This is a genomic window from Halovulum sp. GXIMD14793 (assembly GCF_054457435.1).
Window position 1 is genome coordinate 1 of record NZ_JBTLNE010000002.1, and the last position, 55,017, is coordinate 55,017.

The 55,017-nt window shown below is 59.9% G+C and carries 59 protein-coding genes and 2 tRNA genes (1 of these 61 only partly in view); 31 read left to right on the plus strand and 30 right to left on the minus strand.

Features of this window, described 5'->3' with window-relative positions:
- Positions 1-184: 184 nt before the first annotated feature.
- From uvrC to ACW9UQ_RS00210, 5 genes are all read right to left on the minus strand, one after another.
- Positions 185-2,089 carry an excinuclease ABC subunit UvrC gene (gene uvrC, locus ACW9UQ_RS00190; RefSeq protein WP_458928968.1) on the minus strand — a complete coding sequence of 635 codons (1,905 nt, stop codon included), beginning with the start codon at positions 2,087-2,089 and terminating at the stop codon, positions 185-187.
- 311 nt (positions 2,090-2,400) lie between these two features.
- Positions 2,401-3,183: an SDR family oxidoreductase gene (locus ACW9UQ_RS00195; RefSeq protein ID WP_458928969.1), complete on the minus strand. Its 783-nt coding sequence runs from the start codon at positions 3,181-3,183 to the stop codon at positions 2,401-2,403.
- 16 nt (positions 3,184-3,199) lie between these two features.
- A complete protein-coding gene (locus ACW9UQ_RS00200) occupies positions 3,200-4,141 on the minus strand; it encodes a calcium/sodium antiporter (protein ID WP_458928970.1) in 942 nt (313 codons plus the stop codon).
- Positions 4,142-4,148: 7 nt separating this feature from the next.
- Positions 4,149-4,343 (minus strand): hypothetical protein, encoded by a 195-nt coding sequence (locus ACW9UQ_RS00205; protein ID WP_458928971.1) that lies wholly within the window; start codon positions 4,341-4,343, stop codon positions 4,149-4,151.
- Positions 4,340-5,137 carry a S49 family peptidase gene (locus ACW9UQ_RS00210; RefSeq protein ID WP_458928972.1) on the minus strand — a complete coding sequence of 266 codons (798 nt, stop codon included), beginning with the start codon at positions 5,135-5,137 and terminating at the stop codon, positions 4,340-4,342. The genes ACW9UQ_RS00205 and ACW9UQ_RS00210 overlap by 4 nt, the downstream gene beginning before the upstream one ends.
- Positions 5,138-5,265: 128 nt before the next feature.
- On the opposite strand from ACW9UQ_RS00210, the gene ACW9UQ_RS00215 reads away from it, so the two are divergent.
- Positions 5,266-6,423 (plus strand): CaiB/BaiF CoA transferase family protein, encoded by a 1,158-nt coding sequence (locus ACW9UQ_RS00215; RefSeq protein ID WP_458928973.1) that lies wholly within the window; start codon positions 5,266-5,268, stop codon positions 6,421-6,423.
- On the opposite strand, the gene ACW9UQ_RS00220 is transcribed toward ACW9UQ_RS00215, so the two are convergent.
- The gene (locus tag ACW9UQ_RS00220) at positions 6,326-7,009 is read right to left on the minus strand and encodes an alpha/beta hydrolase (protein ID WP_458928974.1); all 684 of its coding nucleotides are present in this window, start codon (positions 7,007-7,009) and stop codon (positions 6,326-6,328) included. The two genes, ACW9UQ_RS00215 and ACW9UQ_RS00220, sit on opposite strands and share 98 nt — an antisense overlap.
- A 485-nt stretch (positions 7,010-7,494) precedes the next feature.
- On the opposite strand from ACW9UQ_RS00220, the gene ACW9UQ_RS00225 reads away from it, so the two are divergent.
- Positions 7,495-8,169: an REP-associated tyrosine transposase gene (locus tag ACW9UQ_RS00225; RefSeq protein WP_458928975.1), complete on the plus strand. Its 675-nt coding sequence runs from the start codon at positions 7,495-7,497 to the stop codon at positions 8,167-8,169.
- On the opposite strand, the gene ACW9UQ_RS00230 is transcribed toward ACW9UQ_RS00225, so the two are convergent.
- The 10 genes from ACW9UQ_RS00230 to ACW9UQ_RS00275 all read right to left on the minus strand — a co-directional run bounded on the left by ACW9UQ_RS00230 (position 8,063) and on the right by ACW9UQ_RS00275 (position 20,267).
- Positions 8,063-9,226, minus strand: coding sequence for a DNA recombination protein RmuC (locus ACW9UQ_RS00230; protein ID WP_458928976.1), 1,164 nt, complete (start codon positions 9,224-9,226; stop codon positions 8,063-8,065). The genes ACW9UQ_RS00225 and ACW9UQ_RS00230 overlap by 107 nt on opposite strands.
- Positions 9,223-11,055 carry a DNA mismatch repair endonuclease MutL gene (gene mutL, locus ACW9UQ_RS00235; RefSeq protein WP_458928977.1) on the minus strand — a complete coding sequence of 611 codons (1,833 nt, stop codon included), beginning with the start codon at positions 11,053-11,055 and terminating at the stop codon, positions 9,223-9,225. The genes ACW9UQ_RS00230 and mutL overlap by 4 nt, the downstream gene beginning before the upstream one ends.
- 103 nt (positions 11,056-11,158) lie before the next feature.
- Positions 11,159-11,644: a DinB family protein gene (locus ACW9UQ_RS00240; protein WP_458928978.1), complete on the minus strand. Its 486-nt coding sequence runs from the start codon at positions 11,642-11,644 to the stop codon at positions 11,159-11,161.
- Between the two features lie 50 nt (positions 11,645-11,694).
- Positions 11,695-13,002 (minus strand): M16 family metallopeptidase, encoded by a 1,308-nt coding sequence (locus ACW9UQ_RS00245; RefSeq protein WP_458928979.1) that lies wholly within the window; start codon positions 13,000-13,002, stop codon positions 11,695-11,697.
- Entirely contained in the window at positions 12,999-14,330 is a 1,332-nt protein-coding gene (locus tag ACW9UQ_RS00250; protein ID WP_458928980.1) for a M16 family metallopeptidase, read from the minus strand. Before ACW9UQ_RS00250 ends, ACW9UQ_RS00245 begins: the two co-directional genes overlap by 4 nt.
- A 68-nt stretch (positions 14,331-14,398) precedes the next feature.
- A complete protein-coding gene (locus ACW9UQ_RS00255) occupies positions 14,399-14,923 on the minus strand; it encodes a DUF3035 domain-containing protein (RefSeq protein ID WP_458928981.1) in 525 nt (174 codons plus the stop codon).
- A 53-nt stretch (positions 14,924-14,976) separates the two neighbouring features.
- Entirely contained in the window at positions 14,977-15,447 is a 471-nt protein-coding gene (gene lspA, locus ACW9UQ_RS00260) for a signal peptidase II (protein ID WP_458928982.1), read from the minus strand.
- A gap of 1 nt (position 15,448) precedes the next feature.
- Positions 15,449-17,041: a bifunctional phosphoribosylaminoimidazolecarboxamide formyltransferase/IMP cyclohydrolase gene (gene purH / locus ACW9UQ_RS00265; RefSeq protein ID WP_458928983.1), complete on the minus strand. Its 1,593-nt coding sequence runs from the start codon at positions 17,039-17,041 to the stop codon at positions 15,449-15,451.
- A gap of 51 nt (positions 17,042-17,092) precedes the next feature.
- Positions 17,093-18,814 (minus strand): heparinase II/III family protein, encoded by a 1,722-nt coding sequence (locus ACW9UQ_RS00270; RefSeq protein ID WP_458928984.1) that lies wholly within the window; start codon positions 18,812-18,814, stop codon positions 17,093-17,095.
- 175 nt (positions 18,815-18,989) lie between these two features.
- Positions 18,990-20,267, minus strand: coding sequence for an RsmB/NOP family class I SAM-dependent RNA methyltransferase (locus ACW9UQ_RS00275; RefSeq protein WP_458928985.1), 1,278 nt, complete (start codon positions 20,265-20,267; stop codon positions 18,990-18,992).
- Between the two features lie 92 nt (positions 20,268-20,359).
- Between ACW9UQ_RS00275 and ACW9UQ_RS00280 the strand changes: the two genes are divergently transcribed.
- Positions 20,360-20,545, plus strand: coding sequence for a DUF1674 domain-containing protein (locus ACW9UQ_RS00280; protein WP_458928986.1), 186 nt, complete (start codon positions 20,360-20,362; stop codon positions 20,543-20,545).
- Between the two features lie 2 nt (positions 20,546-20,547).
- Here ACW9UQ_RS00280 and ACW9UQ_RS00285 read toward each other — a convergent pair whose 3' ends face one another.
- Positions 20,548-20,679, minus strand: a complete 132-nt coding sequence (locus tag ACW9UQ_RS00285; protein ID WP_458928987.1) for a hypothetical protein — start codon at positions 20,677-20,679, stop codon at positions 20,548-20,550.
- Between the two features lie 94 nt (positions 20,680-20,773).
- Here ACW9UQ_RS00285 and ACW9UQ_RS00290 point away from each other — a divergent pair, with 94 nt between their 5' ends.
- Both ACW9UQ_RS00290 and ACW9UQ_RS00295 read left to right on the plus strand, forming a co-directional pair.
- Positions 20,774-21,445: a TetR/AcrR family transcriptional regulator gene (locus ACW9UQ_RS00290; protein WP_458928988.1), complete on the plus strand. Its 672-nt coding sequence runs from the start codon at positions 20,774-20,776 to the stop codon at positions 21,443-21,445.
- Positions 21,446-21,495: 50 nt separating this feature from the next.
- Positions 21,496-21,924, plus strand: coding sequence for a PAS domain-containing protein (locus tag ACW9UQ_RS00295; RefSeq protein WP_458928989.1), 429 nt, complete (start codon positions 21,496-21,498; stop codon positions 21,922-21,924).
- Between the two features lie 25 nt (positions 21,925-21,949).
- Here the strand turns inward: ACW9UQ_RS00295 and ACW9UQ_RS00300 are convergent, their stop codons facing one another.
- Positions 21,950-22,156, minus strand: a complete 207-nt coding sequence (locus ACW9UQ_RS00300; protein ID WP_458928990.1) for a hypothetical protein — start codon at positions 22,154-22,156, stop codon at positions 21,950-21,952.
- A gap of 409 nt (positions 22,157-22,565) precedes the next feature.
- Here ACW9UQ_RS00300 and ACW9UQ_RS00305 point away from each other — a divergent pair, with 409 nt between their 5' ends.
- Entirely contained in the window at positions 22,566-23,249 is a 684-nt protein-coding gene (locus ACW9UQ_RS00305) for a phosphodiester glycosidase family protein (protein ID WP_458929039.1), read from the plus strand.
- Positions 23,250-23,256: 7 nt separating this feature from the next.
- On the opposite strand, the gene ACW9UQ_RS00310 is transcribed toward ACW9UQ_RS00305, so the two are convergent.
- Positions 23,257-24,267: a hypothetical protein gene (locus tag ACW9UQ_RS00310; RefSeq protein WP_458928991.1), complete on the minus strand. Its 1,011-nt coding sequence runs from the start codon at positions 24,265-24,267 to the stop codon at positions 23,257-23,259.
- Positions 24,268-24,465: 198 nt separating this feature from the next.
- Between ACW9UQ_RS00310 and ACW9UQ_RS00315 the strand changes: the two genes are divergently transcribed.
- Positions 24,466-24,663 carry a zinc-finger domain-containing protein gene (locus tag ACW9UQ_RS00315; RefSeq protein WP_458928992.1) on the plus strand — a complete coding sequence of 66 codons (198 nt, stop codon included), beginning with the start codon at positions 24,466-24,468 and terminating at the stop codon, positions 24,661-24,663.
- 4 nt (positions 24,664-24,667) lie between these two features.
- Here the strand turns inward: ACW9UQ_RS00315 and ACW9UQ_RS00320 are convergent, their stop codons facing one another.
- The 3 genes from ACW9UQ_RS00320 to ACW9UQ_RS00330 all read right to left on the minus strand — a co-directional run bounded on the left by ACW9UQ_RS00320 (position 24,668) and on the right by ACW9UQ_RS00330 (position 26,081).
- Positions 24,668-24,973 (minus strand): CARDB domain-containing protein, encoded by a 306-nt coding sequence (locus ACW9UQ_RS00320; RefSeq protein ID WP_458928993.1) that lies wholly within the window; start codon positions 24,971-24,973, stop codon positions 24,668-24,670.
- Positions 24,974-25,088: 115 nt separating this feature from the next.
- Entirely contained in the window at positions 25,089-25,223 is a 135-nt protein-coding gene (locus tag ACW9UQ_RS00325) for a hypothetical protein (protein WP_458928994.1), read from the minus strand.
- Positions 25,224-25,280: 57 nt separating this feature from the next.
- On the minus strand, positions 25,281-26,081 hold the full coding sequence (locus ACW9UQ_RS00330; RefSeq protein WP_458928995.1) for a nucleotidyltransferase domain-containing protein: 801 nt from the start codon (positions 26,079-26,081) through the stop codon (positions 25,281-25,283).
- 71 nt (positions 26,082-26,152) lie between these two features.
- Between ACW9UQ_RS00330 and polA the strand changes: the two genes are divergently transcribed.
- Positions 26,153-28,966, plus strand: coding sequence for a DNA polymerase I (gene polA, locus ACW9UQ_RS00335; RefSeq protein WP_458928996.1), 2,814 nt, complete (start codon positions 26,153-26,155; stop codon positions 28,964-28,966).
- A 13-nt stretch (positions 28,967-28,979) separates the two neighbouring features.
- Here the strand turns inward: polA and ACW9UQ_RS00340 are convergent, their stop codons facing one another.
- From ACW9UQ_RS00340 to ACW9UQ_RS00350, 3 genes are all read right to left on the minus strand, one after another.
- Positions 28,980-29,522, minus strand: a complete 543-nt coding sequence (locus ACW9UQ_RS00340; RefSeq protein ID WP_458928997.1) for a DUF2087 domain-containing protein — start codon at positions 29,520-29,522, stop codon at positions 28,980-28,982.
- Positions 29,523-29,748: 226 nt separating this feature from the next.
- Positions 29,749-31,395 carry a chaperonin GroEL gene (gene groL / locus ACW9UQ_RS00345; protein ID WP_458928998.1) on the minus strand — a complete coding sequence of 549 codons (1,647 nt, stop codon included), beginning with the start codon at positions 31,393-31,395 and terminating at the stop codon, positions 29,749-29,751.
- A gap of 41 nt (positions 31,396-31,436) precedes the next feature.
- Positions 31,437-31,724: a co-chaperone GroES gene (locus ACW9UQ_RS00350; RefSeq protein ID WP_458928999.1), complete on the minus strand. Its 288-nt coding sequence runs from the start codon at positions 31,722-31,724 to the stop codon at positions 31,437-31,439.
- A 213-nt stretch (positions 31,725-31,937) separates the two neighbouring features.
- Between ACW9UQ_RS00350 and ACW9UQ_RS00355 the strand changes: the two genes are divergently transcribed.
- From ACW9UQ_RS00355 to ACW9UQ_RS00375, 5 genes are all read left to right on the plus strand, one after another.
- On the plus strand, positions 31,938-32,933 hold the full coding sequence (locus ACW9UQ_RS00355) for a TraB/GumN family protein (protein ID WP_458929000.1): 996 nt from the start codon (positions 31,938-31,940) through the stop codon (positions 32,931-32,933).
- 40 nt (positions 32,934-32,973) lie between these two features.
- Positions 32,974-33,846 carry a TIGR01459 family HAD-type hydrolase gene (locus ACW9UQ_RS00360; protein ID WP_458929001.1) on the plus strand — a complete coding sequence of 291 codons (873 nt, stop codon included), beginning with the start codon at positions 32,974-32,976 and terminating at the stop codon, positions 33,844-33,846.
- Entirely contained in the window at positions 33,843-34,874 is a 1,032-nt protein-coding gene (locus ACW9UQ_RS00365) for a TraB/GumN family protein (RefSeq protein WP_458929002.1), read from the plus strand. The genes ACW9UQ_RS00360 and ACW9UQ_RS00365 overlap by 4 nt, the downstream gene beginning before the upstream one ends.
- A 121-nt stretch (positions 34,875-34,995) precedes the next feature.
- Positions 34,996-35,448: a MaoC family dehydratase gene (locus tag ACW9UQ_RS00370; protein ID WP_458929040.1), complete on the plus strand. Its 453-nt coding sequence runs from the start codon at positions 34,996-34,998 to the stop codon at positions 35,446-35,448.
- A 30-nt stretch (positions 35,449-35,478) separates the two neighbouring features.
- Positions 35,479-36,417, plus strand: coding sequence for a bifunctional riboflavin kinase/FAD synthetase (locus ACW9UQ_RS00375; RefSeq protein ID WP_458929003.1), 939 nt, complete (start codon positions 35,479-35,481; stop codon positions 36,415-36,417).
- Here ACW9UQ_RS00375 and ACW9UQ_RS00380 read toward each other — a convergent pair.
- Positions 36,414-37,622 carry an NAD(P)/FAD-dependent oxidoreductase gene (locus ACW9UQ_RS00380; protein ID WP_458929004.1) on the minus strand — a complete coding sequence of 403 codons (1,209 nt, stop codon included), beginning with the start codon at positions 37,620-37,622 and terminating at the stop codon, positions 36,414-36,416. The genes ACW9UQ_RS00375 and ACW9UQ_RS00380 overlap by 4 nt on opposite strands.
- Here ACW9UQ_RS00380 and ACW9UQ_RS00385 point away from each other — a divergent pair.
- The 13 genes from ACW9UQ_RS00385 to ACW9UQ_RS00445 all read left to right on the plus strand — a co-directional run bounded on the left by ACW9UQ_RS00385 (position 37,614) and on the right by ACW9UQ_RS00445 (position 47,184).
- Complete coding sequence (locus ACW9UQ_RS00385) at positions 37,614-38,399, plus strand: FMN-binding negative transcriptional regulator (protein WP_458929005.1); 786 nt, start codon at positions 37,614-37,616, stop codon at positions 38,397-38,399. The two genes, ACW9UQ_RS00380 and ACW9UQ_RS00385, sit on opposite strands and share 9 nt — an antisense overlap.
- 53 nt (positions 38,400-38,452) lie before the next feature.
- The gene (locus ACW9UQ_RS00390; RefSeq protein ID WP_458929006.1) at positions 38,453-38,740 is read left to right on the plus strand and encodes a hypothetical protein; all 288 of its coding nucleotides are present in this window, start codon (positions 38,453-38,455) and stop codon (positions 38,738-38,740) included.
- A 196-nt stretch (positions 38,741-38,936) separates the two neighbouring features.
- Positions 38,937-39,010 (plus strand) — tRNA-OTHER (locus tag ACW9UQ_RS00395).
- 440 nt (positions 39,011-39,450) lie between these two features.
- Entirely contained in the window at positions 39,451-40,587 is a 1,137-nt protein-coding gene (locus tag ACW9UQ_RS00400; protein WP_458929007.1) for a slipin family protein, read from the plus strand.
- A 193-nt stretch (positions 40,588-40,780) separates the two neighbouring features.
- On the plus strand, positions 40,781-41,779 hold the full coding sequence (locus ACW9UQ_RS00405; RefSeq protein WP_458929008.1) for a hypothetical protein: 999 nt from the start codon (positions 40,781-40,783) through the stop codon (positions 41,777-41,779).
- A 400-nt stretch (positions 41,780-42,179) separates the two neighbouring features.
- Positions 42,180-42,425 (plus strand): hypothetical protein, encoded by a 246-nt coding sequence (locus tag ACW9UQ_RS00410; RefSeq protein WP_458929009.1) that lies wholly within the window; start codon positions 42,180-42,182, stop codon positions 42,423-42,425.
- On the plus strand, positions 42,407-42,880 hold the full coding sequence (locus ACW9UQ_RS00415; protein WP_458929010.1) for an imm11 family protein: 474 nt from the start codon (positions 42,407-42,409) through the stop codon (positions 42,878-42,880). Before ACW9UQ_RS00410 ends, ACW9UQ_RS00415 begins: the two co-directional genes overlap by 19 nt.
- Positions 42,881-43,212: 332 nt before the next feature.
- Positions 43,213-44,157: a thioredoxin-disulfide reductase gene (gene trxB / locus ACW9UQ_RS00420; protein WP_458929011.1), complete on the plus strand. Its 945-nt coding sequence runs from the start codon at positions 43,213-43,215 to the stop codon at positions 44,155-44,157.
- A gap of 293 nt (positions 44,158-44,450) precedes the next feature.
- Entirely contained in the window at positions 44,451-45,293 is an 843-nt protein-coding gene (locus ACW9UQ_RS00425) for a phage major capsid protein (RefSeq protein WP_458929012.1), read from the plus strand.
- A gap of 3 nt (positions 45,294-45,296) precedes the next feature.
- A complete protein-coding gene (gene gpW / locus ACW9UQ_RS00430) occupies positions 45,297-45,524 on the plus strand; it encodes a gpW family head-tail joining protein (protein WP_458929013.1) in 228 nt (75 codons plus the stop codon).
- Positions 45,525-45,530: 6 nt separating this feature from the next.
- On the plus strand, positions 45,531-45,860 hold the full coding sequence (locus ACW9UQ_RS00435; protein ID WP_458929014.1) for a DUF2190 family protein: 330 nt from the start codon (positions 45,531-45,533) through the stop codon (positions 45,858-45,860).
- A gap of 4 nt (positions 45,861-45,864) precedes the next feature.
- Positions 45,865-46,119, plus strand: coding sequence for a helix-turn-helix transcriptional regulator (locus ACW9UQ_RS00440; protein WP_458929015.1), 255 nt, complete (start codon positions 45,865-45,867; stop codon positions 46,117-46,119).
- Positions 46,120-46,122: 3 nt separating this feature from the next.
- Complete coding sequence (locus tag ACW9UQ_RS00445) at positions 46,123-47,184, plus strand: tyrosine-type recombinase/integrase (RefSeq protein ID WP_458929016.1); 1,062 nt, start codon at positions 46,123-46,125, stop codon at positions 47,182-47,184.
- A gap of 73 nt (positions 47,185-47,257) precedes the next feature.
- On the opposite strand, the gene ACW9UQ_RS00450 is transcribed toward ACW9UQ_RS00445, so the two are convergent.
- Positions 47,258-47,341 (minus strand) — tRNA-Tyr (locus tag ACW9UQ_RS00450).
- A 47-nt stretch (positions 47,342-47,388) separates the two neighbouring features.
- Positions 47,389-47,832 carry a GNAT family N-acetyltransferase gene (locus ACW9UQ_RS00455; protein WP_458929017.1) on the minus strand — a complete coding sequence of 148 codons (444 nt, stop codon included), beginning with the start codon at positions 47,830-47,832 and terminating at the stop codon, positions 47,389-47,391.
- 67 nt (positions 47,833-47,899) lie between these two features.
- Here ACW9UQ_RS00455 and rlmB point away from each other — a divergent pair, with 67 nt between their 5' ends.
- Together rlmB and ACW9UQ_RS00465 are read left to right on the plus strand one after the other, a co-directional pair.
- Positions 47,900-48,697, plus strand: coding sequence for a 23S rRNA (guanosine(2251)-2'-O)-methyltransferase RlmB (rlmB, locus tag ACW9UQ_RS00460; protein ID WP_458929018.1), 798 nt, complete (start codon positions 47,900-47,902; stop codon positions 48,695-48,697).
- A gap of 116 nt (positions 48,698-48,813) precedes the next feature.
- Positions 48,814-49,257, plus strand: a complete 444-nt coding sequence (locus ACW9UQ_RS00465; protein WP_458929019.1) for a YHS domain-containing (seleno)protein — start codon at positions 48,814-48,816, stop codon at positions 49,255-49,257.
- A gap of 71 nt (positions 49,258-49,328) precedes the next feature.
- On the opposite strand, the gene ACW9UQ_RS00470 is transcribed toward ACW9UQ_RS00465, so the two are convergent.
- Positions 49,329-50,576, minus strand: coding sequence for an MFS transporter (locus ACW9UQ_RS00470; protein ID WP_458929020.1), 1,248 nt, complete (start codon positions 50,574-50,576; stop codon positions 49,329-49,331).
- A 127-nt stretch (positions 50,577-50,703) separates the two neighbouring features.
- Here ACW9UQ_RS00470 and ACW9UQ_RS00475 point away from each other — a divergent pair, with 127 nt between their 5' ends.
- Complete coding sequence (locus ACW9UQ_RS00475) at positions 50,704-51,996, plus strand: O-acetylhomoserine aminocarboxypropyltransferase/cysteine synthase family protein (protein ID WP_458929021.1); 1,293 nt, start codon at positions 50,704-50,706, stop codon at positions 51,994-51,996.
- Positions 51,997-52,166: 170 nt separating this feature from the next.
- Here the strand turns inward: ACW9UQ_RS00475 and ACW9UQ_RS00480 are convergent, their stop codons facing one another.
- Entirely contained in the window at positions 52,167-52,487 is a 321-nt protein-coding gene (locus tag ACW9UQ_RS00480; protein ID WP_458929022.1) for an ArsR/SmtB family transcription factor, read from the minus strand.
- A gap of 155 nt (positions 52,488-52,642) precedes the next feature.
- Between ACW9UQ_RS00480 and arsH the strand changes: the two genes are divergently transcribed.
- Both arsH and ACW9UQ_RS00490 read left to right on the plus strand, forming a co-directional pair.
- On the plus strand, positions 52,643-53,449 hold the full coding sequence (gene arsH, locus ACW9UQ_RS00485; protein WP_458929023.1) for an arsenical resistance protein ArsH: 807 nt from the start codon (positions 52,643-52,645) through the stop codon (positions 53,447-53,449).
- A 249-nt stretch (positions 53,450-53,698) separates the two neighbouring features.
- Positions 53,699-55,017, plus strand: partial view of a hypothetical protein gene (locus tag ACW9UQ_RS00490; protein WP_458929024.1) — the 5' end (the start) only. The gene runs 2,311 nt beyond the window's last position; the window shows 1,319 of its 3,630 coding nt (coding positions 1-1,319); the start codon lies at positions 53,699-53,701; its stop codon lies off the right edge, out of view.

Here is a 55,017-nt window from a genome sequence, read left to right on the forward strand (position 1 = left end):
CCCCAAAGGCCGGCCCGCGCCCGACCTGGAGGGCGCGTGTGCAGCGTTTTCAGATGAAACAGCGTCCGTGCTTTTTCATGCTTCATTCACCAAATGAACCTTTCAGCGCGCCCTCCAGGTCGGGCGCACCCCTCAGCGCACAACCGATAGCGAAAACTGTTGGCGGGTGCTTTCACGGCACCCCTCACCCATGAAAATACCCATAAATCGTCTCGGCCAGTTGATCCGATATTCCATCCACAGCCTTCAAATCCGCCAGTGCAGCCCGGCTGACCGCCTTGGCCGAGCCGAAATGCGTCAGCAGCGCCTTTTTCCGCGCCGCCCCCACACCCGGCACCTCATCCAGCGGGGTTGCACTGATGGCTTTCGACCGCTTTGCCCTGTGCGTTCCTATGGCGAATCGGTGCACCTCGTCGCGCATCCGCTGGATGAAATACAGCACCGAGTCGCGATGCGGCAGGGCAAAGGGCCGTGCGCCGGGTTTGTAGAACTCTTCCTTGCCGGCATTGCGGTCCACGCCCTTGGCCACGCCGACAATTGCGACATCCTCCACGCCCAGTTCACCCAGAACATCAGCGACGGCATTGGTCTGTCCGGCCCCGCCGTCGATCAGCAAGAGGTCTGGCCAAACGCCGGTTTCGCGATCCGGGTCTTCCTTCAACAAGCGGGTAAAGCGCCGTTCCAACACCTCGCGCATCATGCCGAAATCGTCCCCGGGGGTCAGATCCTTCGACTTGATGTTGAACTTACGGTATTGCGATTTCTCATAGCCTTCCGGCCCCGCCACGATCATCGCGCCCACCGCATGTGCGCCCTGAATGTGGGAGTTGTCGTAGACCTCAATCCGGCGCGGTGCGGCGTCCAGATCCAGCGCCTCGGCCAATCCGGCCAGCAGTTTGGCCTGACTGGCGCTTTCCGACATTTTCCGCGCCAGCGCCTCGCGGGCGTTGCGCGCCGCCCCTTCGATCAGCACAGCCTTTTCACCGCGCTGGGGGACCAGAACCTCCACCTTGCGGCCCAGCTTGGCGGTCAGCGCCTCTTGCAACAGATCGGGATTTTCAACGCTATGGGACATCAGAACCTGCCGGGGCGGGGTTTTGTTGTCGTAGAACTGCACCAGAAACGCCTCCAGCACCTCGGCCGGGTCGATATCGGCGCCGGTGCGCGGGAAATAGGCGCGGTTGCCCCAGTTCTGATTGGCTCGGATAAAGAAGACCTGCACGCAGGCCTGTCCCTGATCCTGATAAAGGGCAACGACATCCGCCTCGGCGACGCCCGCCGGGTTGATGCCCTGCACGCCCTGCACATTGGTCAGCGCCTTGATCCGGTCGCGCAATGCGGCGGCGCGTTCGAATTCCATCGCGGCAGAGGCGTCCTCCATCTGCCGCGCCAGATCAGTCTGCACGCGGGTTGTCTTTCCCTCAAGAAACCGCACGGCATCGTGGACATCTCCGGCATAGTCCGCCGCGCTGATCTTGCCGACGCAAGGGCCAGAGCAACGCTTGATCTGAAATTGCAGGCATGGGCGGGTGCGGCTTTCGAACATCGCGTCAGAGCAATTGCGCAGCATGAACGCCTTTTGCAGCTGGTTCAGCGTGCGGTTCACCGCCCCGGCCGAGGCGAAGGGCCCAAAATACCGCCCCTTGGTCTTTTTGGCCCCACGATGCTTTTGCAAGGCGGGGAACTCATGATCAGACGGCACCAGAATATTCGGAAAGCTTTTGTCGTCACGCAGCAGAACATTGTAGCGCGGTTTCAGCTGCTTGATCAGGTTCTGCTCCAGCAGCAGCGCCTCTGTCTCGGTCTCGGTCGTCAGGAACATCATCGAGGCGGTGGCCGAGATCATTCGTGCGATACGGGCGGAATGCCCGGTTGGTTTGGCATAGGATGCCACACGTTTTTTCAGGCTGCGGGCCTTGCCGACATACAGCACCTCACCCTTGTCGCTGAGCATGCGGTAGACGCCGGGCGAATTGTCCAGTTGACGCAGATAGCCCTGGATCACCAGATAGCCGCACGGCACATCCGGTGTATCAGCGGCGATACCCTCCTCGACGAAGGCGGGTGCGGTTTTGTCTTGTTCGACCATGTCTGATCTTGTGCGTGATTCTGGGCCCGGCTGCAATCTCACGCCATGGAGATCAAGGTTTATCCTATCCACCATTTCTGTGGATAACCTTGTTCATAAAGATAGGCCCGTCAGAATTATATTAAGGATTCAAGGGGGGTTATCACATTGCCTATTTTTTAGGCATTCCCGTAAGTCATTAATTATAAATAGAAATAAAAAAGTCGACTTGCTCTGTTAAGAGGTATTGACGGTTTTATTACAGCGCAATTAACGATTCGTGAGGCGTGGACAGATTGTGGCAAGATCGTGTCGCGCACCCAAATGTGAACCTATTCAACTCCCAGTATATCTGGTGTTCGCCATCCAAGGTGCTGCCCCCCGTCAATGCACAAAAGCTGCCCGGTCAGGGCAGGGCTTTCCACAATAAACCGTAAGGTCCGCGCGATATCCTCGGAGTCAGCCCCACGTTGCAGGATCGTCGCAGCGCGCTGGGTCTGGAAATGCGCTTCGCTTTGTCGTGCGCCTTGCAAAGTTGGGCCGGGGCCGGTGGCATTGACCCGGATCGACGGGGCCAGTGCCTGGGCACTGGTACGGGTCAGGGTCCACAGCGCAGACTTGGCCAGCGTATAGGTCATAAACTCCGGCGTCAGCTTGCGGACGCGCTGGTCTATCATATTGATGATATTGGCATTGGCGGTCACGTCGCCTGCTATGCCCTGCGTTGCGTCGGGCACTTGCCGGGCGAAAGCCTGACTCAGCAGAAACGGCGCTTTGAGGTTCGAGCCGATATGCCGGTCCCAGCTTTCCAGCGTCGCGGACTGAAGTGTGTCATATTCAAAGATGGAGGCATTGTTAACCAGCAGGGTCAATGGCCTGCCCAGCGCCTCGGCCGCCTGACCAACCAGTGCCAAGGTGGCACTGTCGTCCAGAAGATCAGCGGATAGAGCCACCGCACAGACACCCATCGCCTGCAACTCCGCCACTGTTGCATCGGCCTCTGCCGCACTTCCGTAATAGTGGATCGCGATGTCGAACCCCAATCGGGCAGCCTCAACCGCCATTGCGCGGCCGAGCCGTTTGGCACCTCCGGTGATCAGGGCTGCGCCGGTCATCTGATTGGCCTCCGCGTCAGAACAGCATCCAGATATAGATCACATATGCCGCCACAAAGGCCAGACCCACGGGGCGGGTCATGCTGGCACGGAAAAGGGTAAACGGGATCAGGATGAGCGTTGCGGCCAGCATCACCCAGATATCCACTCGCAGCATCTCGGGGCTAAGGGGCAGCGGGGCGAAAAAGGCGCCGACCCCCAGAATGCCCGCCAGATTGAACATGTTGGATCCAAGAACATTGCCGATGGCCACATCCGCCTGACGGCGCATGGCCGCCATCACGGTTGTCGCCAACTCAGGCAGCGAGGTGCCCAGCGCAACAAGCGTCAGCCCGATAACCGCATCCGAGACACCCAGTTCCCGCGCAACACCTGTGGCCCCTTCGATCAGCAAATGCGCCCCAACCGGCAGGCCGATCAATCCAAGCACCAGCAGGGTCAGCGTTTTGGGCATCGGCATATCAGCCTCGTCCACGTCGATCTCTTCTGCCAGGGCCGAGGATCGGGCGCGGCTGGCCGACCAGGCCGCATGGCCCAGCATGGCAACCAGCATGGCCAGCAGCACCGTCCCATGGGCATAGTGCAGCGGCCCAAGGAAACACAGCGCGATAAACACCACCGACACAGCAACCACCTGCATATAAGACATGCGGGTATCACAGGCCGCCGTCTGCAGACCAAAGATCAGCGCAGGCACCCCAAGCACCAAAAGCACATTGGCGATGTTTGAGCCGATGACATTTCCAAGTGCCAGCCCAGGCAGCCCCTCAAGCGCGGCTTGTGTCACGATCAGCAGTTCAGGCGCAGAGGTGCCGAATGCGACCACCGTCAGGCTGATGATGATGGCTGGTATCTGCAACCGCAGGCTAAGCGATACGGCACCGCGCACCAGCAAATCCCCGGCAATCAGCAGGATGACAAGGCCTGCGGCGGAATAAGCAAGATCAGTCAACGGCATCGTCATCTCACCTTTTGTCGGCTTTGTAGCCGCAGTTACAGGTCGTGCCGGGCAGCACATAGCTGCGGCATTTGGGGCATTTAATCGCCTTGGGCACACTTTTCTGCGCGGATTTTCCAGGCAGTTTCGGCATTCGCAATCGCCCAAAGATCGCCAGAACGGCGATGCCGATCAGGAAAAAACTGACCGCCTTGAGGATCAAAGGCCAAACCGGGCCCAGGCGGCCCGGTCCTCGATCGCATTCACCATGTCGCCCGCACTTAGCCCAAAGCGCGCCATCAGTCCGCGCTTGGGTTTGCTGACGCTAAAGCGGGTCTTGTCGCCGAATTTCTCTTTCATCACCGGCACCAGATGCCCGATGCCATCGGCCAAGCCGGCATCAATTGCTTCCTGCCCAAGAAACACCTCGCCCGTGAACAGATCCCGATCCGCCAGCTTGTCGCCGCGCCGTGCTTTGACCTGGGCGATAAACGCATCATGAATAGTCTTTTGCAGCTCGGTCAGCCGCGCCACATCTTTTTCACGCTCGGGGCGGAACGGATCCAGCAGGCTCTTATCCTCGCCCGCCGTGTGGACCCGGCGTTCGATGCCATGCCGTCCGATCAGCTCATGCAGGCCAAATCCGGCATAGATCACACCGATGGACCCAAGGATCGAACTGTCATCCGCGTAAATCTCATCTGCCGCCGTCGCCAGCCAATAGCCGCCCGAGGCTGCAACATCCTCGCAAAACGCGTAAACCTTCAGCCCTTTCTCCTCCGCCAGACGACGGATGCGCGCCGCAATCAACGAGGATTGCACAGGTGAGCCGCCCGGCGAATTGATCGCAAGGGCGATCGCCACAGGTTTGCCGCGAAACGCCCGTTCAATCACCGGAGCAATGAGGGCATCGGACAGGGAAGCCGATCCCGCCCGGCCGCCCGCAGCAATAACGCCGTCCAGCCGGATCACCGACACACGCGGACCTTTTCGGAAGATGTCTTTCAGGGAACCCATGGCGGCTGACTTAAGGTGGCAGCCGCCACTTAGCAAGACCACCCGGTCAGGGATTTTTTCACGCTGCGTCCGGGGCACATCTGCGTGAAACCGCTTGACCCGCGCGCGTGGGTACGCTGTCTGGCGACATGGACAAGACACTTCCGCTTGCAAGCCTGCGCGTTCTGGAACTGGCGCGCGTACTGGCCGGCCCCTGGATCGGGCAAACTCTGGCCGATCTGGGCGCAACCGTCATCAAGATCGAGGGCCCCAAGGGCGACGAGACCCGGCATTGGGGACCGCCCTATGCCCCCAATGGGCAGGCCACCTATTTCCAGTCCTGCAATCGGGGCAAGCATTCGGTCATTGCCGATTTCAACAATGCCGAGGATCTGGCGATGATCCGCGGCTTGGCAACTGAGGCAGATGTGCTGGTGGAGAATTTCAAGGTGGGCGGGTTGACCAAATTTGGTCTGGATTATCCGACGCTGTCTGCCAGCAATCCAAGGCTGATCTATTGTTCGGTCACCGGCTTTGGCCAGACCGGCCCCATGGCGCATCTGCCCGGGTATGATTTCATCATTCAGGGCATGGCGGGCGTGATGGACCTGACCGGCACGCCGGATGGTCCGCCGATCAAGACCGGGATTGCACTGGCGGACCTGTTTACCGCCATGTACGGCCTTGTCGGGATCCAGGCGGCCCTGATCCAGCGCCAGACAACCGGGCGCGGGCAGCATATTGACATGGCGCTATATGACAGTCTGGCCGCCATGCTGGGCAATCAGGCCAGTGCCTATCTGATGACCGGCAAAAGCCCGGCACGTCTGGGCAACACCCATCCCTCGATTGTGCCTTATGAGGTCTACGATGCCTCCGACGCCCCGCTGATCATCGCGTGTGGCAATGATGGGCAGTTTCAGCGGCTATGTGCGGCGCTGGGGACGACCTGGCATGAGGACCCGCGTTTTGCCACCAATCCCAAGCGCCTGGAAAACCGCACGCAGCTTTCCGCCATGATGGCCGAGGCTGTCGCAGCCCGCACCCGCAGCGATGTGCTGCAGGCGATGGAAGCAGCAGGCGTTCCGGCTGGCCCGATCAACAGCGTCGCAGATGCGCTGGACAATGATCATGTCACGGCACGCGGCCTTGTGCGCAGCTATGGCGACACCCGCGCGGTTGCATTGCCGATCAGCGCAACAGGGATGGCTAAAGCAGAACTCGATGCGCCGCCCGCGCTTGATCAGCATGGCGATGCTGTCCGTCAGCAGGGTTGGAAGGCCGTTGACCCTGACCAAGATCGTTAAGAAATTCTGCCGTCCAGTCCAGCTCTGTATCGCTGAGTTCCTGGCCGCCATTGTGCATTCTGATGCTCAACCTTGCGCCTGCATCGCGCAGCCCATCGGCAAGTTTTCGTGTCCATTGCGCCGGGGCAACCGGGTCAAGCGCGCCGCCGGTGATCAGCATGCGATAGTCTGACAGATTGGGCCGGTTTTCGACAAAGACGGGCAGCGTCGGATGCCATGCAACAATGCGGGTTATCGGACAGGTCCCGGTCAGCACAAGATGGGTCAAAAGGCTGGCCCCATCATGATACCCGATCGCGGTCGCATTCTGCAGGTCAATCCCCGCATGGTCGATGGCCCAATGCAGGGACGAGGCAACATCCTGACACCGTGAGATAAGGTCACCCTGGTCGCGCGGCCCCAGCGCCTGCTGGCGAAAGGCTGATTGCGGTTCGGGATTGTCCAACACCAGAAGGGAGGCCTGCGAATCCACTCGCTGACCCAGCGCTGTCATATCGTGCCGATCAGTGCCGCCACCGGGCAACAGGATCAACGTGCGAGCGGATGTGCCAGGGATAAATGCGTAGCCGGGGGGTTCTGCTGTCATGACCGTGCCCTTTGGAAGGGTGTAGCTGCGGCCTGCGGAGCCCGTACGACAGATTTGCTAAACATGACAGTTTCTTTCTTTCCTTTGTGCCCCACCAGAGTGATTGCTGATCATCTGGGCAAAAGCGTGATCGAAACCGCACGAATTTAGGTCATTTCTGGGAAGCCAAGCCGGGGGCGTTATCCTTCTGCCTCAAAACGTCGGAGATGGCAGCGCCCCGGTCAATCACACGACACGAAGACAGGCTTTCGGCAACGAACCAGTCCAGACGGTCTCGGTCACTTTTATTGTGATCGCGGCCTCATCGGGCGCGGTTTCAGCTTTACGCAGGTAACCGGTACCGATTGAAAAACCACGAGTGCTTGGCGGAAACTCGTATGCAACCGCATTCAGAAAGATACCTCACCAAGTGCTGAGTGAGGGAAGTAGGGTGGGTTTAAACCCACCCTACCAAATCTTAACCATCCTATTGCCATGATACCCGCATGCCTTCGTATCGCAGATGGCGCCAGCCAGGCGCATCCTATTTCTTCACCGTCGCACTCGAACAGCCCGGGTCCGATTTGCTGATCCGCGAAGTAAGCCTTCTTCGCCACTGCATTCACGCACTGCTGATCGATAGCCCGATGCGGATTGATGCCGCGGTCATTCTTCCAGATCATCTGCATATGGTCTGGACACTTCCAGCAGGCGATTCTGACTATCCGAAGCGCTGGAAACGCATCAAATCTGAGTTCACCCGTAGATCCGGACTGTCAGGCAAGCCCAATGCCAGTAAACGCCGCAAAGGGGAAAAAGGGCTCTGGCAGCGCCGGTACTGGGAGCACCTGATCCGGGACGAGAACGACTTCGCCCGGCATGTCGAATATTGCTGGTACAATCCGGTGCTGCATGGATATGTAAAACGCGCGGTGGACTGGCGCTTTTCATCCTTTCACCGTGAACTGGCAAACGGGGTTGTCAAAGAAGACTGGGGCACGGATGTAGGGTGGGTGAAACCCACCGATACCGGGTATTTTGGAGAGCCGAAGTCAAAGGTGGGTTGCACCCACCCTACGGGATCACCGTCACAACCGGTGCTTCTTCGGCCGTCTGATCCTCGAACTCGAATGTCTCCAGGCGCCCGGACCGCCGGCCGATCTTGTCAGCGGATGTCTTGATTTCCCGCAGATCTTTCGCTGCGAGGCCAAAGTGGCGGTCAAGATTGCCAACGCGGGTCTCCAGGCGTTCAACATCTTTGGTCAGCAGTGAAAGTTCACGCCGGATCGCCCCGGCCTGCTCACGCATCTGCGCATCTTTGAGAATGGCGCGCATCGTGTTCAGCGTGGCCATGCAGGTTGTTGGCGAAACGATCCAGACGCGCGCCTCGAAACCTTTGCGAACCAGATCAGGGAAATTCGCGTGCAGTTCGGCATAGACCGCCTCAGACGGCAGAAACATCAGCGCGCCGTCTGCGGTTTCGCCGTCAAGAATATACTTCTCTGCAATCGCGCGGATATGCGCGCGCACCGCACCGCGCATCAGCCGTGCGGCCTCTTTCAGCTCGGCTTCTGTTACAGATCGCACCAGCGCCTCATAGGGTTCCAGCGGAAACTTTGAATCCACGACGATCGGACCGGGCGGGTTCGGCAGGTGGATCAGGCAATCCGCCCGCTTGCCATTCGACAGCGTAGCCTGAAAGGAATAAGCGTTCGGTGGCAGTGCCTTGGACACAATATCCTTCAACTGAATCTCGCCAAAGGCCCCGCGGGTTTGTTTGTTGGACAGAATATCCTGCAGCGACAGCACATCCCCCGACAGCTTCTCTATATTGCTCTGCGCCTTGTCGATGGTTGCCAGCCGTTCCTGCAGTTCGGTCAAGGACCGCGTGGTGCGCACATTGGTGCCATGCAATGTGTCGGCCATGCCGCGCTGCATCTCTTCCAGTCGCTGTTCCATGGTCTGAACCATCTGCAACTGCGCTTTGGCCTGCGCTTCGGATACATGCGCCAGCCCGCCGCTCAGCTGCTGCTGCCCGTCACCCAGCCGCTGTACGATCTGGCCCAGCGCGTTTATCTGCTGGCTCAGCGGCTCCGAGGCCGCTGTGGCCCTGCGCCCTGCTGATCGGATCGCCAGGACAATGGCCAGAACCAGCATGAAAAACAAAGCCAGCGCGACCCCGCCAGCGATGATAAGTGGGCGATCAAAATAATAGATGGTTCCGCCAATCTCGATCATGTGCGGCCAAACAGCTTTTCAATGTCCGCCAAGGCCAGCGAGACATAGGTGGGGCGACCGTGGTTGCACTGCCCGGAATGAGGTGTGGCCTCCATCTCGCGCAGGAGTGCGTTCATCTCAGGTGCTGTCATTCGGCGTCCGGTCCGCACAGACCCGTGGCAGGCGATCCGCGACAGAATGGCGTCGATGCGCGACTGAACCGTGTCGGTTGTTCCCAGATCCGACAACTCGTCCGCGATATCCCGTATCAGGCCGTGGGCGTCAATCTGCCCAAGGATCGCAGGGGTTTCCCGCACGCAGATCGCACCCGGCCCAAACGCCTCAAGGATCAGACCCATCTGCGCCAAGGGTTCAGCCGCCTCAAGCAGACGCACAACTTCATCCTCGGCCATCTCAACGATTTCGGGGATCAGCAAGGCCTGAGACGGCACGCCCGATGCGGCCATACGGGCCTTTAACGTCTCGTAAGTCAGACGTTCATGGGCTGCATGGGCGTCTACAATCACAATGCCGTCTGCCGTCTGCGCCAGGATGTAGTTCTCATGCATCTGCGCGCGCGCTGCACCCAATGGCAGGGCAAGCGCGTCGTCAGGCTCTGCGGAGCCCTCCTCCGCGCTTGGCACGGGTTCCATCCGTGCCGAGGTCCAACCTGATCCGGTAGCTTCGGCAAAACCGGAAGGGCGCGCGGGGCGCTCCATCTGATAAACGGGCGCAACGGGGCGTTCGGGCTGAAACACACCTAAAGCGGCATCCGCAACGGTCGAGGACGCCCGGTGTCCGGCACCGGCCAGCGCGTGGCGCAGGGCCGATACGATCAATCCTCGGACAACACCAGGCTCGCGGAAGCGCACCTCTGCCTTTGCGGGATGGACATTCACGTCGACATGCTCGGGTTCCAAGTCAATGAAAAGGGCTGCCGCCGGATGCCTATCACGGGACAGAAAATCGCTATAGGCGGCGCGAAGGGCCCCGATCAGCTGCTTGTCGCGCACCGGGCGTCCATTGACGAAAAAGAACTGTGACACCGCCGCCCCGCGCGAATAGGTCGGTAAGGCTGCCAACCCCCAAAGGCGGATATCCTCTCGTGTGGCATCAATGGTAATCGCGTTGTCGGTGAAGTCCCGGCCCAGAATGGTGGTCAGCCGTCCGCGGAGTTGATCTGCCTCGCTGCCCGGCTCGGGATCGGCCCGAAATCTAACCCGCCCCTCACCGCCATCGGTAACGTCGCGCAGGGTAAAGCCGGTCTGCGGTGCCGCAATAGCCAGCCTGCGCACGATATCGCCAATTGCCTGCGCCTCGGCTTTGTCGGAGCGAAGGAATTTGAGACGCGCCGGTGTCGCGTGAAACAAACCGCGCAGTTCAACCACGGTGCCCGGACCAAGGGCGGCAGGCTGCACTGCCTCCACCCGCCCGCCATCGACGGTCAGGCGCGCGGCCTCTGCCCCCTTCGCGCGGGAGGTCACCGTTAACCGGCCCGCAGCCCCCAGCGAAGGCAATGCCTCGCCCCGAAAACCGAAGGTATGGATATTCAACAGGTCCGACCCATCAATTTTGGAGGTCGCATGCCATGAGACCGCAAGCGGCAGTTCATCAGCAGGTATGCCCCAGCCATCATCGGTCACCCGGATCAGCGTCTTGCCGCCATCGGCATAGGCAATGTCGATACGCCGCGCGCCCGCATCCAAGGCGTTCTCAACCAGTTCCTTGATGGCCGAGGCGGGACGCTCCACCACCTCGCCCGCCGCGATGCGGTTGGCGGCGGCATCATCCAGTTGCCGGATCGGACGGCGGTCGTCCAAATTCATGATATGGGGGGCTTCGGCGCTCATTCCACCAGGGATAGCAGGTCAGTCTCGATTCTGCCACATATATCGCCTTAGCGTGACTGGCTTAGCTCATGCTGAAAGCAACACCATTTTGGCACGGGACGCATCAGATCAGCAATTCAATGTCGGTTTCGTCAGGGTGCCGCCCAGCCCCTGTAAGCATCGCATGAACCTGCCCCCGGTGATGAGTCTGGTGGTTGAACATATGCGTGATCAACAGCCAATGAGGCTCAGCGATAGCCTCTCCACCGGCATTCGGCTTACGATCAAGATCGCTTTGCTTAAGAGCGTCTGCCCAAGTGATAATCTTCAGGTCAGTATCAACTCGCAATGCACACATGGCCTGCCAGTCAACGATCCAATCCGGTGTTTTATCGCCGCGCGCGGGTGGCATCCGCCAGCCGTCGAACCGAGACATCCAAATGTGGTCCGCGGTCAGCACATGGCACAAAGTTCGATGGATCGACTTGAAATAGGCCCCTCTGGCCTGCCGCCGTTCCTGATCGGTCAGACATCCGGCCTCCCGGTATAGGCTTTGGTTTTGGCGGGTATTGTACCGCGCGAAGTTACGGATGTAGTCGACCGAGATCATTCTGCTTCACCTTTGGTGCCTCGCAGCGGTATCGCGCGCAAAACGCCGACTCACTCCGAGCTTAGCCCCTCGGGCTGACCAACCACCACAAAGCGAAGCTTTTCAGGTTTGAACAAGCTGCGGGCCACCTCATTCACCTCTTCAAGGGTCAGGGCGTTCATCTCGTCATTTCGGGTGTCGATATAGTCGATTGGCAGATCGGCGATCTGCATACCGACAAGACCCGCAGCAATCTGTCCATTGCCGCTGAAACGGAGCGGATAGGCACCGGTCAGATAGCGTTTGGTGGCGGCCAGTTCGTCCTCGGTAATACCCTCGCTGGCGATCTTGCGCCATTCTTCGCGCACCAGATCGACCACTTCGGCCATGCTCTCATTCGCACTGGCGACGGAGCCTGCATAAGTATCGCCATATTCCCCCGAGCCTAAATAGGTATAGATACCATAGGTCAGGCCGCGCTTTTCCCGCACCTCGGTCTTGAGGCGGGAATCAAGGCCGGAGCCGCCCAAAATCTCGCTCAGGACATAGGCTGCCATAAAATCGGGGCTGTCGCGTTCGATACCGGAATGCCCGAACAGCGCCACCGATTGCGGCGTTTCAAGCGGAACGACGTCGATATCGGCGGCCTCCACGACCTGCGCTTTCACGGGCAAGTCCGGGCCATCCTCGGGCAGATCGCCAAGCAGCCTGTCCAGCATAGGGCCGACTTCCTCAGGGGTGATGTCACCGACGACACCGACAACCACACGGGACCGCACCATTGCATTGCGATGGGCGGTAACGATATCCTCGCGTGTCAGGGCGGTGACGGTCTCAATTTTACCATCTGAGGCGCGCGAATAGGGGTGGTCGGCAGGGTAGGACAGTTCCGAAAAGCGGCGGCCCGCAATCGCATTCGGGTCAGTGCTGTCCGAGCGCAGGTTGCTGAGGACCTGCCCTTTAACCCGGTCAAACGCCACCTGGCCAAATGTCGGCTCTGTCAGGGCCCCGGCCAGCAGATCAATGCTGGCATCGCGATTTTCCGACAGCATGGTTGCCGAGACAGACACGCCATCCCGGCGCGCATCATAGGCAAATCGCGCGGCCAGATCCTCGGCCGCAGCGGCGAATTCGGTGGTCGTCAGGTCGCGGGAGCCCTCCTCAATCAGGCCCATCATCAGGTTGGTTGCGCCGATCTTGTCGGCAGGGTCAAGCGCCGTCCCGCCCCGAAACTCGATCTCAAGTGCGATCATCGGGATAGAGGGTTCGGAAACAACCCACGCGGTTATTCCGCCCTCGGACGTGACCTCAACAATTTCCATTGCGCGGACAGGCAGCGCGGCAAGAAGACAGCACGCTATCAAAAAGGTGCGGATCATTGGGTCGTCTCCTTCTGCGGCGCGGTCAGATAGCCGGTAACTGACTGCCGAATATCGAAAACATCGCGGGCGGCTTGCATCATGTCGTCGATGGTGACCGACTGGATGACATCCGGCCAATCCTGCACATCCTGCACCGTCAAACCGGTGGTCAGCGCCTCGCCATATCGGCGGGCGCGGCCCTGCTGGCTGTCCAGTGCATAGATCATGTCCGCCTTGATGGCGCGTTTGACGCGGTCGAAATGCGCCGGGTCGGGGCCAGTTTCAAGGAACCTGGCGATAGCAGCATCCATGCCTGCCTCAGCCTCATCCAGAGACACATCCTGCCCGGGCACGATATAGATGGTGAAGGTCGTCGGATCGAGCGCCTGACCGCGATAACCCGCACCAGTGCTGACGGCGATCTTTTCTTTCAGCTCAAGTTCTTGCGTGAAGGTGGACGTGATGCCCGAGCCCAGGATTTCAGCCAGAAGCGTCAGGGCCGCAGCCTGTTTCTGATCCCCCGCCTTGCGCTGGGGCGCGAGATAGGTGCGAACCATATAGGGCGTTCGCACCCTTTCATCCTCAAACACCATTCGGCGGGCCGAGACCTGCGGCGGCTCCTGCGGGCGCACCCGTTTTGGCAAGGTTTCTGAGGCAGCAATCGGTCCGAAATACTGTTTCGCCAGTGCCTCAACCTCTGCCGGGACAACATCGCCAGCAACAACCAGGATCGCGTTGTTCGGCGCATAATGCTTGCCATAAAAGTCGAGCGCATCGTCCCGGGTCAGGTCCTCAATCTCGTGCCGCCAGCCAATGATCGGGCGGCCATAAGGATGATTGAGAAACTGGGCCGCCATACGGTGTTCCGAGAACAGCGAGCCGGGGTCACTGTCGGTACGTTGATTGCGTTCCTCCAGCACCACGCCAAGTTCGGGTATCACAACCTCTTCGGACAGAACCAGATCCACCATACGGTCCGCTTCCATCTTGATCACAAGCTCCAGCCGGTCCTTGGCAATGTTCTGGAAATAGCCGGTATAATCGAATGAGGTGAAGGCGTTATCCCGCCCACCATTCTGGGCGATGATCTCGGAAAACGCGCCTTCGGGGATTTCATCTGTGCCCTTGAACATCAGGTGTTCAAGATAATGCGCAATGCCTGACTTGCCCTGCACCTCATCCGCCGACCCAACCTTGTACCAGACCATATTGGTAACCACCGGCGCGCGATTGTCGACGATGACAACCCCCTGCAGCCCGTTATCAAGCATGAAGGTATGGACATCCTCGCCCGCCAAAACAGGCAGGGGCAGCAATGTCAGGACGAACAAGAAAAATCGGCGCATCACAGATCCTTTTCAGTCGATGGCAAAGATATAGGCATCGACGGCGGAAACGCCAGTTGACGTTTTCGTCAGTTATCGAAGGGCGGCATGGCTGGAACCTTCACGCCGCGGGCGCGCAGGCGCAAAAGCTCCTCGCGGGCATCAAGAATCACTGGGCGATAGATAATCAGGTCGTTGGAGCGGCCAAAGAGACGCTCTAGCAAACGGCCACGGTTGTTTTTGCGGAACACGCGATCTTCGGTGGCCAATGTGCCCCGGATCGACGGATCAATGCCGTTTCGTGCCGCAGCTGAGATCAGCGCGTTATCCGATCCCGAGGCCGCAGCGCGTGTCGGACGGCCAGTCAGCGCCACCAAAGCGTCAGCCTCGGGCGTCAGATCCGTGCGGTTTGGCGCGCCAGGCGTAGGTGCGGGCAGTGCGGCCAGATCTTCGGGCAATTCCAGCGGTTTCTGCGGCAAAACGGCAAACTCATCCGGTGCCTGCACCGATGTCAAACCAACACGGTCGATTAACGGGCGATCATCGCCATTGTTGCCACATGCGGTCAACGCTGCGGTCGCACAAAGCGGGATCAGGAAACGCAAAAAAGACATCATGGAATACCCTACTCCTTGGCCTTGTCTCTTAGCGCAGAACATTGCGGAGGTCACGCCTTGTTCTCGGTTTTGCCAGCAAACATGATCAATCCAACCGCGCCAAGGAAAATCGCTACATCGGCAACGTTGAAAGAAAATGGATTGTTGATGCCGCAGCAGGACATATTCAGGAAATCCGCGACAGCGCCGTATTGAATGCGATCCCAGACATTGCCCAGCGCCCCGCCGACAACCAGACCGATCGACAAGGGCACTTTCACCCCTTGTGTACGCAGCCCCCAGACCAGCAGGCCAATGCAGATTACCAACGCCAACCCGACCAGGAACCAGCGGGTAAACTCACTATCGTTGCCACCCAAGCCGAAATTGACCCCTTTGTTCCAGGCCATCACAAAGTTCAGATAGGGCGGCACGACTTCGACCCGTTTCAAGACATCAAGGGTCAGAACCTCCAACACATAGAGCTTTGAAAGGCGGTCGAGGACCAGAATGATCAGGGCAGAGAAAGCTATCAGTCGCATATCAGTGCCGGAAATGCCGCATGCCGGTAAAGACCATCGCCAGACCGGCTTCGTTTGCGGCGGCAATCACTTCGTCATCGCGCAGCGAACCGCCGGGCTGGATCACGCAACTGGCACCAGCTGCAGCGGCCTCCAGCAGACCATCGGGAAACGGGAAGAACGCGTCCGAGGCAACCGCAGACCCTTTGGTCAGCGGCTCGGCCAGGTTCAGGGTTTCGGCCATACGCTCGGCCTTTTTCGCAGCGATCAGCGCACTGTCGACCCGGCTCATCTGCCCCGCACCGACACCCACGGTTGCCTGATTGCGGGCATAGACGATGGCGTTGGATTTCACGTGCTTGGCCACTTTCCAGGCAAACAAAAGGTCGCGCATCTGATCCGGGTCGGGGGCCTTTTCGGTCACAACCTTCAGTTCAGCTTCGGATATCCGGCCCGTATCCTTATCCTGAACCAGAAACCCGCCTGATATCTGGCGCATCATCAGACCCGGCGCAGCCGCATCGGGCAAGGCCTCCGTGGTCAGCAGACGCAGGTTCTTGCGGGCGGCAAAAACCGCAAGCGCCTCTTCCGAGGCGCCGGGCGCTATCACAACTTCGGTGAAAATCTCGGTGATCATCCGCGCTGTGGCTTCATCCAGCGGCTGGTTCAGCGCGACGATCCCGCCAAAGGCCGACACGCGGTCACAGTCAAAGGCCGCCTGATAGGCGTCCTGCAAAGAACCGGCCACCGCAACGCCGCAGGGATTGGCATGTTTGACAATGACGCAGGCTGGTCCGTCTGCGGGATCAAATTCAGCCACCAGCTCAAAGGCCGCATCAGTATCGTTCAGATTGTTATAGCTCAGCTCTTTGCCCTGCCACTGCCGCGCCGTCGCGGCACCGGGGCGGTTTGATCCATCGGTATAGAATGCGGCTGCCTGATGTGGGTTTTCGCCATAGCGCAAGGTCTGCGCCAGTTGCCCGCCAAAGCTGCGGCGACGCGGGGCCTCATCCCCGATCTGGCCGGCCAACCAAGTGCTGACAGCAGCGTCATAGGCCGCAGTCCGGGCATAGGCGGTTTGCGTCAGCCCCTGACGAAAGGCCAGGCCGGGCGCACCATCCGTCGCATCCATCTCGTCCAGAAGCGCAGTGTAATCCTCGACATCCACGATCACTGCGACATGCGCATGGTTTTTGGCCGCAGCACGGATCATGGCCGGGCCACCGATATCGATATTCTCAACACAGGTCTGGTAATCCCCGCCCTGCGCAACGGTCTGCTCAAACGGATAAAGGTTCACGACCAGCAGATCGATCCCGCCGATGCCATGCGTTTGCATCGCTTCTAGGTGATCCGGATTGTCGCGCAACGCCAGCAAGCCGCCATGCACCGCCGGATGCAGCGTCTTGACGCGTCCGTCCATCATCTCGGGAAAACCGGTCAGGTCGGCCACATCCACAACAGGCAATCCGGCCTCGCGCAGCATCTTCGCCGTCCCTCCGGTCGAAACCAACTCAACCTCCCGCGCATGCAGCGCCTGGGCCAGGTCCACCAGCCGTGTCTTGTCGGAAACCGACAAAAGCGCGCGCTTGATGGTGGCAGATTTCTCGGTCATGGCCCCTCCTGAAAGGCAGTGCGGGGGTTTTGCATGCCCCCCGGGGCAAGGTCAATGGGGCTTACGCTGCCGCACAAAACTCCAGCTGATATCAGCCCGGTGGGTTTTGGCCCGCGCACGGACGATGATCTGCCGCATCGGGCGCGGCTCTTCCAAGGTCGGGTCCAGATAGGCGCTGGGTTCGAGCTCCAGTTGCCCACCCTTCTGGCGGAAATTCCACATCTCGCCCCCGGGCAGTTCCAATCGGATCGTGTCAGATTCCCGCAGGAAGGTGACGGTTACATCCGGATGGATGTGGAAATGCAAATTGAGGCTAACCCCCAGTTTTTCCGCGCCCTTGATCCTCTGAGCAAAGCGGCGCTCTGCCTTGGCTTCGGGCGCAAAAAGGACATCTTCGCCATGTGCTTCATACCCTGTGCCGCCAACAAAAAGGCGGCGCTCATGCAGCAGGCCATAACCCTCAAGATAGCCGTCATGGCGGGCCTGCAGCCACATGCCGGTGTGATCTTCGGCCTGACTGACCGTGACCATCGACGGCCGGGATGTCAGCTGTATATGATGCGGGTCCGGCCCGATTGCCCGCGCGGCCAACTGGCTGGATGAGGTCTTATCAAGGGTCAGGGCGCTATGGGACGGCGTGGTGCGTGCCAGCCGGGCCCAGTCATCGCCAAAGGTCTTGTTGGGACCGCAATTGACCACAATCCGGTTGCGCCCCGAAGACATCTCGAACCCAAGGGTCGAGGCACAGGCGGTCAAGGCATATTCCCCTGCTGGTGGCCGGGCGCAATCCATCACTGCCACAAGGCGCGAGGACCGCAGCCGCACGTACCCCATCACGCCTTCGCTATGCGCCCGGTCGCGGATGCGGCTTTCCGCCAGCGCCCGGTCGACCTCGGCCATCGCCCCCCCTGCCCCGCCATGGAAGCGGGCCAGCGTCGCATCGCCCATGCGCAAAGCGCGCAAATTCGGCGCAATCGCTTTGATCGCAGCCCGGTGCGCGGCACCGGCGGGGTGCTCAGCCTCTGCCAGCGCGGCGTTGCTCCAGACAAGGCGTTGGAATACCGCCAGCAGATCATCAGGATTGCGCGATGGCACGGTTCCTGCGGACAGATCACGCGCGCAAATCTGATCCAACGTGGCGACATGGCGCAAAAGCGCGTCGCCAAAGTCCTGGCAGCAGGCCAGCACCTGAATCAGATCACAAAGCGTCAGAACGCGCCGGATCGGATCGGTCAATTGATCCAGTGTCGCATCAAGATACGCAATATGGATGGTCAGCGCGTCGACAACGCGCGCTTCCGAAGCCTCAGGCAGGGATTCCGTTATCAGCTCCGAGTTCATGGTAAGCTGCAGCAAGCGGCGCGCAACGATGTCAGGCTGCCAGCCCGGCCCGCTGCCATTCTCGAACCGGTCGAACCATCCCATCATCCAGCCCATCGCGCGGGCGCGGGCGGATTTTGAGGCCAGCGCCTCGAAATCCGACAGCCAGTCAAAGCTGTGCAGTTTCCGGGCCAGGGTCTTTGAGCCCAGATCAATATCCCAAGGTGTAAGCTCGGTCAGCGGAACCGTTTGGCCGGACAGGACCAGTTTGCCCCGCAAGGCGCTGCGGGCCCTATTGAAATCGCCAAACTCGCGGCGTTTGGGATACCGGTCAAAGCCGGTAAAGGGTGGGACGTCCGTCAGGCTGGCCACGAGCGCACGCGTCTCTGCATCCGCCCGCCGCCGGGTCAGGCGCAAAAGTCGCGATTTCAGCGTCGAAAGCGGGCCTGCCATGTCCTGCCAGTGGTAATTTTGTGTTGCGCTTAGACTATACTGGTTTTTGGGAAAGCTGAATCAGGTTTTTCTGGAAATCGCGCCATAGTTCGGGCGAGCCCTCTTCCCGGCGACAGAAACGCCTCCGGGAGCCTATCTGGAACTGCTTCACTAGGATTATGGTGCGACCGCAATCCTATCGCGTCAGAACAGCGGCAAAAAAGCCGTCCATACCGCCCATATCCGCCCACATATCTGGCCGTGTCCGCAGCATACCTTCGGTGGTCAGCGCACCATCCGGAAGGCCTGCCAAAGCAGCGGGCTGTATCCTCAACCCCTTATGCCTTTGCAACGCTGCCGCAATCTGATCTTCGCCCTCTGCCGGCAGCAAAGAGCATGTAATATATAGCAAACGCCCGCCCGGTTTCAGCCAGCCCAGCGCGCGGTCCAGCAATTGCGCCTGCAACTCCAGCAGCGGTTTCAGATCAGGGTCGGGCCGCACATGCGGCAGATCAGGATGCCGCCGCAGCGTGCCCGAGGCGGAACATGGGGCGTCCAGAACGATCACATCGGCGGGCCCCTCGGGCTGCCAGCGCCGCAGATCCGCCGTGACCATCTGCGCCTTCAGACCAGTGCGCGCCAGGTTTTCTTTCACCCGCGCCATCCGCGCAGCCGAAATATCCACCGCCGTTACATCCGCGCCGGTCGCGGCCAGTTGTAGCGTTTTGCTGCCCGGGGCAGCGCAAAGGTCCAGAACCTGTCCGCTGATCTGCCCCAACATCCTGACCGGCAGCGATGCCGCTGCATCCTGAACCCACCAGGCACCCGTGTCATAGCCCGGCAGACGGGTAATCTGGCCGGATCGGGTCAGGCGCAGACTGCCGGTGGGCAATATCTGTGCTTCCAGCTTTTCAGCCAGATCTTCGGCCTCTGCCGCAATGCGCGGCGTCAAATCCGTCGGCGGCGTGCTCGCATGCACCTGCTCAATCGCGGCGACGGTCTCTGCGCTGACCATCGCACCAAGCGGTCCGCCGATCCAATCCGGCAAAGGTGCGGAGCCCAGATCCCGCCAGATCTCCGGCCCTTCGGTCGCCAAACGCCGCCCTACCGCGTTGACCAGCCCGGCCATACGAACCGTACGTTTGTTGCCACGCATCTGCCGCACAGCAGCATCCACCACCGCATGCGCTGGCACGCCATCCACCAAAAGTTCGTAAGCCGCAATCCGAAGGACATTCAGCACCGCCAGCGGTGGCTCTCGGCTGATAAACTGCGCCAGCAGCACATCAATCGGATGCAAATGGCGCAGCACGCCTGCGGCCAGCGTCTGCGCCCGCGCACGGCCCGACGGCTCCAGATCATCAGAAAGCTGTGCGTCGGACAGCATTTTCTGATCCTCCAGCACTGTATGCAACAGGGCTGCGGCGGCCTTGCGCGGCGCAAGACCCGGCGCGGATTTTGTCTTGGGCGGCATCGCCTCTCCTACATTCGATCCGCCCGTGATGTCAGGCCCGGGCTTGCAGGACAAGCAGTTTCGACGTTATCTGATCCGCAGAGGAGACCCGCATGGCCGATGAAGACACAGTCGAAGCGCGCCGCAAGGCAGCCGCTGCACGCGCCCTGGCTGAAGCAGACGCGCGCCGCAAGACTGCGTCAGACCCTGATCTGCCGCCAGAACTGGGCGGGCGGGATGGCCCGGAACCCACGCGCTTTGGCGATTGGGAAAAGAAGGGCCTGACCTCGGATTTCTGATCTTATTTGGTGACTTCGATCAGGGCGCGCAAATCGGGTGCGGTTTGTTCGTCATAGCCGTTGGTGACCTCCAACGGCGCGGTGCAGGCTGTCAGCGCTGCAGACAGGATGATCAGCGGAAAAACGAGGCGCATGGCATGTTCCTTTGTAATCATGCGATTCTTTTTTGTAAGCAATGCTTACATAGTGTCTGTTGACCCACTTGTAAACAGTGCTTACATGTTTTTAATGGCGACCTCACCTCCACCTTTGAAACGCGGCGATCTGCGCGATGCTTTGATCAGCTACGCGCAATCGGAAACCCTGCAGGGCCGGATCGAAACCATGAGTTTGCGGGCCGCTGCGCGGGATCTGGGCGTGTCATCAGGGGCGGTCTATCGCCACTTCGAAGACAAGGACGCCTTGCTGAAAGAAGTCGTGCACCAGGGGATGGAGGACCTGAAGGCCCGCTTTATCAATATCAGGCCTGAGGACGGTGTCGCCCGCTCCGTCGCCGAGGCAGTGCGGCGGTTTCACGACCTGGCATTGGTCTATTCGCGTTTTGCTGCCGAAAACCCCACGCTTTGGCGGCAAATGTTTGGGCGTATCGGGATGATGTGCCGCGAGGACTACATGAAGGATCCCGAAAATATGCGCTATACGATCATGGATGTCGCGACCGAATGCGCCCGTGACCTTTATCGGATGGGGGCCTTGCCCAGCGATCCCGGCATCTCTGATATTCGCTTTACGTGGAGCGCCATTCACGGTGCTGCTGACCTTGCGCAATCCGGTGCGCGGCTTGATGGGCAGGACATGGTTCAGGTCGCCAGACAAACCACCGAACGATGTCTACTTGCGCTGGGCTGCGCACGTGAAACCATCGACACCTATGCCCCCGCTACGAAATCTTTACCCTGAGACTGTAAACAGGGCAGCCAGAAGCACAGCCAGTGTGCGGAGGCGACCCGATGACAACAAATTCCCTTCTGGTTTTACAGAATGTCGACCGGCGTGAGCGGCGTGGCGTTATGGCAGCATTGGACCTGTCGCAATGCCTGGTATGGTTTGATCCGTATGGGAATATTGTCGATGCCAATCCCAATATCTCGAACCTGCTGGGCTACACGTTGGATGAGCTTAAGGGTATGAATCACTCCGTCCTGATTGGCGAACCGGATATTGCGGCACCGCATTATCAACGCATGTGGGATCGTATCCACGACGGTCATCAGAAAAATGACGAGCGGTCGATCTATGACAGCCACGGCACCGAGATTTGGAGTTCGCTGTCTTATGCTGCAATCAAGAACGACAAAGGCCAGACCCGGCGGGTACTGGCCATTGTGATTGATCTGTCGCCATGGTCTTGGCGCCCCAAGGAACCGCTGCCCTCATGACAGCGTTCCCGGGGGATCGGAAGGATCAGTTGTGAACCGTCACACCAGTGCTTAGCCCACCGCGGGTGCGTCCAGTTTCAAAGTCATGGCTGACCGAGGTGCCCACACGCACGTTGTCACCGATATTCTCGGACCCGCCAACCGACATCAGACAGCCGCTGAGCGAGGTCGCGACCGCAGCGATAGCGGCCAGTTTCAGAGTTGCCTTGGTGGCAGTGATCATGTGTCCCATTTTCATTCTCCGTTCTGTAAACCGGCTGCCGCGTGAACTTGGTATTGAGCAGCCTAACACATATACGTCGCAGAAACTTGACCTAGGGTTCACTTCGCGGAGGTTTGAGCGCGTGAAAACTGCGATACGCCCGAGATAGTGCATTGTATATAAAAACTTTTTATCGCTGTTATTGGCCCTCAAAAATTCGACTTATCGGCACAAAAGCGCTGCATTACTTCGATGAGACATCCTTTCGCGGCCAGCAATGCAGTTGCGCAATTTGTACCGGCAAACTACCAAAAACGGTATGAAAAGACGCGACAACCGTCCATCCCGACCCCCTGTCCACCTGTTTAGACGACTGGCAGCGCAGGTGCTTGGGCGCCATTTATTCCGCGCGTTCCTGTTTCTGCTGATCGGAACCGGCATGGCCCAGGCTCAGTGCCGCATCATCGACCACGAGGGCCGGGAGTATGCGGTCTGCGAAGCCGCCGCAGGCAGTGATTTGCGCCTTTTTCTGAATGACTTCGATGGGTTTTTGTTGGGCGCATTCGCGCGCGTCCAGGCGCATTTGTCTGCCGGCGGCGAAGATTTGGTCTTTGCGATGAACGCCGGCATGTATCATCCGACCTGGCGCCCGGTTGGGCTTTATATCGAGGCCGGTGTTCAAGAAACACCGTTGATCACCCGCGCAGGTCCGGGAAATTTCGGCATGCTGCCAAATGGTGTGTTCTGTATCGGTGAGGCGGCCTTTGCCGTGATCGAAACCCGGTCCTTTGCTGAAACCCCGCCGAAATGCCGCTTTGCGACCCAATCCGGGCCGATGCTGGCGATCGACGGCGCGCTGTACCCGAGGTTTCGCGCCGATGGCACGTCCCGTTTTATTCGCAATGGGGTTGGGGTGACGCAGGATGGGCGGGCGGTCTTCGTGATATCAGAGCAGCCGGTGACGTTTCACAAATTTGCAAGGCTGTTCCGCGATGTGCTGACGACACCGCAGGCCCTGTATCTGGATGGCAGTATTTCCCAGCTATATGCCCCAGACCTAAACCGCGCGGATCTGGGTCTGCCGATGGGGCCGATTGTCGGCCTTGTTGCGCCAAAGAACTGATCGTCCCCTATTGGTTGCACGCCTGCTGTACCGCGACCCAGGCTTGATCGCGCATCACCGGCTTGCCCTCATCGACTTTTGCCGAAAGACCCGCCGCCTGTCCGGGATGGTGCTGCAAAGCGCTTGTGACAAACCCCTTATCTGCCAACCCCCGGTCCGCAAGACCTGCCTGCGCCGCGCTCAGGCGATCCAGCGTTACCTGCACCTCGGCATCGGATATGCTGCGGACCAGGGTCGAGATATCCTCTGCCGATATATCGCCATTCATCATAAAGCGGCCCAGTTGCCCAAGTGGTTTGTCCTGCATAAGCCCCGCCAGCTGCGCCCGGCCATCAGGATCAGCCAGATGCGCCATCAGCACCCAGCCCGCCAGCGCGTCCGGGCTGCGCATCTCGGCCAGAAAATCATCACCAACCAGAATGTCGCCCCCAGGCATGACGGCGAGTGGCGTGGACCCTTTGGCAACCCCAAGACGGCGGTCCAGAGGCAGGTTCAGAACCGTCGCCAGCCGCGCCAATCCCGGAAGATCCCCAGAGCTGGCGCACACTGTACCCAATGAGGCGACGACCTCGCGCCCTATCAACGTCGCCTTTTCCTGAGGGATCAGGTTCAGCGCCTGGGTTCGCAGAAAGCCGGGGCACTTCCAGACGGCCAGCGCGACAAGCCCGAGCAGCGTCAGCAGGATCAGTGACCAGCGGCGCCCCTGCCGCGGAATTGTCAATTGATCCGCCACCTCACGCGCTTCGGCGGTCACCTCGGCAATGGCGGCATTCATCTGAGCATCGTCGATCTGAAGGGTTTCATCGCCCGCCGCATCCAGCGCATAGGCCACCCCCGGCCCACTGCCAACAACGCCAATCGCCGCCAGCGCCCAATGGGTCAGCGGGCGGTCCTGAAAATCGCTGAGAACCAGAGTTGCCTTGCCGAAAGACACAACCACCTCACGCGGTGCGTGTGCACGGCTTTCACGCCATTGGCCTGTCGCCTCCAGCCGGATATATTTTTGCAATGCGGTCATGTAGGCCCCTCTTTACGGGGCCTTTATACCGTGGGGGTCCTGCCAAGCTCAAGCCGCAGGTTGGCCCGGATGTGGCAAAGCGCATGGCATCGCTTTATTCATGTTCCCGTCGATTACCTGCAATCGGGTCACCGGCGCTCTTGCCGCTTCTGATAATCCGGCTATCATGCGGCTGCGTATGAAGATCAGGAAATCCGCATGTCCGTCGAAGTTGCCATACCCCAGAGCCCCCCGCCGCCCGAGGTGGAAGAGGTCACAACCCTTCGTGTCTGCTGCGACGGCGGTACATTGGGCCACCCCCGCGTCTGGCTGACCATCGACCCGGCGCAGGGATGGGTCGAATGCGGCTATTGCGACAAGCGGTTTGTGCTGGCGGCCGGGGCGGCTGGCCACTGACGCATTAGTCGGGCAGCGGCCCTATGCAGTTGCCCTTCGCTTTGTTGTTGTTTTCCTTCAATTCGAAGATTTCCTTTTTCCAGTCAGCTTCGACCCGGAAATACAACCGCGCCCCATTCCCGTTGCTGTTCGGCACCCAGGCTCTTGGCAGCGGATGTGCGACGACTGTCTGTTGTTGCCCGGGGTTCAGCGGCCCGACATTCATAAGACCCGGCAGGTAGTTCGGGCTGGTACTTGGCGTATCCGAGAACCTGAACAACAGTTCGGTCGCCGGGGTCTTTGTGCCGCCAATGTTTTTGACGACAACCACTACGACGGGCTTTCCACCGGAAAGACCACAAAACCTGGTCCGCGGTGCGTCGCTTAAGTCCGAGCTTCGATATTTTGGCTGAATGATCAGATCAGCGGCAAATGTCTTGATCGCGTTATCGGGCGCGCGCTGCCTTGGCGTTGAGGATATCTGAGACCCATTCCCCCGGTTTCGGACCCGCGATCAGGTGAGGCGGTGCCATCAGGGCGGCAATCAGTGCTGCGTTGGTAAGAATTTTCCTTCGGATCATCGGTCTACTCCTTTGCTGGTTGCAGTACCGATGCGTCGTTGTCTTTCAGCCCGACGTTCAATCGGAAGGCGCACGGCCCTTTAGGCGTGCAAAGATCGGATCAACCCGCTCTGCCAGGCAGGTCAGCGTCGCCGCTTCGAAGCGATGGGGAAATTCCGCGCCTGCCATCTCGCGCGCCAGCGGCAGAAAGGCCGCGGCAAAGCGGTAATACCCGTCGATCACAGCCCCGGGCTCAGGTGCCGGAATGTGCAGATCGGCCAGCAGGGCCATCTGCTCAGCCGTCAGTAGCCGGTTCAGGCGCAGCGCTCCGCCGGTCGGGCCGTCATTGGACTGGCGGATCAGCAGCGTGGTCAGCTGGCGCCGCAAATGGAACAGGCCGGTGATGGCGTTGACATAGTCCTTGCGGCCCATCGCAACCTGCAACAGCCCAAGCACGCGTAGGAACTCCTCTGCGATACGTGGCAAGGGCTGCGGGTGCCAGACCGGTGCCTCGTCCAACGTCGTGTGCAGGTCTTGCGGGTCGATCAACGGTTTCAGGCCCCGCGCGCCCTGCGCTTTCAATCGGCCCTCATCACCCTGGCTCAGGTCAGCGCGCAGCCAGCTTTCGGTCACAAGGTTGACCAGCTCTACCGTTGGGCCAAAGCGTTGCTGAAACACCACCGGATCGAGCGTGCCAACCACCTTAGCCCAGCGATCCGCGATGGCGGTGCGGTGCTCTGGTGCGGCCACCGCCAGGAAATCTACATCGCTATAGGCATCCGCCTGTCCCTCGCCAAAACTGCCGGATAAAAACAGGGCTGTCAGGCCGGCCTGGCCCGCCAATCCTTCGGTCACTGCTGCGATCACCTGATGTTGCATGGCATCCTCCCACACCCAAGGATGGCCAAACCCGCGCCGAAGCGCAATAAAGGCAAAAAGGGAGGGCCGCCATGAGCACCGGATTCGGCAAGGGACATCATCTGCATCTGATTGACGGCTCGGCCTTCATCTTTCGCGCCTTTCACGCCCTGCCCCCGCTAACCCGCAAATCCGACGGCCTGCCGATTGGCGCTGTCAGCGGGTTTTGCAACATGCTGTTCAAGATGGTCGAGGACAACGCCGGGCCCGACGCCCCCACCCATGTTGCGGTGATCTTCGACAAAGGCAGCCACACGTTCCGCAACGATCTTTATGATCAGTACAAGGCCAATCGCGACGCAATGCCCGAGGATCTGCGCCCGCAGATGCCTCTGACCCGCGATGCGACCCGCGCCTTCAACATCGCCTGTATCGAGAAAGAGGGCTACGAGGCTGACGACATCATCGCCACCTATGCCCTTCAGGCGCGCGAGGCCGGGGGGCGGGTGACGATCATCAGCTCGGACAAGGACCTGATGCAATTGGTCGGCGGCGGCGTGGAGATGTTCGACGCCATGAAAAACACCCGTCTGGGCCCGGAAGAGGTTGAGGCAAAATTCGGCGTCGGCCCCGACAGGGTGATCGACGTGCAGGCGCTGGCTGGCGATTCCGTTGACAACATTCCCGGCGCGCCGGGGATTGGGATCAAGACGGCGGCGTTGCTGATCAACGAATATGGCGATCTCGATACCTTGCTGGCCCGGGCCGAGGAAATCAAACAGCCCAAGCGCCGCCAGACCCTGATCGACCATGCCGACCAGATCCGCCTGTCGCGGCAATTGGTGACGCTTGATCAACAGACCCCCGACCTTGAGGCGCTGGAGACATTTGAGGTGCAGGAGCCTGAGGCTGAGGCGCTGTTGGGTTTCCTAAGCGAGATGGAATTCCGCACCCTGACCAAGCGCATCGCCGATAAGCTGGGTGTCGAGGCCCCGGCGATTGCTGAGCCTGAAGCCGCGCCGCAAGGCGACGGTGACGGCGGCGTTGATCCGGTCGTGCTATCCGCGCCCTATGGTCCCTATGAGCAGGTCAGCGATGAAGCCACCCTGCAGGTTTGGATTGATCGCATCTATGATCGCGGCTGGGTGGCGGTCGACACCGAGACCACGGGCCTGGACGAAATGCGCGTCGATCTGGTGGGGATTTCCCTGTCGGTGGATCCCGGATCGGCTTGCTATATCCCCGTGGCCCATACGACCGGCGACGGCGATCTTCTGGGCATGACCGAACGCGCGCCCGGCCAGATGACGGCGGAGCAGGCGCTGGTACTGCTCAAGCCGATGCTGGAGGATGAGAGCATCCTCAAGATCGGTCAGAACATGAAATACGACATGAAGATCTTCGCCCGCCATGGGGTACAGGTCGCGCCGATCGACGACACGTTGCTGATGTCCTATGCCTGTCATGCCGGGCTGCACGGGCATGGGATGGACACGCTGGCCGAACGCTATCTCAGCCACACGCCGATCCCGATCAAACCGCTGCTGGGCACCGGCAAATCCGCCCGGACCTTCGACAAGGTACCGCTGGAGGAAGCCACACCTTACGCCGCCGAAGACGCGGATATAACCCTGCGGCTGTGGAAGCTGTTTTCGCCAAAGCTTTCAGCGTCCAAGGTCACTACGGTCTACCAGACCCTCGAACGTCCGCTGGTTCCGGTACTGGCCGAGATGGAGATGCACGGCATCAAGGTCGACCGCAATCACCTCAGCCGCATGTCCTCGGCCTTTGCGCAGCAGATGGCAGCGTTGGAGTCGGAAATTCACGACCTGGCCGGGCGGTCTTTCAATGTCGGCTCGCCCAAGCAGCTGGGTGAAATCCTGTTCGACGAGATGGGGCTTGAGGGCGGCAAGAAAGGTAAGACTGGCGCTTATGCCACGGGGGCTGACGTGCTGGAAACCCTCGCCGCCGAGGGCCATGACCTGCCGGCCCGGGTGCTGGACTGGCGGCAACTGTCCAAGCTCAAATCGACCTACACCGACAGCCTGCAGGAACATATCCACCCTGAAACGGGCCGGGTGCATACCTCCTATTCTATCGCGGGGGCCAACACAGGGCGGCTGGCCTCAACCGACCCGAACCTGCAGAATATCCCCGTGCGGACAGAGGAAGGCCGCCGTATCCGCGAGGCTTTTATCGCGAATGAGGGTAACGTGCTGCTCAGCCTCGACTATTCCCAGATCGAGCTGCGAATCCTCGCCCATATCGCCGAAATTGACAGCCTGAAACAGGCCTTCCGCGACGGGCTGGATATTCACGCCATGACCGCGTCCGAGATGTTTGATGTCCCCATCGAAGGCATGGACCCGATGGTGCGCCGTCAGGCCAAGGCAATCAATTTCGGCGTGATTTACGGCATTTCCGCCTTTGGCCTTGCCAACAACCTGCGCATCCCGCGAGAGGATGCCAAGGCGTTCATCGACCGCTATTTCGAACGCTTCCCCGGCATCAAGGAATACATGGACGCCACAGTCGGCTTCGCCAAAGAACATGGCTATGTGCAAACGCTGTTCGGTCGCAAGATCCACACGCCCGAGATCGGTGCCAAGGGCCCGCACGCTGGGTTTGCCCGCCGCGCCGCGATCAATGCGCCGATACAGGGCACCGCTGCAGACATCATCCGCCGCGCCATGATCCGCATACCGGATGCCATCGCCGGAAGCCCGGCAAGAATGCTGCTACAGGTACATGACGAATTGCTGTTCGAAGTGCCCGAGGACGCCGTTGACACCACCATCGCCACGGTGCGCGATGTGATGGAAAACGCCGCCATGCCAGCCGTCAAACTGGATGTGCCCCTGACCGTCGATGCCGGACAAGGGCCGAACTGGGCTGTGGCGCACTAGGACGAGGTTTTCCTTATCCGCTCCGCTCGGCAAGTCGTGCGATCAATGCCCGGGCCGAAGGTGGCGGCGATTGTTCGATCCGGCGATAGTCGCTGCCATCTTTCTTGCGTGACACCAACCCCAGCGTCACAAGGCTGCGGCGCAGGATGGCGGGGTCCGAGAAATCATGCAGTGCTTTCAGGCAGGCATTGACCTGCTTTTCGGTCAGCACCTCTGCCGATGGCAGACGCGCCCAGACCGCCCAAAGCGCAAGGTCCTGCACCGCACGGCGAGAGGGCCAGCGAGTCAACCGACCGTTTGCGTCAAACTGGTTCAGGGTGCGCTCAACCAGATGGTAGTCGACCGGTCCAGACGTCGCTGCGGGCCGCGCAAGGCGGTGCTCCGCCGCGGTGGAGGCCGCCAGATGTTGGTAATTGCGATACCCCGCTGCCCGCGCAAGCATGTTCAACAGGCTTTGGTGACCGGGCGGGGTCGCGCCACCGCGCAACTGTCGGTTCAGGGATTTGGCGAAGGCGGACAGATCGTCAATCCTGAGGGGCAGGCTGTGTCGGGTCATCATCATTCTCCGGCGTGCCCGTATCTGAGGTTGCTGGTCGCTGGCTTGCAACATGGGCACCATTGAAACGAGGATGCGCATATCTGTTTGGCAGGTTCAGCTTACCCTTGGGGACAGCGACGCCTCGGTGTTCTGCCGACCGTTGGGGAATGTTTATCCCGACGCGGCCACAAAGAAAAGGGCCGCCCGAAGGCGACCCTAAAGACTTTAGCCGAAACGGCGATGATTACATCATGCCGCCCATGCCGCCCATGTCGGGCATGCCGCCAGCCGGGGCGCCTGCGCCCGGTTTTTCGGGCTTGTCGGCAACCATGGCTTCGGTGGTGATCAGCAGACCAGCAACGGAGGCTGCGTCTTCCAGTGCGGTACGAACGACCTTTGCAGGGTCGATCACGCCAAACTTGAACATGTCGCCATAGTCTTCGGTCTGTGCGTTAAAGCCAAAGCTGTCATCGTCGCTTTCGCGGATCTTGCCAGCAACAACAGCGCCGTCAACGCCTGCGTTCTCGGCGATCTGACGCAGCGGTGCTTCCAGCGCACGGCGTACGATCTGAACACCAGCTTTGTGGTCAGCATTGCCGCCCTTCAGCTTTGCTAGCGCCTTTGCAGCCTGCACCAGGGCAACACCGCCGCCAACGACGATACCTTCCTGAACCGCGGCGCGGGTGGCGTTCAGCGCGTCATCAACGCGGTCTTTACGCTCTTTCACCTCAATCTCGGTGGAGCCACCGACGCGGATCACGGCAACACCGCCTGCCAGCTTGGCCAGACGCTCCTGCAGCTTCTCACGGTCGTAATCGGAGGAGGTTTCCTCGATCTGCTGACGGATCTGAGCAACGCGTGCTTCGATTTCAGCTTTGTCGCCAGCGCCATCAACGATTGTTGTTTCGTCTTTGGTGATGGAAACTTTCTTGGCCGTGCCCAGCATGTCGAGACCGACATTCTCAAGCTTCATGCCCAGATCTTCGGAGATCACCTGACCGCCGGTCAGAATAGCGATGTCCTGCAGCATGGCCTTACGGCGATCACCAAAGCCCGGTGCTTTGACAGCCGCGATTTTCAGACCGCCGCGCAGTTTGTTGACAACCAGGGTTGCCAGCGCTTCGCCATCAACATCTTCGGCGATGATCAGCAGCGGCCTGCCGGACTGGATAACGGTTTCCAGCAGCGGAACCATCGGCTGCAGCGAGGAGAGTTTTTTCTCGTGCAGCAGGATCAGCGCGTCGTCGAGCTCGGTCACCATCTTGTCAGGGTTAGTGATGAAGTAAGGCGACAGGTAACCGCGGTCGAACTGCATGCCTTCGACAACATCGGTCTCGGTTTCCAGACCTTTGTTTTCCTCGACGGTGATCACACCCTCGTTGCCGACTTTTTGCATGGCATCAGCGATCTGCTCGCCGATGGCAGCTTCGCCATTGGCCGAGATGGTGCCAACCTGTGCAACCTCGGACGTGCCGGAAACCGGACGTGCTGCGGCCTGAATGGCCTCAACAGCTTTGGCAACAGCTGTGTCGATGCCGCGCTTCAGATCCATCGGGTTCATGCCAGCGGCAACCGATTTCAGGCCTTCCTTGACGATGGCCTGAGCCAGAACGGTGGCGGTGGTGGTGCCGTCGCCCGCTTCGTCATTGGTGCGGCTGGCGACTTCTTTCACCATCTGCGCGCCCATGTTCTCGAACTTGTCTTCCAGTTCGATTTCCTTGGCAACGGTCACGCCGTCTTTGGTGATGCGCGGCGCGCCAAAGGATTTGTCGATAACGACGTTACGGCCTTTGGGGCCGAGGGTCACTTTGACAGCGTCAGCCAGGATGTTGACACCTTTCAGCATCTTGTCACGGGCGCTGGTGTTGAACTTCACGTCTTTTGCAGACATGGCTATTCTCCTGAATTAAGAATTGGTTTTGAAGGGGGCGATCAGGACAGAATGCCCATAATGTCGCTTTCCTTCATGATCAGCAGGTCTTCACCATCGATCTTGATCTCGGTGCCGGACCATTTGCCGAACAGGATTTTGTCGCCTGCTTTGACATCCAGCGCGATGCGCTCGCCGTCTTCATCGCGGGCACCAGCACCAACAGAGATGACTTCGCCTTCGGAAGGTTTCTCTTTTGCGCTGTCAGGGATGATCAGACCGCCTGCGGTTTTCTCGTCGCCTTCCAGGCGGCGAACCAGAACGCGGTCGTGCAGAGGTGTGAATTTCATATCGGTCGCTCCTCTTTGCGGAACCAAATTCGCGGGCGGCGCAAATGACGTTAGCACTCGCCGCCCCTGAGCGCTAACGAGAGGTTAGGTAGAGATCGTGCCTTTTTGAGTCAAGGGCGTTTCGCGGCATTTTGCCTGCGCCCGATGTGCAGGTAGTCGTGATCCAGGAATTGCGCTAGGATTTATGCTCAAAATCGACTCGGGAGCAATGCCTTGATCCAGCTGCGACGCTGTCTTTTCCGCCTTTCCCTTCTGGCCGCAACCCTTATCAGCGGACAGGCCGCTGCCTTTTGCGAGGGGCGCGATCTGCTGGCAGAGATGCCTCAGACCACACGCGACCGGCTGGCCGAAGTTTCGACCCAGAAATATGCCACTGGCCGCTATTGGCAGGTGGAAAAGGGCGGCAATATCTCGGCTCTGTTCGGGACAATCCATTTGCCCGATGAAGATATATCAGCTGTCCCGGACGCGCTGAAAGAGCGGATCGAACGCGCGCGACTGGTGATGATCGAACTGACCAAGGGCGAAGAACAGCGCATGCAGCAGGCGATAATGCGCCCGCCCTCGATCATCCGCAACCCAGAAGGACGCCGCCTTAGTCAGGAACTGCCATCCGAAGAATGGGCGCAGGTGCAGGCCGCGCTTTCGCAATATGGTCTGACGGCGCCTGTCGTCGATCAGATGGAGCCGTGGTTCCTGGGCATGATGCTGTCGATCCCACCCTGCGTCACCCGGGCGCAACTGGCGGGTCAGGGAATTCTGGACCGCAATATCGAAACCTTGGCGCGGGAATCCGGTGTTCTGGTGGAGGGGCTGGAAACCTATCAAGAGGTTTTGGACCTGCTGGTCGGCAGCAGCTATGAGGACGGGCTGGCACAACTTGTGACTGTGGCAAGCACGATCTCGGAAACTGAGAATTACATGGCCACGCTGACCGAAATGTATAAGCGCGGCGATATTCAGGCGATCTGGGAATTGTCCGTCATCCTGACCGAAGAGGTCATGGGCCCTCAGGGCACAGCGATGCTGAAAACCTTTAACGACCGTCTGCTGAAAACCCGCAATGAGAATTGGGCCGATACCCTGTTCCCCGCGTTGGAGCAGGGCAATGTCGTGGTGGCGGTCGGCGCGCTGCATCTGGGCGGGCCGCATGGCCTGTTGCAGATGCTGGAAGACGAGGGGTTTACTGTGCGCCGTCTGGACGGATAAGTCAGACCAACACCCGGACCTGCAAAGAGGCGCACAGATTGTGACCCCCATTATCCATTCACTGGCCGATATCTCTGATCGCTACCGCGTTTTGTACTGCGATCTTTGGGGCTGCCTGCACAATGGCAAAACGCCCTTCCCGCAGGCCGTCGCCGCACTGCAAGCTTTCCGCAAAACTGGGGGCACGGTTATTCTGGTGACCAATTCCCCCCGCCCGCGCGGCGCGGTGCAGCAACAGCTTGATGCAATGGGTGCCCCGCGGGATTGCTATGATGATATCGCCTCATCCGGGGATGCGGCGCAACAGGTCATGGCTTTGGGCGATTATGGCCGCAAGGTCTATCATATAGGGCCAGAGCGCGATCTGCCGTTCTTTACCGATGAAGATGGCCAGCCCTACGATATCGACCGCGTGCCTCTGGACGAGGCCGAGGGGATCGTTTGCACCGGCCTGTTCGATGACCGCACCGAAACACCGCAGGATTACCGGCTGACTATCCTGACCGGTGTCAATCGCGGCCTGAAGATGCTCTGCGCTAATCCTGATATCGTTGTGGATGTCGGCGAAACCCGGATCTATTGCGCCGGTGCCATTGCAGAGGCCTATCGTGAGGCCGGGGGGCAAGCAGACTATTTCGGCAAGCCGCATCTTGCCATCTATCGGCTAGCCCGGCAGCGGGCCGAGGCGATCCGGGGCAAGGTCGTCGATGATGAGATTTTGGCCGTTGGTGACGGCATTCATACCGATGTTCAGGGCGCGATCAGCGAAGGACTGGATTGCGTGTTCATCACTGGTGGCCTTGCCGCTGAGGAAACCGAAACCGGCGAAGGCCCACCGAACCAGGCCAAGCTGGATGCGTTTGTGTCCAATGCAGAACTGCAACCCACCTATGCGATGGGGCGGCTGGGATGATCGCACGATTTACAGCCTTGCTGGTGGCACTGGCCAGCCCGTCGCTCGCTTATGACGATGCGACCTTGCTGTCCATGTGCGAACCTGAGGTGATCGAAATCACCCAAGCCCTGCTTGGCATCGACGACTGGAATGAGGTCGATGCGCAGGCAAGCAAAGTGGTCAACGGCACCGGCCGCCTGTGGCGTGTCACAACACCAGAGGGGCAGGTTTCCTATCTTTGGGGCACGATGCATTCGTCTGATCCACGGATTTCCAATGTTCCCGATGAACTGAAAGCCATCATCGCAGACGCGCGGATCATGATTACGGAATATGCTGGCGCAGAAACAACCATGGATGAGGTTCGAAAATACTGGAGTGGTGAAGGCTTTTATTCCGACACGCCGGTTTCGCTTTATAACGACCTGCCTGCGGAAGCTTTACGGGCGATCCAGGACCGCATAAAGGGCCTCGGCCTCTTAGGGTCCGAGCTAGAGTATATGGCGCCCACTACGCTGATGAATTTTATACTGTCCTCGCCCTGCGGCGACAGGCTTGCAGTGGCAGGCTATCCGATCCAGGATGTGCGGGTTGAACTTCTGGCCGCTGATCACGGTCTGTCCCGAATTTCTGCAGAGCGACGAGATGTGATTGAGGTGCTGGCAACAGCAAAGCGCTGGGAACAGGCGTTTCGGGCAACGGTTACCTCCTATGCGTTGCATCAGACGACTCCGGAAACCAGTGCGACCTACATGCGGTACTATCTGGATGGCCAGATCGGGCACATGATGGCCTTTGATGACATCTATTTGCAGAACAAGTTTCCCAACGTTGATGTCAGCAGCCTTCGTCTTGAGATGGACAGCTATCTGCTGACCCATCGCAACAGGCGAATGGTCGAAAACCTGCTGCCGCAGTTCCAACAAGGTGGCGCTGTGGTTGCCGTTGGCTGCTATCACTTGCCACATGACACCGGACTGGTCGCGTTACTGCGTCAGCACGGCATGACGGTGGAAAGGATCGCCCTGCCGGGCGAGGCAGGCTGACCCTCACCTCTGCGCAACAAAGCGCATCATTTAGCGCTTTTATGTGAACTAATCTTGCTCCACCTTCTTTCGTACGCTATGCATTTCGCACATGCACAATTTGTTTGCGGTGGAAGGTATGATGCAGTTTAGCGGCCATAACGGCCCGGTCGGTACAATCTGTATTGAGTATATGGAGATCGGGCTGGCCCGATCTACCTCCAAGGCAATCACCGATCAGGATATCGAGATGTTCGCCACCGTCTCGACCGACCGGAACCCGGTGCATCTGGATGACGCCTATGCGCAGGATACGATTTTTGGCGGGCGGGTGGCGCACGACATGCTGACCGCAGGGCTGCTATCCGCAGTTATCGGGGAACAGTTGCCCGGCCACGGGTCTGTCTATCTCAGCCAGTCGTTGAAATTCACCGCCCCGGTGCGCCCCGGTGATCGTGTCACCGCCAAAGTGTCCGTCACCGGGATTGATCACGCGCGGCGTCGGGTGACGCTTGATTGCCGTTGCAGTGTAGGCGACAAGGTGGTCCTGAAGGGCGAGGCCGAGGTGCTTGCGCCCAGCCGCAAATTCGACTGACGGGGCAATAGCCCCAAGAGGGCCCCGGGAATGCACCGCCACATCACACTTGACCCCCTGCCTGCCCCGCATCGCGGTGCCAGCGTCGCCATGGGCAATTTCGACGGCGTGCATCTGGGCCATCAGTCGGTGATCGCACTGGCCCGCGCCGCTGCGGGTGAGACGGATGCGCCCCTGGGCGTGATCACGTTCGAGCCGCACCCGCGCGAATTCTTTGCCCCGGATGCGCCGCCATTCCGTCTGATGAATGCCGAGGCCCGGGCGCACAGGTTAGAAAAGCTGGGCATTGAACAGCTGTATGCGCTGCCCTTCGGTGCATCCCTCGCCCGGCTATCGGCCGAGGATTTCGTAACGCAAATCCTGCGCGACGCATTGGGCATCCGCCATCTGGTGGTCGGTGCCGATTTCCGCTTTGGCAAGGGTCGCAGCGGTGATGCTGATCTTTTGTGCCAGATGGGACCGCAGAACGGCTTTGGCGTCACCATCGCCCCGCTGGTCTCGGACAGCGGCACCGATCTGTCCTCAACCGCAATACGGACCGCGCTGAGCGAGGGCCGCCCCAAAGATGCCGCGCGCATGCTGGGCCACTGGCACCGGATGGAGGGCAAGGTGGTCAAAGGCGATCAGCGTGGCCGCGATCTGGGCTACCCGACCGCAAATATTATGCTTGAGGGCCTGCATCTGCCACGCTTTGGCGTTTATGCCGTGCTGTTCGATGTTCTGACCGGGCCACATACCGGCAGCTACCACGGGGCTGCCTCGCTGGGCGTGCGGCCGACATTTGGGGTGAATGCACCCAATCTCGAAACCTATGTGCTGGATTTCGATGGTGACCTTTACGGTGCCGAAGTGTCCGTTGCCTTGGTGGAGTTCTTACGCGGCGAAGCGAAATTCGACGGTATCGATCCGCTGATTGCCGCCATGCGCGATGACGTGGCCAAAACCCGAGATATCCTGGGCAGGCTTTAGCCCGTCATCAACTCCTTGACAGTCTCAGCGCCCGCAACGCGGTCAGGCGTGGGCGATTTACCGGCCTCAATCAGGCGCTTGGCAACCATGTAAGCGCGCGGGTCGTTGATGGCGTCAGTGGCCAGCAACTCATCCCCGCTATAGTACCAGAAAGACACAGCGTCCCCGGCCTCTCCGGCGCGGGTGACCACCCGGTCATAGCCGGTGTTCAAACCAGCAATCTGTAGTTTCAAATCGAACTGATCCGACCAGAACCACGGCTTGGCTCCATAGGTCACGTCCCTGCCCAGCATATTCTGCGCCACCACCTCTGCCTGGTCGATGGCATTGCCGACGCTTTCCAGACGGATACGCTCACCGCGATACGGGAAAGACGCACAATCGCCCGCCGCCCAGATATGCGGGTCCGAGGTGCGGCCATGGCTGTCGGTTGCAATCCCGTTGTCAATCGTCAGACCCGCCGCCTCGGCCAATGCTGTGTCCGGCGTAACCCCAACGCCAGCAATAACGAAATCAACCGCCAGTTCGCTGCCATCAGACAGCAAGGCCGAGGTCACCCGCCCCTTGCCGCGCAGTTCTGTCAGGCCGGTGGCCTCGCGGATATCCACTCCTTCGCGCGTGTGGATATCACGCAGGAAAGCGGCGGTTTCGGCACAGGCCACCCGCGCCAGAATGCGGTCAGCCATTTCGATCAGCGTTACCTTCAGACCCTTGCGCGCCGCGACCGCCGCAGCCTCCAGCCCGATATAGCCACCGCCGACGATCAGCAGATGCCGATCCGGCTGAAACTCCGGCGACATGGCATCGACATCGGCGATGCTGCGCACGGTATAGACCCCGTCCAGATCGCCGCCGATGGCGGCAGGCAATTCACGCGGCACGGCCCCGGTGGTCAGGGCCAGCGCATCATAGCGCAGAACCTCCCCGCCCAATTGCAACGCCTGACCGGCGGGATCAACCCCGGTGACCGACTGGCCAAGGCGCAGGGCGATATTGGTGTCCGCATAGTAAGCTTCGGGCCGCAGAAACAGCCGCTCCAACTCCATGTCGCCCAGCAGGTATTTCTTTGACAAGGGTGGCCGCTGATAGGGGAGAACAGGCTCAGACCCGATCAGCGTGATTGCCCCATCAAACCCTTCGGACCGCAGTTTCGAAGCCAAAGACTGACCCGCCTGACCCGCACCAACAATAACAAAATGAGGCATTGTTCCTCCGCCCTGGGCGAGACATCAGCGGCCCGCTCCACCTTCCGCATGATGGCTAGTCCTGCGTATAAGGACCAGCCGTATTTGACGGATACGCATCTTGCACAGCGACGCGGCTTCTGCCAGACCGAACGTCAGCCAAATGCCAGGGGCACAGCCATGCATCCCAATCCGATATTCCGTAAAGCCAAGAACAAACGTAATCTCGACTTTGCCCGCAAACGCGGCTTTGGGCTGCTGACCATAAATGGGGCAGACACCCCGCTGATCGCCTATGCGCCCTTTGTTCTGGGCGAGGACTGCGCCGATATTCATCTGGTTGCCTCAAATCCCCTTTGGCGGGCGCTGGATACGCCGAAACAGGCGGTTCTGGCTGTGCAGGGGGCAGATGGCTATATCTCGCCCGATTGGTATGGGATCGAGGATCAGGTGCCGACCTGGAACTATGTTGCGGTACATCTAAGCGGCACGTTGCGGCGGCTGGATCAAAGCGAATTGCGCGGACAACTGGACCGGCTGTCGGCAGAGTTTGAGGCGCGGCTAGCCCCCAAACCGGAATGGAAAGCCGATAAGATGATGCCGGAGATTCTGGCGCGGATGATGCGCATGATCCGGCCCGTGCGGCTTGAGATCAGCAACATCGATGGCACATGGAAACTCGGCCAGAACAAGGAAGAGGCGGTGCGCATCTCTGCGGCTGAGGCGCTGGCGGATAGTGGGATCGGACAGGAAAGCGCCGCATTGGCCGCCCTGATGCGGGATTTGCCCAAAGATTGAATATCCGCGCGCGGACTCCTATCTTTCATGCAGGTAACGCCGGAGGTCCGACCATGCCTGCACCACTTGCGCCCATTGCCGCCACCGCCTTGCGCCTTGGCACCGTTGTTGCGGTGACTTGGGTCATCGCGCGCCGGGCCGAGCAAAAGCCCAAGCATGTCTGGCGCGAGGCCGCACTTGATGACTGCCCGGAAGGAGTTGAGATCACCAAAGACAAAAGTGAGGCCGAACAAAACCTGCACGGCAACGCGCGGCTGACCCGGCATATGCCGCTGCCCGGTGGCAAGGTGCTTGAGGTTGATCTTGCGTCCATCACCCGCATCCGGCTGCGCTGGCGGTGATTTGTTGCGCCGCAGCAACAGTACCGCCCGCCTTGCCGTAGGGTGATATCATTGCTGGACACGAATCGCCCCACTGAACTAAACACCGCCTCCCGTCACTGACGGACCACATCCTAGCGGTCAGGGTTTTCGTCCCTGCCGGTGCGGTCGGCCCTGCCGGTCCCGTATGCCAGGGGTGCGATGTTGAGAGGGGATTTGGATTGTAGCTCAGGGGTAGAGCACCGGTGTGTCATCCGGCGGTCGGAGGTTCGAGTCCTTCCTATTCAGCCAAGATGTAGCTCATTTGGTAGAGCAGCAGACTGTTAATCTGTTGGTAGTGGGTTCGAGTCCCATCATCAAGCTGGCCTTACAAGCCAGATCCGCCCGAAAGGGCTTTGCATTTGGGTTCCGGGACCGGTCTTCGTGATCCGGTTTCCGACCCCGACGCCCCGAAAGGGGCCGACGGTAAGGGACCCGGCTCACCCTGGCTTCGCGCCGGTGAGCAGATGACGGACACGGCCGGTGCAGGCCAGGCAAGGGCGGTTTCGATCACCTGCGCCCCGCCCGCGCCGCCCAAATCCCGCTCGCTGCTCTGCCCGCGTGTCGTTAGGCGAAGGGCCGGTTCCGGGCTCATTCAACCGCCCCGTTTCGGGGCCCCAACCCAAGGCCCAAACGGGCATCACTTAAGGAGAATGACGCGCATGCGTTAGCGAAAGAAAAGGATGTGAACAATGATAGAATTGATTGAACGGCTTATGGGTCAGCGCCGGGTTACGGTGCAGGAAAACCAGCGGGTGATCTTGCTGGAAAAGGGAAAGTTCAAGGATATCCTTGGCGCCGGTGAACACCGGATCGAGGTGCGCGATACGCGCGTCGATATCCATGACCTCAATACGCCATGGTTCACCTCCGATCTTCGCGATGCGCTTTTTCGTGCGCGGCCCGATCTGGCCGAACAGCACCTGCTGGACATTGTCGCTGGCAAGGATGAGGTGATCGTCGTTTTGCGCGACGGTCAGTTCAGCCGCCTGATGCGGCCGGAAAACCGGGTCACCGTCTGGAAAGACACCGGCCCGTGGGAGTTGCAGCGGATTGATATCAGCGAAACGCTGGATATCGAACCGGCACTGGCCAACCGGCTGGCGCGGGCTCGGATCACCGAAAGCGTCTCCTCGTTCGAGGTCGCCGACGGTTCTGTCGGGTTGCTGACCGTCGATAACCGCTTCGACCGGCTGCTTGAGGCTGGTGTCCACCGGTTCTGGAATGTCGGCCGCAAACTGGCAGTCCGGGTCGTCGATACCCGCTGGCGGGCGCATGAGGTCACCGGTCAGGAAATCCTGACCGCCGACCGCGTCACCCTGCGGGTGAACCTGTCGGCGGATTTCCGGGTGACCGATCCAGTGAAAGCGGCCAACGCGGTAAAGGACTTCGAAGAAGCCCTGCACCGGGCGCTGCAATTCGCCTTCCGCAAAACGCTGGGCGCGCGCAAGCTTGACCAGCTGCTTTCGGAAAAGGTCTCGGTCGATGCCGAGGCTGCGGATCAGGTCCGGACCGAAATGGCCGAGATTGGCCTGGAGGTCGGTGCCATCAGCCTGAAGGATGTTATCCTGCCAGGTGAGATGCGCGATATCCTGAACGCGGTGGTTCAGGCCGAGAAAGAGGCCGAGGCCAACGTGATCCGGCGGCGCGAGGAAACCAACGCCACCCGGTCGCTGCTCAACACCGCCAAGGTGATGGCCGAAAACCCGGTCATGCTGCGGCTGAAAGAGCTGGAGGCGTTGGAAAGCATCGCCGGCAAGGTCGAACGCCTGACCGTCCATAACGGGACCGAAGGGCTGATGACTGATCTGGTCAAACTTCGCGACTGACCCCTGCCCCGCCCGGGAAACCGGGCGGGGTTTTCTGCATTTTTTCTGGCATTTTGAACCTCTTGCGCTCTGTAAGCGACCCATTCACAGTTTGGCACATAAGCTGCCGCAATGGGGACACCATCGGAATTGGATACCTTCAAATGCGCAGGGCAAACTCTGCGCAGTTCCGATGGCCAGAAGGAGAAGAAGTATGAATTTCAGTATGTCCGTCGCGTTCGACATCATGCGCAAAACCGCGCCCTTCATCGCATTTCGTGCACTGGTCTATTTCGGAATTGCCGTTGCCTATGTTCTTGCAACCGGCGCCGGAGCTGGGATCGGCTGGGGTGTTGGAGCCTTTGGGGACGATGACTTCCGCGTCTCCAGTACATTCTGGGGCGGCGCACTTGGCTTTGGGACAACCGCCGGTATCCTGTATTTCCTGCGCGAATACGTGCTTTACATGGTCAAGGCCGGACATATCGCCGTGATGGTAGAACTGCTGGAGGGCCGCGATCTGCCCATCGGGCGCGCCCAGATTGACCACGCGCAAAAAATTGTGCGCGCACGGTTTGGCGAAGCCAATATCCTGTTTGGCATCGACCAGCTGGTCAAAGGCGTGATCCGCGCCGTCACCGGCCTGCTTGAGGGCATTGCCTCGCTGCTGCCGATCCCGGGCCTCGACAAGGCCATGCAACTGGTGCGGGCCTATCTGCGCGTTGCCATTGGTCTGCTGGATGAGGTTATCCTGGCCCATAACATCCGCACCAACTCGCAAAACCCGTATCATTCCGCGCAGGAGGCCTTGGTGCTTTACAGCCAGAACGCCAAACCCATGCTGATTTCCGCGGCCTGGATCACGGCCATCTCCTATGGTCTGGCCTTTGTCGTCTTCCTGCTGATGCTCGCCCCGGCAGCAGGGGTGGTCTATCTGATCCCCGGCGCCTGGTCGGCAGGCGGATTTGTCTTTGCCCTGCTGTTCGCCTGGGCCGTCAAAGCAGCCCTGATCGAACCCTTCGCCATTGCGTGCCTGCTGCAGGCCTTCTTTAAGGTGACCGATGGGCAGGAGCCTAAACCCGAATGGATGGCCAAGCTGCAAAGCGCATCGGCAAAGTTCCGGGCGCTGGGAGAAAAGGCCGCCGCCTGGGTCGGCCTGACATCCCCGGAACCTGCAGAGGCCAAGCCGCAACCGGCAGCGACCGAAGCGTAAGCACAGCCAACAGGCACAAAGAACGCGGCGGCCCTGCGACCCTCACCAGCAAAGGTTAGGGTCGTCAGGCCGCCGCATCTAGTTCAAATTGCCCTCATAGCTGATAGTATCCCGCTTCAGTTTCGGCGCAACAAAACCCGATATGGGACCGACCTCCCTGATCTTATGCCCTAAATATCCCACGCGACCTCGCGCGGGGCTTTTCGGGCTCGAAACCGGCGGGACCTTGACCATGCACCTCAGCGGACAGGGCAGGCCAATCACTCCGAACCGTGCGTAGATGATCACAGCCACAAACTCCTTGTTGTGGGACGTCACCTATGTTTGGCTTTATGCGGGGACTTGGTGAACATGGGCGCGAAGACGATGGGCATCAGGCGCTGACTGAAGGAGAAAACTGATGGGCGGGCTTCTTGAGATTATTGACGATGCGCTTTACCACTCCATCGATCTGATGCCCGAAAGCTGCACGTGTGAGGATGCCAACCGCGCGGTCACAAAAGCAATTTCGGATGAGCGCGAACGGGTAAGTGCTGCAAGCGAAGAGGCAATGTTCGCTTCCGGAGAGGGATACGACGGAAAAAAGTTGACTGGTGGGGCGGGCTGCGGGCCAAGATACCGGAAGAGTTGCTGCCGAAGCGACTGATCCTGAAGGCCGGGGATCGCATCCCTGATATCTATTCCGGCTGGGGAATCACACTGGTCAGCCAGGCATTTCGCGAGGTTATCGAAGAGTTTGACAAGGATATTAACCAGTTCGTACCGGTAGAGATTGTTCTGGCCGATGGCAGCCCGTATCCGCGTCAGCAATTCTTTTATTTTCAATGCCGCCAGCCGCTGAATACAATTGATCCGGAAAGCCATCCGACGATCAAAGAGTCTGTCGACCAGGGCAGTGCAGGGCCCGAAAATCTGAGCGGGTTATTGATATACCGCGATACAGAGGGTTTTTCAGTGTTCGCGGATCGTATGAACGGGGCCGGGATCTGGCGGGAAATGCGCAGCCCAAATTATCGTTTCATGTCCGATGCGTTGATCGCGCGGCTGAAAGAAAAAGGCTGCAACGGCTGGGACATACGCCCGCACTTTAACGAAGTCTGACTTCATCCCTTCCCTCGTTGGGTTACCCCATGACTGGCAGTAGGGCCACAAGGCTTCTTATGCCGTTTTCTGCGCCAAAGACCGATTTCCATGTTTAGCATCATGCGAAACACTTGGCTGCTAACACTCCGGCCAAACACACGGCACATGGCGGATCGCCGCACTATGCAGCCCGGATTACGCACCCGTTGCCACGCGTTCCGCACCACATTGCGAGGCGATTGTAACATCCACCCTACCGCCAGTATCGTTCGCGTGAGCAGCCCTATACGGCGGCATCGCGACCTTCTATATGGTCTGACAACGTCATTCTTATTCGGAGACCGCAGCCCATGTCTGACACCCGCCACACTCGCCTTCTGATCATTGGTTCCGGCCCGGCGGGCTATACCGCTGGCGTCTATGCCGCGCGTGCGATGCTGAACCCTATACTGGTGCAAGGGATCGAACCCGGTGGGCAATTGACCACCACCACAGAGGTAGAGAACTGGCCCGGCGACACAGAGGTTCAGGGGCCGGAATTGATGAAACGCATGGAAGAGCACGCCGCCGCAATGGGGACGGAGATCATCTCGGACTATATCTCATCGCTCGACCTTGGCGTGCGGCCCTTCGTGGCAAAGGGCGACACCGGCACCACATACACAGCGGATGCGGTGGTGCTGGCGACCGGCGCGCAGGCCAAATGGCTGGGCCTGCCCTCCGAAGAAAAGTTCAAGGGGTTTGGCGTGTCGGCCTGTGCGACCTGCGATGGGTTCTTCTATCGCGGCCAGGAGATCGTTGTCGTCGGCGGCGGCAATACAGCCGTGGAAGAGGCGCTGTTTCTGACCAATTTCGCCTCGAAGGTCACGCTGATCCATCGCCGTGACACATTGCGCGCCGAGAAGATCCTGCAAGACCGTTTGTTCAAGAACCCAAAGATCGAACCCCTGTGGTTCCATACGCTGGAAGAGGTGGTCGGAACCGATGACCCGTTGGGGGTTGAAGCCGTGCGCGTCAAGCATGTCGACACTGGCGAGATGACCGAGATTCCCTGCAAGGGCGTGTTTATCGCCATCGGCCACGCGCCGTCCTCGGAACTGGTCAAGGACCAGCTTGATCTGCATATGGGCGGCTATGTGAAGGTGAAACCAGGCACGACGGAAACCTCCATCCCTGGGGTGTTTGCTGCTGGCGACCTGACCGATCATGTCTATCGGCAGGCCGTGACCAGTGCCGGAATGGGCTGTATGGCCGCTCTGGACGCCGAAAGATGGTTGGCCGAGAACACCGACTGATCCGGGCAGCCATTGACGGGAACACCCTCCTCCTGCTCTCATCTCCGGATGCAGGTTCTTCACGATGTGTTCTCCGATGATGCAGTCGCTCACCCCCTTCCGGGCACCCGCCCGATGCAGGCGGGCGATTGGTTGCGCCGCGATACATGTTTCGCCGAACAGATGGCCCTGCGCGACACGCTGATCGCGGAACACCGCGATGCGGTCATCGCTATGCGCGCCCCCGGCAGCAGACGCCGTGGAGAAACTTCTGGGATATGTGTGCCGGGAGCTTGGAATTTCCGGCGATCAGTATGATCGGCCCGATGGTCAAAGCATCGCAATCGACACCTCAGACCCGTTGGCCAGCCGAATCTGCGGTGAAGACGCTCTGCCGTCAGCGGACGTTGCCGAACTTCAAAGAGTCCACGGCGATCCGCCTTGGCGAAATGGGGCGGCTGGAAGAGATCGCCGAGAATGGCGAGATCACCCACACGTCGCGGGCCGAGAACGGCGAAACCATGCGCCTCAAGACCTACGCGCGTGGGCTCAATGTCAGCCGCGAGCTTCTGATTAACGACGACCTCGGAATGCTTGGGGATACGATCAGCGCCTTTGGTGAGGCCGCAGCGCAGACCGAAGCCGACATTCTGGTGGATCTGATCGTCAGCAATCCGAACCTCTCGGATGGAACGCCGGTCTTCGACGCCAGCCGGGAAAACATCGGTGCATCGGCCCTGCCGACGATCAACGCCCTGGCCTCGGCTCGGCAAGCCATGCGGACCCGCACGGGCCTGGACGGCAAGACGATCATCAGCTTGGCCCCGCGCTATGTTCTGGTGCCCGCCAATCTGGAGACCGAGGCCGAACAGGTTCTCGCTAGCATCCAGCCAAACAAGAGCGACGATGTGAACCCGTTCGGCGGCAAGCTCACGCTCCTGGTAGAGCCGAGACTCCCCGCCGACGGCACGTGGTACGTATTTTCGGACACCGCCCGTCTGGCGGCGATGCAATACGGCTACCTCTCCAGCGCCCAAGGTCCGCAGGTTCAAAGGGCAGAGGCATGGGACACTCTCGGCATGAAGTATCGGGCCTTCCTCGACTTCGGCGCGGGATGGCTCGACTGGCGGGCGGCCCATCAGGTGCCTGGGGCGTAACCCATGGTCCTGACCGCGCAAGAACGACTGACTGAGGCCCGTATTGCGCTCCACAAGCTAATGACGGGCACTCAGGCCGTGTCGCTCACCGACCAGAATGGTGAGCGTGTCGAGTATCGACCGGCGAACCGTTCGGCGCTGGCCCGCTACGTCGCGGACCTGGAAGCCGAGGTCGCGGGAGCCCGAACGCCCCCGCGCCGCATCCTCCTGAGAACAAGCAAAGGGACTTGAATCATCATGAAAAACTACATCCAACCTGGTAAGAACATCACCGTGACCGCAGAAGCCGCCGCGACCTCTGGTGACGGCGTGCGAGTCGGAACCTTGTTTGGCATTGCCTCGGGTGACGCCGAGATCGGCGACCCGCTGGTGCTGGTGACCGAAGGCGTCTTCGAGATGCCCAAGGTCGCGACCGATGACGTTGCAGTCGGAGCCGCCGTCTACTGGCGATCCAGCGACGGCCTGGTGACGACAACGGCGTCCGGCAACACGAAGGTCGGTGTGGCGATCATGGCCGCTGGCAATCCGTCCAGCGCCGTCCGCGTTCGCCTGAACGGCACCTTCTGACCCCATGACGGTCGCCCGTCATATCCCGTTGCCCCCGCCGCCCAGGCGGGGGCTGACGCGGCCCGAGGCGGCGGCCTATGTGGGCGTGAGCCCCAATTTCTTCGACTCCATGATCCGTGATGGCCTCATGCCTGGCCCCAAGCGCGTGAAAACCCGCGTGTTTTGGGACAGGCATCAACTGGACGCGGCGTTCGACTCCTTGCCCGGCGACACTCAGACCGCGCATGATGAAGGTTCCGACAACAACGATTGGGACTGATTCATGAAGCAACTTCGAAGACCACCGAAATACTGTCAGGGGATGATAGACCGGCACGGTAAACCACGCTGGTACTTTCGCCGTCCAGGCTATCCCAGACGCGCATTGCCGGGCCTGCCCTGGTCGCCGCAATTCATGGCCGAATACGCGGCTGCGATGGAAGGTGAAAAAGAGGAAGTCGGGAAGCGGCAGACCATTCCGCGAAGCGTCTCGGCCCTAATTGCCAGCTACTATCGCAGCGCCGAATACAGTGGCCTGGCAGACTCAACGAAACGCGCCGTCAGGAACATCCTCGAACGGTTTCGGGCGGAGCATGGCGACAAGCGAGTCGCGCACCTGGAGAAGCGCCACGTCCAGAAGATCATGTCCGAGAAAGCGGACACGCCAGATGCGGCGAACCGGCTCCTGCGCCTCCTGCGGACCCTCATGGCCCACGCGATTGACCTGGGCTGGCGGCGCGACGATCCGACGGCAGGTGTTAAGAAACTCCGCCATCGGTCGGCAGGATTCACGACTTGGGAAGAGGAACACATAGACGCTTTCCTGGCGCACCATGAGCCGGGGAGCCGGGCATACCTGGCGTTTTCGCTCTTGCTCTACACGGGCCAGAGACGCGGCGACGTGGTGCGTATGGGCCGTCAGCATGTGCGTGGGGGCGTCCTGACCATCACGCAACAGAAGACGGGGCAGGAGGTCAGCATCCCCATGCACCCGAACCTTCGGGCGGCCTTGGACGCCCTGCCACGCGATAACCTGACCTTCATTATGTCGGATCGCGGCAAGCCGATGACGCCCGAGGGGTTCACGAACTGGTTTCGGAAGCTGGTCAAATCCGTGGTGGATGATGACGGCCAGCGGTTGTTGCCCGAGGGGCTTTCGCCGCATGGGCTTCGCAAGGCCGCATGTCGCAGACTGGCCGAGGCCGGATGCAGCGCGCATGAGATCATGGCTATCAGCGGGCACCAGACCCTCGCGGAAGTCACACGCTACACGGTCGCGGCCAACCGAGTCCATCTGGCGAAGCGGGCGTTTGAGGCACTGGAGCGGAAGGAAAAGAGAACATAGAGTATAAAACCCGCACCAAAGTTTTACGATATTGCCCCGTAGGGCGTTGATTCTATTGGATGAAAAATTGGAATGGTGGGCGACCCTGGAATCGAACCAGGCATGGGTCTCCCCGGCGGATTTACAGTCCGCTGCCGCACCTTGCAGCACGTCGCCCTTTTCAGAAGCGCTGACTACGCAGTGAGCGCGCCGAGGTCAAGGCGTTTATCGCAGATATCGCTCGAACAGCACCATTTCATGCTCGCCATTGTTTCGGCGGTCGACCTCGGTGAAGCCGCGGCCTCGATAGTAAGCAATATTTTCGAACGCTATGACGCTGGTATAAAGCACCAATCGCAGACATTTTCTGCGAATCCCCTGCTGATCGGCATAGTCCAGCAAAGCGCGACCAACGCCCTGGCGGCGAAACTTGGCCGTGACGGCCATGTTCTCAATATGGATATCCATCCCGTCGATATGCGTGGTGATAAAGCCCCGGACCGAGTTATCGACCATATACACTGCGACCTTACCGTCGCGCACGTTCTGGCCGTGATCAAACTCCGGCACCTTGATCTTCTTGCCCAGCCGAGACACATAGGGCGCAAAGCAGGTTTGTGCCAGAAACTTGATCTGCTGGATATCGGATTCCCGCGCGGGTCTGATCATCTGAGCCTGTTCCTACAATCCGTCCCCGTCGAGACATGCCGGGGATGTTCAGCATCTGGATAGTATCATGACCGGCAAATCATCAAAGAAACCGGCTTGGGTCATTGAAAAGGAACGTGAAACCCGAAGCAAGGGGGCAGAAACCTTTTGGCTGTTCGGGTTGCACGCAGTCCGCGATGCGTTATGCAACCCGGCGCGGCAGCGACATCGGCTGGTGGTGACCAAGAATGCGGCTGATCGGCTGGCCGAGGAAATCGCTAAGGCTGAGATAACGCCGGAGATTGCTGATCCACGCCGTTTCCCGGCCCCGATTGATCCGCAGTCCGTGCATCAGGGTGCAGCGATGGAGGTCAGCCCGCTGGATTGGGGGTCTGTCTCGGAATGCTGCGCGCCGGGCGCATCGGCACCGCGTGTGCTGCTGCTGGATCGAGTCACGGACCCGCATAATGTAGGTGCAATCCTTCGGTCTGCGGAGGTTCTGGGCGCCCGTGCGGTCATTGCGCCGCATCGTCATTCCGCACCGGAAACCGGCGCTTTGGCCAAAACCGCCTCAGGCGCATTGGAACGTCAGCCGTATTTGCGGGTGCCGAACCTGGCCAATGCCATGGGAGCGCTGAAGAACATGGGTTATCATCTGATCGGCCTTGATGGTCAGGGCGACGTCGCCCTCGATGCTGCCTGCGCGGAAGCAGCCGGCGTGCCCTTGGGGCTGGTACTTGGGGCTGAGGGACCGGGTATGCGGGAGTTGACGCGTAAGACCTGTGACCGGCTGGCCCGGATTGAGGCGGCGGCGGAGTTTGCCTCGCTGAATGTCTCGAACGCGGCGGCGATCTCGCTTTATGCGGCGACGCGGTCAAACCAGTAGCGAATAAGACAAGCGATTCACGAAAATGTTTCGCGATGCTGGGGCGGATTTCACCTGATTTTCGCGGCGTGCTCTGTTAAGATGTTCTCAGAGCAGCAAGAAAGGTCAAAAAGACCATGATTACCAGACGTCACAGCCTGGCCCTTTTGGGTGCAGGCCTTGCCACCCCGCTTATGTCCGAAACCCTATATCTCGATGGCCTTGGTGTGGCCATCAAGGGCTATGACCCGGTCGCGTTCTTCCGCGATGAGGCTGCAGTTAAGGGTAAATTCGAGCATGAACTGATCACCGAGGAAGGCAATTGGTGGTTCTCAAACGCGGAGAACCTAAGTCATTTCCGCAGTGATCCGAAACGCTATATGCCCCAATATGGCGGGTTCTGTGCGCAGGGCATTGCCAGTGGGTTCAAACGGACAAGCAATCCGACCGTTTGGGTTCTCGTAAAGGACAAGCTTTATCTGCATTACACAATCGAAGAGCAGAACCGTTGGGCCGATGATGTGCGCGGCAATATCAGTCTGGCGAACAAGAACTGGGAGCGGTTGCGCGACCAGGCTTGAAGCTGCTTGACAGCCTACGGCTCGGGTATTGGATCGGCGGAGCGCCCCTCAGTTGTGTCAGAGGGGCAGCGCTAGGCTTTATCTTTGCCGAACCCACGTCCGATGGGCCGCCAGCCGACCAGCACCAACAGGGCAGCGGCAGCCGTCGCCACATAAAAGGGTGTGGTCAGGGCAACCGGTCTTGACCAAAGGTTTTCCGCCAGATTCACCAAAACACCGGACAGCAAAAGACCGATGGGCATCATGCCCCAGGCCAGCAGACGGTAAAGGCTGTTCACCCGCCCCAGCAGGCGGTCCGGGATTGCCCGCTGCCGGTAGGACACGGACACGGTGTTCCAGACCACGCCAGTAAACTCAAACACTGCCAGCACCAGCGCCAGTGCAATCGGCCCCGGTGCCAGCGCAATACCCAGAAAGGCCGGGGCGGATGCGGCCAGCATCCATTGCGCCGCCCGCGCCTGCCCAAGACGCACAACAATATTGCCGCCAACCCAGCCCCCCAACACACCGCCAATCGCACCGCCAGCCAGCACCAACCCATAGGCCTGCGCGCCAAGAGATAGGTTTTCCTGCGCATGCAGGATCAGGCCGATCAGCACCATGTGGAACAACAGATTCCACACGCCTGTGATCAGCGCCAGCGTGCGCAGCAAAGGGGAGGCTTTCAAAAAGTTCCACCCCTCGGCCAGTTCCCGCCGCCAGTTCCGCTCACCCGGCTCGGGTCGGAAATTCCCGGAAATACGAAGGACCAGCAGGATGGCGATACCATAGGCCAATGCGTTCGCCGCGAAGGGCAGTGGCAGATAGGCGGCGATCAGGAATGCACCCACAGCAGGGCCAAGCAGGGCGTTACCGATGAGTTCAACACTCCAAAGCCGACCATTGGCCTGTTCCAATTGTTCGGGCGGAACCAGCGCTGGCATCATGGTCTGGGCCGCGTTGTCGCGAAACACCTCCGCCCCGCCCACCACAAGTGCTGCAGCCAGCAGCAAAGCAAACAGCGGCACCGAGGACACCCCCTCTGCCGGGGCTTCGGCAAGCGGCATCGCCAGAATGACCGACACTGCGACAGCCACAAACCCAAGGGCGCGCAGCATATCCATCCATAGGATCAAACGGCGGCGGTCCACACGGTCCGTGATGACACCTGCGGGAATGGCGAACAAAAACCAGGGCAGACGCAGGGCAACAGGGATCAAAGCAATCAGGAATGGGTCACGCGTCAGATATGAGGCAAGCCAAGCCCAGGCGACCGTCGCAATGCCATCGGCAAGGTTGGTCAATCCGCTGGCCGCGATGAAAGTAGGCAGGACACGCATGGCCCTTGCAGATCATTCATTTAATGGTGAGGCAAGCGCGAAATGCTTATCCCCGCAACGTCGCCCCATTGCCAAGCCTGTGCCGCTGGCCTAGCGTGCCGCCGCACTCTAGTCAGGGGATATTGAAATGAGCGACGCACCTAAACTTGGCTTCGACACTTTGCAGATTCATGCGGGGGCCAAGCCCGACCCCGCAACCGGCGCCCGTCAGGTGCCGATCTATCAGACCACAGCCTATGTCTTCCGCGATGCGGCCCATGCAGCCGCTTTGTTCAACCTGCAGGAAGTTGGCTATATCTATTCCCGCCTGACCAACCCGACGGTTGGCGCGTTGCAGGAACGGGTCGCGACGTTGGAGGGCGGCGTCGGTGCGGTTGGCTGTTCCTCGGGCCATGCCGCGCAGATCATGGCACTGTTCCCGCTGATGGGACCGGGCAGCAATGTCGTCGCCTCGACCCGGCTTTACGGCGGGACGGTCACGCAGTTCTCGCAAACTATCAAACGCTTTGGCTGGTCGGCCAAGTTTGTCGATCTTGACGATGCGGCGGCGGTTGAGGCTGCGATAGACGACAACACAAAGGCAATCTTTGCAGAGTCGATCTGTAACCCCGGCGGCTATGTCACCGACATCCCTGCCCTGGCCGAGATTGCCAACCGCAATCAACTGCCGCTGATCATCGATAACACCTCCGCGACACCCTACCTCTGCCGTCCCATCGAACATGGCGCGCATATCGTCGTGCACTCGACCACCAAATACCTGACCGGCAACGGCACCGTGACTGGCGGCGTGGTTGTCGACAGCGGCAATTTCGACTGGACGGCGGCGGGCAAGCACCCCTCGCTGTTCGAGCCGGAACCCGCTTATCACGGTCTGAAATTCCACGAGACCTTCGGCCCGCTGGCCTTCACGTTCCACGGGATCGCCATCGGTCTGCGTGATCTGGGCATGACCATGTCGCCCACCACCGCCTTCCAGACCCTTCTGGGCATTGAAACCCTGTCCCTGCGCATGCAGCGCCATGTCGAGAATGCGGTGAAACTTGCCGAATGGCTAGAAAACGACGACCGGATAGAGGCGGTAACCTATGCCGGTCTGGCCTCTTCGCCCTATGCGGACCGAGCGAAGCGGCTGTATCCGAAGGGTGCTGGCGCGCTGTTCACCTTTGCGGTGAAGGGAGGCTACGAGGCCTGCGTCAAGCTGGTCGATAGTCTTGAGATCTTCAGCCATGTCGCCAATCTGGGCGATACCCGCTCGCTGATCATCCACTCGGCCTCCACCACTCACCGGCAGTTGACCGAAGATCAGCAGATCGCCGCCGGCGCTGCCCCGAATGTGGTCCGCGTGTCCATCGGGATCGAGGACGCCGCCGACCTGATCGCCGATCTGGATCAGGCGCTGAGCAAGGCAACGGCCTAAGAAACCAATGACGCAGTGCCTTTCCAAGGTGCTGCGTCGGGCCTCTGTGCTTTCCAACAACGTCATGCGCCGTGCCGCATGGATCACTTCGGACACCTGTTAACACGTTGAGCTGCAGCAACGTTAAGTCCCAGCGACCTAACACACACATCCGGAATTTCAGTCGGCTATCAACCTTTACAGCAGCCGATAATATCCGGGTGGTTGGCACAACAATCATTGAGCAAGAAGGACACAAGCTCGCCCATCTGTTCGCTGTTCAGCGTATACACCACGTGGCGCGACTTCTTTTTCGAGGTCACCAACTGCGCCTGTTCAAGTGTACTGAGATGAAAGGACGCGCGTGAGGAGGACGCATTCACGAACGCTGCGATCTCACCTGCTGATGCGCCTTCGGGTAGTTTCTGAACCAGAAAACGCACAATTTGCAGCCGCGTTCCATCGGAAAGCGCCTGCATCATCTTTAACACTGTATCTTCGTGAATGTGCACGCTGCCTCCTGATTGGGCTTGCTTAGCAGGGTCCGAAAGTGATGGTCCAGAACATTTATTCAATAACTCTTGAATTATTGAGATATCAGCGCTAACTCCACCCGTTAACGCAGCTTCCGCATCATAAGGCTCAACCCGAGCAATTGGACACCATAATGACGCAAGACATGCCACATCTTATCGAAGATGCCATAGATACCCCCTCGCTTGAGCAACTTGAGGTCAGCCAACCCTCGTCCCATCCGCCACGCATTCTGCTGCTTTATGGTTCGCTTCGAAAACGGTCTTTCAGCAGGCTGGCCACAGAAGAATGTGCCCGTATCCTTGAAAAGTTCGGCTGCGACGTGCGCACCTTCGATCCGCGTGGCCTACCGTTGGTCAGCGACGAAGATGAGGATCATCCGAAGGTTAAGGAATTGCGGGAACTGGTCATCTGGTCCGAGGGCCAGGTTTGGAGTTCGCCCGAGCGTCATGGGTCCATGACCGGCGTGATGAAAACGCAGATCGACTGGTTGCCGCTGTCTGTTGGGTCCATTCGACTGACCCAGGGCAAGACACTTGCCGTTATGCAGGTCGAGGGCGGCTCGCAATCATTCAACGCAGTCAACCAGATGCGCATCCTGGGCCGCTGGATGCGGATGCTGACGATCCCGAACCAATCGTCCATTGCACGGGCTTACAATGAGTTCGATGAGGATGATCGTATTAAAAACTCCCCTTTCTATGACCGGCTTGTGGATGTGATGGAGGAACTGGTGAAGTTCACCCTTCTGGTCCGTGACCGGAAAGATCATCTGGTCGATCGGTATTCCGAGCGCAAAGCAGGGCTTCTGGCGTTGCAGAAGGATGCCGAAGACGCCCTGTCCGACCGCGCACCGAATTCAGCACAAGGCGGCGCGGATACAGAGAACGGGAACTGCGGCGGACCCAAAGACGGCGCATCGACCAAAACCTGTTGCTGACAGGCCCCTCACGCGTTGAGGCCAAGCAGGGACGGGCTTAAGTTACACGCCCTTCAAATAGCTGGTCAAAAGTCACCATTGGGAGATTTGAACCGACCTACCCATTGGTATAGCGGCCCGAAGAATGCTACCATTGCAAAGAAGGTGGCAAATTCCGGGCAAGTTCTTTATGCTTGTGGGATAATTTCGCAAATCTCTCGGCATTGGAACCGGAGATTGCAGAGGTATTGGTGGCTTGATGGGGCTGATATGGCGCTGACAGACGCGACGAATAACCCGACGGGGCTTGCCGCGGATTATGCCGTTGATCTGTCGCGCAACGGCATCAGCCTCTATGAACGTGTGGACGCAACCGGTTGGAAACTGATCGAAACCGTGCCGCTTCAGGTCGGCGCTCTGGCCAAAAACCTTGAACATCTGAAGCTTCTGGCTGGCGGGCGCGATGGCATCTCGCCGCTGGTCGAGGTCTGGCTGCCGCAGGATCAGGTCAAGGTCTGCTGTATCGATTTTGACGCGGCCTCCTCGATGGAAGACGCGGTGTTTATGGCGTTTGAAGCCGCGGGTGCCGCCGATCCCCTGTCGATGAGCTACGATTTCCAGCCACAACTGGCGGATGGAACCACACCAGTGGCCGGGATCCCGGCGGATGTGTTGCGCGAAGCCCGGGATTTCCTTCAGGCGCATGGGTTTGAAACCGGGCTATATACCACCGCAGAATTGCCCGAGAACTTTGCCCGCCCGCCAGAATTTCCGCTGCTGGACCAGCCGCCAGTCGAAGCGCCTGCCGCGCCTGCTGCGGTCGCGCCGACGACCAAAACGGAACGGCCCGCGCCCCCAAAACCGGCGCCCAAGACAACGCCATCACCAAAGACATCCAGTCCAGCCGACCAGCCCTTACAGGCCCCTGCAGCCAATCCACTGTCCAAAGCTGCAAAAACCTGCCGCCCCGGCGCGGTCCGACCGATCGCCACCAAACCATTAACAGCGCCCGAGGCCAGGCCCCGCCCCGATCTTACGGCCTCGCTCAAGGTCAAGGCAAAGCAAACCACCCCGCTGGGTGCCAAGATGTTCGCCGGGGTGACCGTGGCGGCAATGGTCGGATTGGGCGTCGTTGGCCTGCCGATGTTGATGTCACCAGCCGATACACGGCACTTGCCCGGTGACCGGGCCCAGAGCGCTTCGACTTTGGAGACACCCCCGGCAGACACCTCTGCCGGGATTGGCCTGTCGCCGGTTGCGCGGCTGTATCAGATCGACGGCCCTGCGGATCTGCAGGGCCTGAACCGCGATGTGGCGGGGGCCGAGATGCAGCCAATCGTGCCCGAGGCTGACAGTTTCGATGCGCTGATCCGGCCCGATCTGCCACCCGCACCGGGAATCGGCGATTTGACCACCACCCTGCCCAACCTGGCAGCGGCGCAGCAGGCTGGCACCCTGCAACCGATTGAATTCAGCGACACTCTGGTGTTGCTGGACCGGTTCAAGGCCGATGTCATGACTTCGGCCATCGCACCGCCCTTGCCGGACGAAGATGTCGTAACAGACCATTGGCCCGATGTTCTGGCACT

Excerpts from the sequence above, each read along its gene's own strand:
- uvrC (WP_458928968.1), bottom strand. The coding sequence starts at position 2,089 with ATGGTCGAACAAGACAAAACCGCACCCGCCTTCGTCGAGGAGGGTATC.
- ACW9UQ_RS00195 (WP_458928969.1), bottom strand. The coding sequence starts at position 3,183 with ATGACCGGCGCAGCCCTGATCACCGGAGGTGCCAAACGGCTCGGCCGC.
- ACW9UQ_RS00200 (WP_458928970.1), bottom strand. The coding sequence starts at position 4,141 with ATGCCGTTGACTGATCTTGCTTATTCCGCCGCAGGCCTTGTCATCCTG.
- ACW9UQ_RS00210 (WP_458928972.1), bottom strand. The coding sequence starts at position 5,137 with ATGGGTTCCCTGAAAGACATCTTCCGAAAAGGTCCGCGTGTGTCGGTG.
- ACW9UQ_RS00215 (WP_458928973.1), top strand. The coding sequence starts at position 5,266 with ATGGACAAGACACTTCCGCTTGCAAGCCTGCGCGTTCTGGAACTGGCG.
- ACW9UQ_RS00220 (WP_458928974.1), bottom strand. The coding sequence starts at position 7,009 with ATGACAGCAGAACCCCCCGGCTACGCATTTATCCCTGGCACATCCGCT.
- ACW9UQ_RS00225 (WP_458928975.1), top strand. The coding sequence starts at position 7,495 with ATGCCTTCGTATCGCAGATGGCGCCAGCCAGGCGCATCCTATTTCTTC.
- ACW9UQ_RS00230 (WP_458928976.1), bottom strand. The coding sequence starts at position 9,226 with ATGATCGAGATTGGCGGAACCATCTATTATTTTGATCGCCCACTTATC.
- mutL (WP_458928977.1), bottom strand. The coding sequence starts at position 11,055 with ATGAGCGCCGAAGCCCCCCATATCATGAATTTGGACGACCGCCGTCCG.
- ACW9UQ_RS00240 (WP_458928978.1), bottom strand. The coding sequence starts at position 11,644 with ATGATCTCGGTCGACTACATCCGTAACTTCGCGCGGTACAATACCCGC.
- ACW9UQ_RS00245 (WP_458928979.1), bottom strand. The coding sequence starts at position 13,002 with ATGATCCGCACCTTTTTGATAGCGTGCTGTCTTCTTGCCGCGCTGCCT.
- ACW9UQ_RS00250 (WP_458928980.1), bottom strand. The coding sequence starts at position 14,330 with ATGCGCCGATTTTTCTTGTTCGTCCTGACATTGCTGCCCCTGCCTGTT.
- ACW9UQ_RS00255 (WP_458928981.1), bottom strand. The coding sequence starts at position 14,923 with ATGTCTTTTTTGCGTTTCCTGATCCCGCTTTGTGCGACCGCAGCGTTG.
- lspA (WP_458928982.1), bottom strand. The coding sequence starts at position 15,447 with ATGCGACTGATAGCTTTCTCTGCCCTGATCATTCTGGTCCTCGACCGC.
- purH (WP_458928983.1), bottom strand. The coding sequence starts at position 17,041 with ATGACCGAGAAATCTGCCACCATCAAGCGCGCGCTTTTGTCGGTTTCC.
- ACW9UQ_RS00270 (WP_458928984.1), bottom strand. The coding sequence starts at position 18,814 with ATGGCAGGCCCGCTTTCGACGCTGAAATCGCGACTTTTGCGCCTGACC.
- ACW9UQ_RS00275 (WP_458928985.1), bottom strand. The coding sequence starts at position 20,267 with ATGCCGCCCAAGACAAAATCCGCGCCGGGTCTTGCGCCGCGCAAGGCC.
- ACW9UQ_RS00280 (WP_458928986.1), top strand. The coding sequence starts at position 20,360 with ATGGCCGATGAAGACACAGTCGAAGCGCGCCGCAAGGCAGCCGCTGCA.
- ACW9UQ_RS00285 (WP_458928987.1), bottom strand. The coding sequence starts at position 20,679 with ATGCGCCTCGTTTTTCCGCTGATCATCCTGTCTGCAGCGCTGACAGCC.
- ACW9UQ_RS00290 (WP_458928988.1), top strand. The coding sequence starts at position 20,774 with ATGGCGACCTCACCTCCACCTTTGAAACGCGGCGATCTGCGCGATGCT.
- ACW9UQ_RS00295 (WP_458928989.1), top strand. The coding sequence starts at position 21,496 with ATGACAACAAATTCCCTTCTGGTTTTACAGAATGTCGACCGGCGTGAG.
- ACW9UQ_RS00300 (WP_458928990.1), bottom strand. The coding sequence starts at position 22,156 with ATGGGACACATGATCACTGCCACCAAGGCAACTCTGAAACTGGCCGCT.
- ACW9UQ_RS00305 (WP_458929039.1), top strand. The coding sequence starts at position 22,566 with ATGGCCCAGGCTCAGTGCCGCATCATCGACCACGAGGGCCGGGAGTAT.
- ACW9UQ_RS00310 (WP_458928991.1), bottom strand. The coding sequence starts at position 24,267 with ATGACCGCATTGCAAAAATATATCCGGCTGGAGGCGACAGGCCAATGG.
- ACW9UQ_RS00315 (WP_458928992.1), top strand. The coding sequence starts at position 24,466 with ATGTCCGTCGAAGTTGCCATACCCCAGAGCCCCCCGCCGCCCGAGGTG.
- ACW9UQ_RS00325 (WP_458928994.1), bottom strand. The coding sequence starts at position 25,223 with ATGATCCGAAGGAAAATTCTTACCAACGCAGCACTGATTGCCGCCCTG.
- ACW9UQ_RS00330 (WP_458928995.1), bottom strand. The coding sequence starts at position 26,081 with ATGCAACATCAGGTGATCGCAGCAGTGACCGAAGGATTGGCGGGCCAG.
- polA (WP_458928996.1), top strand. The coding sequence starts at position 26,153 with ATGAGCACCGGATTCGGCAAGGGACATCATCTGCATCTGATTGACGGC.
- ACW9UQ_RS00340 (WP_458928997.1), bottom strand. The coding sequence starts at position 29,522 with ATGACCCGACACAGCCTGCCCCTCAGGATTGACGATCTGTCCGCCTTC.
- groL (WP_458928998.1), bottom strand. The coding sequence starts at position 31,395 with ATGTCTGCAAAAGACGTGAAGTTCAACACCAGCGCCCGTGACAAGATG.
- ACW9UQ_RS00350 (WP_458928999.1), bottom strand. The coding sequence starts at position 31,724 with ATGAAATTCACACCTCTGCACGACCGCGTTCTGGTTCGCCGCCTGGAA.
- ACW9UQ_RS00365 (WP_458929002.1), top strand. The coding sequence starts at position 33,843 with ATGATCGCACGATTTACAGCCTTGCTGGTGGCACTGGCCAGCCCGTCG.
- ACW9UQ_RS00370 (WP_458929040.1), top strand. The coding sequence starts at position 34,996 with ATGCAGTTTAGCGGCCATAACGGCCCGGTCGGTACAATCTGTATTGAG.
- ACW9UQ_RS00375 (WP_458929003.1), top strand. The coding sequence starts at position 35,479 with ATGCACCGCCACATCACACTTGACCCCCTGCCTGCCCCGCATCGCGGT.
- ACW9UQ_RS00385 (WP_458929005.1), top strand. The coding sequence starts at position 37,614 with ATGAGGCATTGTTCCTCCGCCCTGGGCGAGACATCAGCGGCCCGCTCC.
- ACW9UQ_RS00380 (WP_458929004.1), bottom strand. The coding sequence starts at position 37,622 with ATGCCTCATTTTGTTATTGTTGGTGCGGGTCAGGCGGGTCAGTCTTTG.
- ACW9UQ_RS00390 (WP_458929006.1), top strand. The coding sequence starts at position 38,453 with ATGCCTGCACCACTTGCGCCCATTGCCGCCACCGCCTTGCGCCTTGGC.
- ACW9UQ_RS00400 (WP_458929007.1), top strand. The coding sequence starts at position 39,451 with ATGATAGAATTGATTGAACGGCTTATGGGTCAGCGCCGGGTTACGGTG.
- ACW9UQ_RS00405 (WP_458929008.1), top strand. The coding sequence starts at position 40,781 with ATGAATTTCAGTATGTCCGTCGCGTTCGACATCATGCGCAAAACCGCG.
- ACW9UQ_RS00410 (WP_458929009.1), top strand. The coding sequence starts at position 42,180 with ATGGGCGGGCTTCTTGAGATTATTGACGATGCGCTTTACCACTCCATC.
- trxB (WP_458929011.1), top strand. The coding sequence starts at position 43,213 with ATGTCTGACACCCGCCACACTCGCCTTCTGATCATTGGTTCCGGCCCG.
- ACW9UQ_RS00425 (WP_458929012.1), top strand. The coding sequence starts at position 44,451 with ATGATCGGCCCGATGGTCAAAGCATCGCAATCGACACCTCAGACCCGT.
- gpW (WP_458929013.1), top strand. The coding sequence starts at position 45,297 with ATGGTCCTGACCGCGCAAGAACGACTGACTGAGGCCCGTATTGCGCTC.
- ACW9UQ_RS00435 (WP_458929014.1), top strand. The coding sequence starts at position 45,531 with ATGAAAAACTACATCCAACCTGGTAAGAACATCACCGTGACCGCAGAA.
- ACW9UQ_RS00440 (WP_458929015.1), top strand. The coding sequence starts at position 45,865 with ATGACGGTCGCCCGTCATATCCCGTTGCCCCCGCCGCCCAGGCGGGGG.
- ACW9UQ_RS00445 (WP_458929016.1), top strand. The coding sequence starts at position 46,123 with ATGAAGCAACTTCGAAGACCACCGAAATACTGTCAGGGGATGATAGAC.
- ACW9UQ_RS00455 (WP_458929017.1), bottom strand. The coding sequence starts at position 47,832 with ATGATCAGACCCGCGCGGGAATCCGATATCCAGCAGATCAAGTTTCTG.
- rlmB (WP_458929018.1), top strand. The coding sequence starts at position 47,900 with ATGACCGGCAAATCATCAAAGAAACCGGCTTGGGTCATTGAAAAGGAA.
- ACW9UQ_RS00465 (WP_458929019.1), top strand. The coding sequence starts at position 48,814 with ATGATTACCAGACGTCACAGCCTGGCCCTTTTGGGTGCAGGCCTTGCC.
- ACW9UQ_RS00470 (WP_458929020.1), bottom strand. The coding sequence starts at position 50,576 with ATGCGTGTCCTGCCTACTTTCATCGCGGCCAGCGGATTGACCAACCTT.
- ACW9UQ_RS00475 (WP_458929021.1), top strand. The coding sequence starts at position 50,704 with ATGAGCGACGCACCTAAACTTGGCTTCGACACTTTGCAGATTCATGCG.
- arsH (WP_458929023.1), top strand. The coding sequence starts at position 52,643 with ATGACGCAAGACATGCCACATCTTATCGAAGATGCCATAGATACCCCC.